We start from the raw sequence: 57,671 nt of genomic DNA, 5'->3' as shown, positions 1-57,671 counted from the left end.
CAGCGAAGATATGGTACCTCTTTTGAATTATTAAAAAAAAGACAAATAATAAACCTTACCAATGGGCCATCGAAACTTTGTAAAGCATTGGATATTGATAAAGGCTGCAATGGATTAGATTTATGTGAAGATAAACTGTTTATTGAACAAAGCAATAAACAGGATTTTGATATAGGTATATCAAAAAGAATTGGAATTGATTATGCGGAAGAAGCAAAAGATTTTTTATGGAGGTTCTTTATAAAGGATAATGAATTTGTTTCTAAAGTGAAATAATTATACGTATTTATGAGGGAAGATTATAGAGTTTTAATATATCTTTTATAACTTTTAATATACCTATAAAATTATTTATTTCTTTTATTAATTTATCTAAATCTTCATTAGCCACTGCTTTATAATTTATTTTTATGGTATCAAAATATACAAAGCACTTAGAAAATTTATCCAGTGACATATTGATTTCATTTATAAAATAAGTTAATAGAGGAGGATCATAAAATTTTGAATCTATAAGACACTTTAGGTATCCCTCACATTTTAACATGAAAAAGTTTCCAGAATTAAAGTGATTAATAAATTTTAAAAAGTGTCCATTTTTGTTAAATTTGTTTACCATTAATAATTCATCTATTATACCATTTATAAATTTTCCAGATTCATTTAAATTACTGATTAAGTTAAAGAGATATTTTGATATTTTATCTTGTGAATTAGATATAAATGTATACATATTAATCTCTCCCTGTAATTTATATATTATAAATATATGCTAATAAAATCATCATATGCATTTAAATTTAACAATTTATTAATACTTTATTAAGTGATAATAAATAACTCTTTTTAAAATTATGATATAATAAATATATAAATAAAAACAATTTATACATATTATAAATTGTGAATTTAGAGGAAGAAGTGAGTTAAATGGATTTTGTGGGAAAAAGTTTTTCAACAATATTATGGCTTTTTGCTATAGCAGCAGTTGTATTAATTGGAGGATACTTATTAATACATTTAATACCTGTAATCGTAGTTGCAGGGGTTGTAATTTTTGCTGCAATTAAAGGAAAAAGATATCTTAAAGAACATTTTAAAACTAATAAAACTAAAATAAATAAAAATTCTAGTGATAACTATAATACTTCTAAAGATTTTACCTATGATGATTTAGAAGGAGAAATAGTAGATGTAGATTATAAAGATATATAATTTAATTTAGAAAAAACCTTATAATCACCTTATAATTATTTGTTCATATCATACTAATGTGAGCAATAATTATTTGAGGTGTTTTTTTTGTTATATGCACTAATATTGGCAGGTGGGAAAGGAACAAGACTTTATCCACTATCCCGTGAAGAAAATCCTAAACAGTTCTTAAAAGTAATTAATAATAAAAGCTTTTTGAGAAACACCGTTGATAGAATAAAGCCTTTAGTTAATAAGGAAAATATATATGTTGTAACTAATGAAAATTATATTGAAAAGGTGTATAATGAACTCCCGGAAATAAGCAGAGAGAATATTTACTCAGAACCTGTGAATAAAGAAACTGCTACCTGTATAGGCCTATCAGCTATAAAACTATTAAAAAAAGATAATGATGCAGTGATGATGGTTCTTCCATCAGATCATCATGTGGAAGGAAACAAAGAGTTTATAGATACATTAAAGCAGGGTGTTGATATAGTACAAAGAAGAAGAGGACTTGTAACGATAGGAATTCCTCCAACAAGACCTGAAACGGGATATGGATATATACAAATGGGCGAAAAAATTACATCTTCCAGTTCCGCTTATAAAGTTGAAAGATTTGTTGAAAAGCCTAATATCGAAGTAGCAAAGGATTTCTTATTGGCTGAAGATTATTTATGGAATAGTGGAATATTTATATGGAGAGCGGATTCATTTTTAAGAGAAATGGAAAAATATCTTCCAAAGATGTATAAAAGTCTTATGACTATATACCAATATATTGGGACAGAGAAAGAAGAAGAAATTATAAGAGAACAATATTCACTTATAGATGGAATATCAGTAGATTTTGGTATAATGCAAAAGACAAGAAAAGCTTATGTAGTAAAATGTGATTTTGGTTGGGATGATATAGGAAGTTTTGTTGCGTTATCAAGATTTATAAATGAATATCGTGGTAATAATATAAATGGAAATACATTTCTTGAACAAAGTGAGAATTGTTGTATATTTGGAAAAGATAAGCTGGTTATAGGTTTTGGAATAAAAGATTTAATTGTGGTGGATTCTGGAGATGTAATTTTAATAATGGATAAAAATAAAGATCAGGAAATAAAATCTTTAGTAAACACCTTAAAGAATAATAATATACTAGATAAATATTTATAGCATATACAAAGTTACAACCTAAGAAAGTGCGAAGCTAAAAGGATAGTTAAATATATTTTAACTTAATAAAGGGTGCTTTGCACTTTTGTAATAATAAATATGGAAATTTTAATTCTCAAAGTTTAAATATGTGAAGTATAATAAAATTGGACAAGTTTCTACATTTAGTTTTTTAATTCCTATTTTTAGCAGTATGCTTTCATCTATATTTTTAGGAGAAAATATTATAAATTTCAAAAATATGTTAGCACTCATATTCGTATGTATTGAGATATACATAGTTAACAAAGGCTCAGATATGATATAATGTTAATGTGTAATTTTAAAGTATTGGAGGTGGGGATTAGATATATGAAATATGAATTAGTAGCTTTAGATATTGATGGAACAATTTTAAATTCAAATATGTTAATTACGGAAGAAACAAAAATAGCAGTTAAATTATGTAAAAAAAATGGAGTGAAGGTAGTTTTGTCTTCAGGAAGGTTATCTCGCTCTATAAAACCATATATAGAAAGATTAGATTTAAATGGGTATCAAGTAACATTAAATGGAGCAGTTATAAAAGATGCGGATACAGGTAATATATTAGAAAAATTTACAATCCCAAAAAATGATTATATGGATGTTTTAAAAAAACTGAATAAATTTAATTATTCTACTATTATATTTGGTGTGGATACTTATTATAAAAACTATGATAATGAAGACATAAGAATTATAGAAAAAATATCAGGTATGAATGCAGAGTTTATATCAAGCTTTAAGGATATAGTAAATCCCACAAAAACTCTTTCTATCATTGAGGATATTGATAGTATTAATGTATTTAGGAATAAGATAGAAAGTGAAAAATATACTATAATAAGGACAGGATATAATCATGTTGAAGTTGTAAGAAAAGACATAGATAAAGGTACAGCCTTAAAAATAATAGCAGACAAATACAATATTCCAAGAGAAAAAGTTCTTGCTATAGGGGATAGTGAAAATGACATAGGAATGCTTAAATATGCAGGAAAAGGAATTGCTATGGGAAATGCTTATGATAATGTAAAAGAAATAAGTGACGAAATAACAGCTTCTTGTGATGAAGAAGGTGTAGCGAAGGCTTTATATAAAAATGTATTATAAGTAAGATGAAGATTAATTCATAAAGATGAGTTGGGTATGTATTGTGTTATATAGCCTGACTTTTTTTTGTAAGGAGGAGAAATAGTGAATAGAATACGCAATAATATAATAGCTTTTTGTTTCATGTTGCCAATATTATTATTAAATATGTGTTATGGATTACTTAATTCGTCCAATAGAGGGGTCACCAGTTTAGCTACTGATTTAGATGCTAGAATACCTTTTATAAAGGAGTTCATAATACCCTATGTAATTTGGTATCCTTTAGTACCATTAGTTTTTATATACATATGCATAAAGGATAAATTGACTTACTGCAAACTTTTAGTGAGTTTAGTCTTTGGACTTATAATATCTTATATTACTTTCTATTTTTTTCAAACTACAATTTTAAGACCTTCACTTGTTGGTAATGATTTATTTACAAATATAATAAGGGCATTGTATAAAGTGGATAATCCTTTTAATTGTTTCCCAAGCATACATGTGATGACTTGTTTTTTGATGATAGAAGGTATATGGAAATGCAAAGAAAAAAATTTATTTATGAATATTTCTGTGACTATACTTAATATAATAATAATTTTATCTACATTTTTTGTAAAGCAGCATGTTGTTTTAGATGCTGTGTATGGTATATTAATAGCCCTAGTAACTTTTTTATTAGCTAATTTATTTATTAAAAACAAAGTAGCGGATTTATTCAAGAAACCCTATTTATTAATTAACAGAGTTTCACTAAGAAAAACCAATGAAAGTGATGTTAAATACTAGACTATAGTTTATTAAATATAACGAACCACATATTAATTATGTAAAGAAACCGTATGTGTAAAGTTTGCATACGGTTTTTGTGATTATTATATTATAAATTTTTATTAGTGTGATATATATCACTGAATACTTTAATTAATTGTAATAAAATACAGACATAGAGTTAATGAATAAGTTTTAAAAAAGAGGAGAGATAAAAATGATTAATATATTTAAAAAAGATGAAAAGAAAAATTCATGCAATCCTATGTTCTGCTATCAGTGTGAACAAACTCCAGTTGGTGGATGCACAAAGTTTGGTGTTTGCGGTAAAAATCCTGAAATAGCAAGTCTTCAGGACACAATAATATTTGGTCTAAAGGGAGTATCTGCATACAGAACTCATGCTTCAGAGCTTGGGAAAACAGATCCTGAAGTGGACAAGATAATTAGTGAAGCATTATATACAACACTTACAAATTCAAATTTCAGTCTAGAAGAAAATATAGGAATGGCATTAAAGGTTGGTACAGCAGCAGTTAAAGTTATGGATTTATTGGATGGAGCACATACTTCACATTTAGGGGTGCCTGTACCTACGGTAGTAACACAGGATAAAGTTGAAGGCCATTGTATACTAGTTACAGGGCATAATTTATATGCTTTAGAAGAATTGTTAAAGCAGACAGAAGGAAAGGGAATAAACATATACACCCATTCAGAAATGCTTCCAGCCCATGGATATCCTGAGCTTAAGAAATATCCTCATTTAAAAGGCAATGTAGGTAAAGCATGGTATGATCAAAGACAATTGTTTGAAAAATTCCCAGGAGCAATTCTTGGAACTACAAACTGTTTAATGCCAATAACTACAGGAACTTATGCAGATAGATTCTGGACTTATGGTACAGCAGGACTTGAAGGAATTGAAAAGATCAAAAATAATGATTTTGCTCCATTAATAAATAAAGCTTTGGAATTACCAGAGGCAAATATTCAGTCAGATAAAACTTTGACTACTGGATTCCATCATAGTACAGTATTATCTATAGCACCGGAAATAATTGAAGCTGTTAAAGCCGGAAAAATTAAAAGATTTTTCGTAATAGCTGGTTGTGATGCACCTACTAAGGGAAGAAATTATTACAGAGAATTAGCTGAGGCACTTCCAAAGGAATGTGTAATATTAACTACTTCCTGTGGTAAATTTAGATTTAATGATATAGATTTTGGAACAGTCCCAGGAACAGATATACCAAGATATATAGACCTTGGACAATGTAATAATTCTGGTTCAACAGTTAAAATTGCACTGGCACTGGCAGAAGCTTTTGGCTGTGGAGTTAATGATCTTCCAGTAAGTATTGTATTATCATGGTTTGAGCAGAAAGCAGTAGCTATACTACTTGGTTTGTTCAGTCTTGGAGTTAAAAATATATATGTAGGACCTTCAGCACCTAAATTTATATCTGCTGGTGTATTAAAGGTATTACAAGATAACTTTAATTTAAATTTAGTAAGCGGAGATGCAAAAGCAGATTTAGATAAAATAATGGGATAATACTTTATACCGTACAGTTCTAATAAGGATTGTATGGTTATTTTCTTTGCTTCATCCCTGGGGTGTAGTTTTTTCTGTAACTGTAAATTTTTTCACCTCAGGGGTGTAATTTTTTTAAAATGGACATAATAGGATAGAAATATCTGCTCATAGTGAAAAATTAATAATGTCTAATTTTAAAATTCATCGATGCATTCTCTCAATTTGCTTTTGTCAATGATTATAATTTTTTTAGAGTAGGTATCTAAGATATTTTCTTTTTTAAGCTCGCTTATGATTCTGCTCACAGTTTCACGAGAGGTGCCAACCATATTTGCTATATCCTGCCTTGTTATGTTTATATCAATCTCAATTCCAAGTTCAGTCTCTTTACCATGTCTTTCGCATAAATCCAGTAAGGTTCTGGATATTCTGTTATAGGTGTCACTAAAAGCCATTTCTTTGAGAGTCTTTTGAGAACGATAGAGTCTTTTAGTAAGAACTTTGATTATCTGTAAGGCTAGTATAGTATTGTTTAAAATCATTTTTTCAATATCTTTATTTAAAATCATTCCTATTTCACTGTTTTCCAGCACTTCTACAGTGGCAGGATAGTTAATATCGTTAAATAGAGTAACTTCTGCAAAAATTGAGCCTTCACCTAGTATATTTAAAGTAATATCCCTGCCGTCAAAAGAGGTTTTATAGATTTTAACTTTTCCGGACTTAACAAAGAAAAAGGCTTCTCCCTTATCTCCTTCATAAAAAATTATTTCACCTTTTTTGTATTTTTTTATATTTTGCAGTTCAATTATTTTTTGTAAGACTTCCTCAGAAAGATGAGAAAATATAGGTATATTTTTTAGTATTTCTAGAGAGTTCTGCAAAATTATCACATCCTTATATTGCAATAAAATTTATACGAATTTAATTATACAATAATTATGAGATTATTTATAGTGTGGATTATACTTTTACTATTAACTTATAATTTTTAATTAAACTAAGATCTAATTTGGAGATTTTAGCTTCCAACCAATAAAGGTATTTTGTATATTTATAATATTGTAAAAAGAATCTATTTTCTAATTATAAATATGAAATAATGGTAAAATGAATATAAAAAACATTTAAGAGGGATATAAATGAATTACATTTACATTTTAAAATGCAGTGATGGAACACTGTACACTGGATATACAAATGACTTAAAAAACAGATTAAAAGTTCATAATAGTGGAAAAGGAGCAAAATATACAAGGGGAAGACTTCCGGTGGCAATTGTATATTTTGAAGCTTTTGAAACAAAAAGCGAGGCTACCAAAAGAGAATATTACATAAAACATCTAAATAGAACTGAAAAATTAAAGCTTATTGATAAAGGCAAGAATAAAGGGGAGATAATTATTTATTCAAAATGATTTAGAAGAAGTTATGAAAATTACTAAAGAAAATTGCTAAAATAAAAAATAATAACCACCAATTAGCTTGTACATATTACTAATTGGTGGTTAAGCAAAACCTAACTCATTTAAACAGCCTGGTTCTTCACTTTGTATTTTAATCACCCTTTTCTATAATTTATTTTTACAATACTTTTGGTACTATAAATTTTTACACTATTAGTTAGGAAGAGGAGGCATTCCTAATTAATGTTTAGATTATATTAAGTTTCGGAGGGTAAAGAGGTTAATTTAACCTAAATAACAATAAGGTTAAATTTATAGTTATTCATTTATATACTTGTGCTTCAGTCAAATAATAGCATTTGTACCCTGCACTTTCTATAAAATAATAACTATAAAAAATTTTTTGATATTAATCTTTTGATTTATGAGTTAGGTTCTGCAAGAAGATTTTTTATTTTCTTCTTGTTTACAGTATAACATTAGTATTTACAAAAATCAATTGAATATTCAAAAAATTTAAAAAAAATATTTAATATGAATTTTAGGTGTTTTGAATATTGCATTTTATTAAAAAAAAAGTTATTCTATTTAGTAGGAATAAATGAGCTTTTTTATATGATACTGTAGATAACCTAGGAGGATTAAAATGAAAGAATTTAAAAGAGTATTGGTTGCTAACAGAGGCGAAATTGCAATAAGAATTTTTAGGGCTTGTAAAGAACTTGGAATACGTACTGTTGCAATCTATTCTAATGAGGATAAATACGCTTTATTTAGAACAAAAGCAGATGAGGCTTATTTAATAGGGGAAAATAAAAGTCCTGTTGAGGCCTATTTAAACATTGAAGAAATTATCGAACTGGCACTTAAAAAGGGAGTAGATGCTATTCATCCAGGATATGGTTTTTTATCGGAAAATGCTGAATTTGCAAGAAAATGTGCTGAAGCAGGTATAGAATTTATTGGTCCCACGGCAGAGATGATGGACAGATTGGGAGATAAAATTAAATCTAAAATAGCTGCAAAGGAAGTTGGAGTTCCAACTATACCTGGTTATGAAGATGATATAAAGACAGTAGAACAGGCAAAGCGACTTGCAAAAGAGTGTGGATATCCAATTATGCTGAAAGCTGCTGCCGGCGGCGGTGGAAGAGGTATGAGAATTGTTAGAAATGAAGAAGAACTGCCAGATGCTTTTATGAGCGCAAAAAGCGAAGCTAAAAAAGCTTTTGGTATAGATATTATGTTCATGGAAAAATATCTTGAAAAGCCAAAGCATATAGAAGTACAGGTTTTAGGAGATAAATATGGAAATATTGTTCATTTACATGAAAGAGATTGTTCTATACAACGAAGACATCAAAAAGTTATTGAGTTTACACCTTCATTGTCACTTTCACAGGAAAAGAGAAATAAAATTTGTGAAGATGCTTTAAAAATAGCAAGACTTGTAAAGTATAGAAGTGCAGGAACGCTAGAATTTCTTGTGGATGCGAATGGAAATCATTATTTTATAGAAATGAATCCAAGAGTTCAAGTTGAACATACTATAACGGAAATGGTAACAGGAATAGACATTGTACAAAGTCAAATTTTAATTGCTGAAGGATATAAATTGGACTCAGATGAAATAGGTATAAATTCTCAGGATGATATAAAGACAAGAGGATATTCTATACAGTGCAGAATAACTACAGAAGATCCTTCTCATAGTTTTGCTCCGGACACTGGTAAAATAGAAGTATACAGAACCAGTTCTGGTTTTGGTATAAGATTAGATGGCGGCAATGGTTTTGCTGGAGCAGTAATAAGTCCTTATTACGATAGTCTTCTAGTAAAAAATATATCTTGGTCAAGAACTTTTAAGGATTGTGTAAGAAAGGCTATTAGAGCAATAAAAGAAACTAACATAAGTGGAGTAAAGACTAATATAGGATTTTTAATTAATGTGTTAAATCACCCTACTTTCTTAAAGGGAGAATGTGATACAGGATTTATTGATGAAAATCCAGAATTAATAAATATTGAACCACATGCAGATGATGAAAGCAGACTATTAAAATTTATTGGAGAGAAAGTAGTCAATGAAACTAAGGGAATTAAAAGGGAATATGATGTGCCGGTAATTCCTAAAGTAGAAATTCCTTCTGATTTAAGTGGAACAAAACATATTTTAGATACTAAAGGACCAGAAGGTCTTGTAGCTTGGGTTAAAGAACAAAACAAATTGCTTTTAACAGATACTACTATGAGAGATGCTAATCAGTCTTTAATGGCCACTAGAGTTAGAACAAGAGACATGCTGAAGATAGCAGAGGCTACATCTGTTTATGGAAAAGATTTCTTTTCATTAGAGATGTGGGGAGGAGCTACCTTTGATACAGCTTATAGATTCCTAAAGGAGTCTCCTTGGGAAAGACTTGCGCAGCTTAGAAAGAAGATACCTAATGTACTTTTCCAAATGCTTATACGTGGAGCTAACGCAGTAGGTTATAAAAATTATCCGGATAATGTAATCCGTGAATTTATAAGAGAATCTGCAAACAGCGGTATAGATGTATTCAGAATTTTTGATTCACTAAACTGGCTAAAGGGAATGGAAGTATCCATTGATGAAGTGTTAAAGAGTGGTAAAGTAGCTGAAGCTTGTATCTGTTACACTGGAGACATTTTAAATGATAAGAAGACAAAGTATAATTTAGATTACTATATAAAACTGGCAAAGGAAATTGAAAAAACAGGAGCACATATTTTAGGAATTAAGGATATGTCCGCTCTGCTTAAGCCTCATGCTGCCTATAAGTTGATTGGTGCATTAAAGCAGGAGATAGGAATGCCTATACATCTTCATACTCATGACACTACAGGTAATGGAGTAGCTACAGTTATAATGGCGGCAGAAGCAGGAGTAGATATTGTAGATACAGCCTTTAACAGTATGTCAGGACTTACAAGTCAGCCTGCATTAAACTCAGTTACCGCAGCCTTAAAAAATACAAGAAGAGATACTGGGATAGATCTAAAAGGCATACAAGAGGTTTCGGATTACTGGGCAGCAGTAAGACCAGTTTATTACAAGTTTGAATCTGAACTTAAATCTGGTTCTGCTGAGATATATGAATATGAGATTCCAGGAGGCCAGTATTCTAATTTAAAACCTCAGGTAGAAAGTTTTGGACTTGGACATAAGTTTAATGAAATTAAGGGAACGTACAAAATAGTAAATGACATGCTTGGAGATATTGTAAAGGTAACACCATCTTCAAAAATGGTAGGAGATTTTGCTATATTTATGGTTCAAAATGGACTCACTCCAGAAAATATATATGAAAAAGCTGCTAATATGGCATTCCCGGATTCTGTGGTAGCTTATTTTAAAGGCATGATGGGTCAGCCTATGGAATCTTTCCCAGAAAAGCTGCAAAAATTAGTATTAAAAGGAGAAGAGCCTATTACCTGTAGACCAGGAGAATTGCTTCCTGCTGAAGACTTTGATAAAATAGATCACTATCTACAGGATAAATACGATATTGCTCCTAATAAAAAGGATGCTCTCAGCTATGCCTTATACCCAGATGTATTTGAAGACTATTTAAAATACATTAAAGAATTTGGTGATTTAAGCAGAATAGGAAGCGATGTTTATTTCCATGGAATCAGCGAAGGAGAAACTTGTGAAGTAGAGGTATCTAACGGTAAAGTTTACATGATAAAACTTCAGGAGATTGGCAAAACAGATGTTGAAGGAAACAAGAGACTTGTTTTTGAGATAGATGGAAATCGTAGAGAAATTAAGATTAAGGATAAAAATAGTAAAACCTCAGTTGAAACACTCTCTACAAAAATGGCAGACGAATCAAATCAATTAGAGGTTGGTGCACCAATTCCTGGAACTATTTTAAAAATATTAGTTTCAGAAGGGGAAGAAGTAAAGGAAAATCAGCCATTAATGATTGTAGAAGCTATGAAAATGGAAACTAGAGTTTCTGCTGCGGTTTCAGGTACTGTAAAATCAATAAATGTAACGGAAGGACAGCAGGTTAAAGCTGGAGAGTTATTAATTGAGTTGAAGTAAAATATTTTATTAAATTTTTATTGGCCTCATGTGAAAGCATGGGGCTAAATTATTTTGTATAAAATTTGTAATTTAAAAAGCTGTTGACATATACAATATATCAACAGCTAAAATATTTATGATCTTTTATATAATCTTATTTAGCATTGGTTACTGGTGGTTCAGCGTTTATGATTTTAGAAGTCTCATCATCAGTAAGATTATAATTTAAAAATGTTTTATAGAAACTTTTTGTTTCTTTAGATATATCTATATTAGTGAATTTATCTGGGTACAATGTCTTTGCTGCCCACTGTATTTGTAGTGCTTCTTCTGCACTGTATCTATCCCAAGTAAAAGCTCCATTTGGATTTACGTATAATTTTTTGTTTTTTACGGCATTTATTTTTGACCATGTGGAATCTTTTGATAAGTTGTTAATAGCAGTTGTTCTTTCGCTAACAGTTTTAGCTATATTACTACCGAATATGATAACATCTGGATTCCATTGAAGTACTTGTTCTATAGAAACAACTTTTTGATTACCACTCACACTGCTAGCTGCATTTATACCACCAGCAACTTTTATCCAAGAATCAATTATTGTATCGCTACCGTCAATAGTTAATGGATTAAGTGATATTACATGCAAAACTTTAGGTTTTTCACTTTCAGGAATTTTTGAAGTTATAGATTGAATTGAATCCAGTTTACTATCTAAATATTTTATGTAATTATTTGATCTTTTCTCAGCATCTGATCCAAGTATTTTTGCAGTTAATTTAAAACAATCTTTTAAACCATTGAAGTCAGTAAAGTTTACATATACAGTTGGAATTCCGCTTTCGGTTGGTTTTGATACAAGTGATTTATTAGATACAAAGGCTATGTCAGGTTTTGCTTTTAATAATTCCTCAGTGTTTACATCTGTATTTGTAAAGGCTATACTAGCTTTATTCATTTGCGGATTTACTACAGCAAGCCATGGCATAGCGTTAGGTGCAGTGTTTTTATTAGTTGCAACTATTTTGTTTCCATGACCAAGCATAACTAAAACTTCATTATGAGCTGGCCAACCATCAGCAATGGCATTTATTTTAGTAGGTATTCCTACCTTCGTACCTCCCATATCAATAATAGTTTGTTTAGTTGGTTTTGTATCAGCGGTAGTATTGTTAGCTGAAGAATTATTGCTGCATCCAACTAATAGTGTAAAGATTAAACAAATAATCAATACGATAGAAATTTTAAAATTTTTCATAAGAACACTTCCTTTTAAATTTTTATATATTAATTAATATTAAAATATTAATTATTACTATGTAATTTATAAAATTGTGGACATAACTTTATAACTGCTAATGTACCGTGTATAGTTATATTAACAGTTATAAAGTATTAATAATTTGGCCTATCCTTTGTTTGGAAATTTTGTGATAATAAAGGTACACAAGATTTGATAATACTTCCATCATCATCGGTTGTGGTAGTAATTTTAACATTAATACCATATGCAGATTTAAGATTTTCTTCTGTTACTACATCATCGGCATATCCTATGGTAAATTTATTGTTCTTCTCAAACAAAGCTACTTTACTAGAACATAGAAAAGCATGATCTGGAAAGTGGGAAGTCATAATAATTCCTAGTCCGGTTTGAGAAAGTCTATTTATTTGTTCCAAAACTCTTATTTGATTACCAAAGTCCAAATTAGAAGTTGGTTCATCCATTATTAAAAAATCAGGCTCTTGAGTTAATGCTCTGGCGATAAGGACCATTTGTCTCTCGCCGCCACTTATTTCTGTATATATTCTATCTTTTAAATAAGATATTTGAAGCATTTCCATAGATCTTTCTGCAATAGCTATATCATTTTTTGATGGTGAAGCAAAACTCCCTAGATGAACTGTTCTACCCATAGTTACTACATCCTTAACTAAAAATGGGAATGGTGGTGTATGGGCTTGAGGTACATAGGCAATAACTTTAGCCAATTTTTTTCTTGACCAATTATGAATATTGTCACCATCAATAGAAATTTCACCAGCTTTAATTTTTAGAAAACCTAATATTGTTTTAAAAAATGTAGTTTTTCCTACTCCATTTGGACCTAGTATACATAGAATTTCACCAGAATGAATATTTAAGGATAATCCACTTATTATGGTCTTGGATCCATAACCACAAGTAGCATCTTTTATAGTTAATATCATATCCAACCTCTCCTTCCTCTTAATAATAAGTATATGAAAAATGGCGCACCTATTAATGAAGTAAGTATTCCTAGAGGAATTTCCATAGAAAATAAACTTCTGGCAACATCATCTACTAATAATAAATATGTACTGCCGATAAATATAGAAGCTGGAAGTAAAATTCTATAATTAGGACCTACTATCATTCTAGCTAAATGTGGTATTATAAGTCCTACCCAGCCAATTAAACCCCCTATAGCAACAGAAGCAGAAGTCATAAGAGTTGAACATAGTATCATTATAATTCTAACTCTAGAGGTACTTACACCTAGAGATTTTGCTTCTTCTTCACCAAGAGATAGAACGTTGAGATTCCATCTTAAAAGAACTATTGGAATAAGTCCAAAGACCATGGGGATAATTAAGAATAAAACATTTTTAGTAGTTGTAGATGAAAGTCCACCCATAAGCCAAAAAGTAATCTCAGGAAGCTTGTTATATGGATCGCCTACATATTTTATAAGAGAAATGAAGGCTGAACAAAGAGATGATATTACCATACCTGTAAGAACTAAGCTTAAAACTCCATTATCTTCTTTGCTTATTATTGAGCTTATAAAGTAAGTTAATGATACGGCAATTAAACCAAAGACGAAAGCACATATTTGTATTTCTATAATATTAAAGGATAAGAGAATTGCAATAGCTGCTCCAAATCCTGCTCCAGCTGAAGCACCTAGAATGTCAGGAGAAACCATAGGATTTTTAAATAGACCTTGATAAGTTGCACCAGATACAGAAAGAGCAGCACCAACCATCATGGCAGCTAAAATTCTTGGAATTCTTACTTTGAATAAAACTGTTAAAAGAGTGTCAGGATAGTTTATTTTTAATCCAAATAGTTTTGAATAGAATATATCAAAAAGAGTAGGAATTGAAATTGCATATCTTCCTATAGTAAAAGAAATAATAAAAGCAAACACGGGTAATAATATTAAAGCTATAAAAAGATAATTTTTGTGCGATTTTGTTTTGATATCATCATTTGCAATAGAATTTGAAATCAAAGCTGTTGAACTACTTTTTAACTTAGATGTATTTATAATTTTCATGATATCCTCCTTTATTTAAAAGATTAATTTAACTTATATGATATATACGGCTTCAAAATTTAGATGAATTATTATAAATACATAACTTATATAGTAAAAAAATTCATCAAAATATTATTAAATATATGAAAATGTTATATATATAATAGTATATAACGTATGTTTCTGTACAGGTTATAATCACAAAACAATATAATTACAATCAAAACATATTATAAAATAACATAACTAAATAATATAATCTATAATGTATTGTTATGTTCATTATATTTTATTTTATTTTCAAAATCAAGAGTTTTGATTAATTAAATATGAGGAATTGCAAATTTCTTAAAGATTTATGTTTTAATTTGTTGTCTTTCGTCTAACAAAAAAATTTATATTATAGCAATTGTTATTAAGTATTTTTGCGAAAATATATAAGTGTGTAAAAAAATATAGTAAAATATTAATATATTCATAAATATATGTTTATGAATATTATACATATTTAATTGTAATAATGCAGGATGTGTAGTTATAAATTGCATTATTATAGATATTAGCAAAAAAACTAGTTTTTATAGATTAATTTTTATTTTTATTCCTAGAAAGAGAAAATCAATATAATATGATATAACAAAAACAAATTAAATTATATATAACAATACAATTTAATATTAAAATGATATAAGTTGTAAAAGTAAATGAAGAATTTTTTCTACATTATTAATAAAAAATGATATTAATCTAAATTGTTTACATATAAAATGATGAAATATTAGAAAATTAAAAAAAAAGATTGTATTAGGATTATATTATCTATTGCCTTGATGATATATAATAAGTTATAGAGTAGAAAATAATATAATTTTACTATATAATTTATTTTGTTTCGATAAATTAAAAAACTAAATAATATTTCTTTTTATAATCGCCTAGTGCGGTGGGTTCTTGTCAAGAACGGAAACTGATAAAAATTATAACCGTCGGTGTAACTGGGTTAGCGTGGGTAAACTTGCTCCACTAGGAGTATTGACCACGAAGCCCTCACTTCAATGAAGTAAAATGAAGTAAGTGGGGAATAGTTCACGATGTTTGAAAATGTACTTATAACGGGGAGGCAAAAAATGTTAGATACAGATCAACAAGTGATAAATACTATAAGAATATTGTCAGCTGAAGGTATACAGAAAGCCAATTCGGGTCATCCAGGATTACCTTTAGGAGCGGCGCCTATGGCGTATACTCTTTGGAGTAAAGAAATGAAACATAATCCTAAAAATCCAAATTGGGTAGATAGAGATAGATTTATATTATCGGCAGGACATGGTTCTATGCTGTTATATTCATTGCTTCATTTATTTGGATATGAGCTTAGCATAGATGAATTAATGAACTTTAGGCAATGGGGAAGTAAGACTCCAGGACATCCTGAGTATGGTCATACAGCAGGTGTTGAGGTTACTACAGGACCACTTGGACAAGGAATAGCCAATGCTGTGGGAATGGCAATAGCTGAGCAATATCTAGGAAGTAAATTTAACAGACATAAATATAAAATAGTAGATCATTATACTTTTGCTCTAGCTGGTGATGGATGTATGATGGAGGGAATATCTGCAGAAGCAGCTTCTTTAGCTGGAACTCTTGGATTAGGTAAGCTTATAATATTATATGATTCCAATAACATATCTATAGAAGGAAGTACTGATATTGCTTTTAGAGAAAATGTAGCTAAAAGGTATGAAGCTTATGACTGGCAGGTTATAGAGGTTAAAGATGGAAATGATATTGATTCTATTCAAGATGCTATTAGAAAAGCAAAAGCTGAAGAAAATAAACCTAGTATTATAGTTGTAAAGACTCAAATTGGATATGGATCTCCAAAACAGGGAACTGCAGGAGCTCATGGAGAACCATTAGGTGAAGAAAATATTGAAAAAACAAAAGAGTTCTTTAAATGGCAAGGAAAAGGAAAGTTTTATATTTCAGAAGAAGTAAGAGAATATATGGAAATATTACAAAAGAGCGCTGAAGAAAAAGAAAGCAAATGGAATAATTTATTTCAGAATTATAAAAGAGAATATCCACAGCTTGCTGATGAATGGCAAGTTTGGCATTCAGGTAAAATAACCAAAGATATTTTAAATGATAAAGATTTTTGGCAATTTCAAGGTAAACTGGCTACAAGAGTTTCGTCTGGTGAGGTTATAAATAGACTTATTAAATTTGTACCAAATCTTGTGGGGGGATCAGCAGATTTATCTCCTTCAACTAAAACATATATGAAGGATAGGGGAGATTTTTCTAAGGAAGATAAAAGCGGTGCTAATCTACACTTTGGAGTTAGAGAACATGCTATGGCAGCCATTGGAAATGGTATAGCTGTGCATGGTAGTCTTAAAGTTTTTGTTTCAACATTTTTTGTATTTAGTGATTATATGAAAGCTGCTATGAGACTTTCGGCATTAATGAGGCTTCCAGTGGTATATGTTTTAACTCATGATAGTATTGGTGTTGGGGAAGATGGGCCAACACATGAGCCTATAGAACAGCTAGCGGCTTTAAGAAGTATACCAAATTTCCATGTGTTTAGACCGGCAGATTCTACAGAAACAGCAGCAGCATGGTATTCTGCTATTACTCGAGAGGATGGTCCAACAGCTTTAATACTTTCCAGACAAAATCTTCCTCTATATAATGAAAGTTCGAAGAATGCACTAAAAGGGGCATATATATTAAAGGAAAGCTCAAGAGAGGTGCCAGAAGTTATTCTTATGGCTACGGGTTCGGAAGTTGAATATATCTACAAAGCGTCTATTATATTAGAAAAAAAAGGTGTGGCAACTAGAGTGGTAAGTATGCCTTGTTTAGAAATATTTGATGAACAAAGTTATGATTATAAGAATAGCATTCTTCCTGCAAAAATCAAAAATAGAATTGCTGTAGAAGCAGCAGTAGCTTTTGGTTGGCATAAATATGTGGGATTGGATGGAGATATAATATCGGTAAATCATTTTGGAGCATCTGCTCCAGGTGAAATATTATATAGGGAATTTGGTATAACTGTAGATAATATTGTACAAAAAGCCTTAGATTTAATTAAAAATAACTAGTTGATAAAAAATAAGCCGATAGATACAAGATAATCTATTGGCTTATTTAAAATATTAACAAAAAAGAACATATATTAATAAATTTGTAAAAAATAGAATTGCAGCAATACTTTAAAATTTAACCTATATATGATATCATTATTTACTAATATAGTATGATTTTAATAATAAAGTTAGGTGTTATAAAGTAACTTATTATTAAAATAGAAAGTTTAACAGTCATTGGAAGGTAGTGAGTATACTGAAATACAAAAAAAACAGTACAAAGATGTTTACAAATAAAAGACTTTTAGGTGTTTTTATGATATTTGGATTAGTATTTGTATTGGTAATAGGAAGATTATTTTATCTTATGGTTTCTAATTCCAAAGTTTATAAAACTAAAGCTTTACAGCAATGGACAAGCCAAATAAGTATTCCTGCCAAAAGAGGACGTATACTTGATAGGAATAATAACGAACTTGCCGTAAGTGTAGAAGCATATAGAATTGATATAGATATGAATACATTAAGGCAATCCTTAAAGAGTAAATCTATTACTATGGATCAATTGGCTAATAAGTTATCTATAATATTAAGTAAGTCATCTAAAGAAATATCGGATATATTATATTTAAAGTCTCCTAATGGTATGCCGGTAAAATTTGCTACTCTTGCAAGAAAAATAGACAAAGCTCAAGCAGATAAAATAAAAGAATTAAAAATATCTGGTTTCATAGTGTCTAGTGACTCAAAAAGAGTATATAAAAATAATAACTTTTTGGCTAGTACTTTAGGATATACAAATTCAGAGGATAGTGGTGTTTCTGGAGTAGAACTGAGCTATAATAAGGAGTTATCAGGAATACCAGGCCAAAAAATATTGGAAACAGATAATGTAGGTAATCAGTTACCCTATGAGGATTCCCAATATATTGCTCCTGTTGATGGAAAGGATTTAGTTTTAACTATTGATCAAACAATACAATTATACGCAGAGCAAGCAGCAGAAAAAGCTTTAACTGCAAATAAGGCAAAATCAGTTACAATTACGGTGATGAATCCTAAAAATGGTGAGATATTGGCTATGGTAAACAAGCCGGATTATAATCCTAATGATCCTAATGGAGCTAAAAATAAAACTGGAGAAGAAATAGCTGCATCTTGGAAGAACAATGCAGTACAGAATACTTTTGAGCCAGGATCCATATTTAAAGTAATAACTTCTTATGCTGCTATATCGGAAAATGTTGTAAATGATGAAACTAGATTTCCTGATCCAGGATATGTAATGGTAGATGGTTATCCTATTAATGAATGGAATTTAACTGGATTTCCTGATCAAACTTTCCAGGATATAATTAAAAATTCCAGTAATGTTGGATTTGTAAAACTGGGTGTAGATTTACTAGGTAAGGATAAATTGTTTAAATATATAAATTTATTTGGATTTGGGCAGAGAACTGGTGTAGATTTACCTGGAGAGAGTAAAGGTATAGTGAGAAGTATTGATAAAACAAATAAATTTGATTTGGCAACTATATCTTTTGGACAGGGGATTTCAGTAACGGCTATGCAATATCTTGCTGCTTTTAATGCTGTAGCAAATGGTGGTACTTGGATTACACCTCATGTTATGAAAGAATTTGTTCATGTGGATAGTAATACAAATAAGCAGGTGTTAGACACTACTTATAATAATTTTAACAAAAAAGAAATACTTGATCCTAATATGTCAAGTACCTTAAGGACATATTTGAGAAAGGTTGTCACTGATGGAGTTGGAAAAGCCGCAGAAGTTCCTGGCCTTGATATAGCCGGAAAGACGGGAACCGCACAAAAGTCAAGTACCAAGGGGGGATATGCACCAGGAAAGTATATGTCTTCTTTTGCTGGAATGTCACCGGCTAATGACCCTAAGATTACTATGCTCATATCCATAGATGAGCCAGATTCGAATAATTATTATGCTGGACAAACTGCCGCACCTGTAGCAAAGGAGTTGTTTCAAGAAATATTTGATTACATGAATTCAAAATAAAAGAAAAAATAATTTTTGATTATATTGTTAATTATCAAAGCGAATTTTAAGTAAAATAATAAAAATTTAATTTAGGTACATATTTAGATGCAAAAGTATAATATATATGCTTTTGCATATTTTTTAAAAATATATATGTTATAAAAATGTTATATATTATAATATATGCATACACCATTATTTAAAATTATGATTAAATAAGTATAAATTTTATTAGTATAATACACAGATTATAGTAAAACTTATACAGGGAGTAAATAAAAATTTATATCAATAGACAAAATAAATTAAGGAGATGATTCAATGTTAAATTTTGCATTTATATCAGATTTTGATGGTACTTTAACGGAAAAGGATTTTTATAAGATAATAATGGATAAATATTTAAAAGATGAATGTACACAGATGTATAAGGATTGGAGAAATAAAAAAATAAAGGATGTAGACTATTTAGGATATGTTTTTAAAAATATAAGAAGAAATGAAGAAGAAATAAATGAAGATATAATGAGAATCTCCTTAGATCCTTATGCAAAGGAATTTATAAATAAGATAAAGGCATATGGTGGAGATTTTGTAGTTGTCAGTGCAGGAACTAGTTATTATATAAATAAAATATTTGAGAAACAAAATATTGAGGGCGTAGATATATATTCCAACGAAGCTATTTATAAGGATAGAGGAATACATTTTGTATTGGATGAAAACAGCGAATTTTATTCAGAGATATATGGTATTGATAAGTTAAAAGTAGTAAAGAAGCTAAAGAAAAAATATGATAAGATTTTTTATGCAGGAGATACAGAGCCGGATTTAAAAGCAGCTCTTACAGCAGATGTAGTTTTTGCTAAAGATGTTTTAGTGAATTTGTTGAAAAAAGAAAATAAAGAGTGTATTGAATTTAAAAATTTTGGTGAAATCTGGCCTAAAGTAGAAAGCTATATAAAGGAGTGGAGTAGATGAAAGGCAATACACATAGAATAGCTATTCCATCTATATTGGAAGTTGGAAAAGGAAATATAGATTACATAGGAAGTATAATAAAAAAATGTATGTTTAAAAGAGTGTCCTTATATTTTGGAGAAGGTATTTATGAATTATTTGGAAAGAAAATAGAAAAATCAATCTTGAGTGTAGGAATAGATATATCTAGTATAGGTGAAGTTAGAAATATCAATTTTGAAGAAATTGCTATACAAGCTTTTGAAATTCCACGGGATGTAGAATTATTAATAGGTATTGGTGGAGGAAAAGCTATAGATGCAGTAAAATATATGGCTTTTTTGAGGAAACTTCCTTTTGTAAGTATACCTACTTCTACGTCTAATGATGGATTTGCAAGCTCTGGTGCTTCTTTAATATTAAATGGTAAGAGAAATTCAGTACCTGCGAAAACTCCCTATGGAATAATAGTAGATATTGATGTTATAAAGGGCGCACCAGAGAAGTTTATATATTCAGGTGTTGGAGATTTGGTTTCCAACATAACTGCTTTATATGATTGGAAATTTGAAGAAGATAATAAAAAAACTGTAGTAGATGATTTCGCACTAATGATATCAAAAAAAGCTGTAAATAGTTTTGTAAGAACTGAATTTGAAACCATAAAAGATGATTTGTTCTTAAAAGAATTAGTGGATTCTTTAACTATGAATGGAATATCTATGGAGATAGCAGGGGATAGTTCTCCCGCTAGTGGGGCAGAACATTTGATATCACATGCATTGGATACTTTTGTATCTGTTCCTCAGCTTCATGGAGTACAGGTTGGAATAGCTAGTTATATTATGGCAAAGGTGCAGGATCATAGATATAAAAGAATCACAAAAATACTACAGGGGACGGGTTTCTTTGATTATGCAGCCACTTTAAAAATGAAAAAAGAAGATTTCAAAAAAGCAGTGGAAATTGCACCTTCTATAAAACCAAACAGATATACCTATCTTCATGTCAAAAAGAATATTGATATAGCGAAAAGAATTATTGATGAAGATGAAATATTAAATAGGATATTAATATAACCAAAGGTTTTTATGTCTTGTTATGAAAGATTTAATAAGTTATCATATAAATGGATAGTATTACAAAGTAATAATTTTTAGTTGCAACCTAATAAGACAGTATAAGTATTAATTTAGTAAGAAAGAGTTGATTAGAGTGATTAGAATTTTAGCTATCACAAATAATCTAAAACCCATTTATAATTTAACTATAGAAGAAATAGATTCAAAAGACATTAAATGGTATTGGATTGATTTTAATAATCCTACTAACAATGAAACTAATTTGCTTAGTAATTATTTTCATTTTCATAGTTTAGCAATAGAAGATTGTATTTCTGTTTTAAATAGCCCTAAATTGGATTATTATGATGATTATGATTTTTTTGTCTTTAATGCTTTAGATAAAAATACTTTAAAGCCTTTAGAAGTGGATATCTTTGTCAATGAAAAATATGTTGTGTCCTATCATAAACAGGTATTAAATGAGCTTGATGAAGCTTGGAAAAAAGCTAATATGAAAGAAGGAGATTGGGGAAATGGAACTACATATATTGTACATCAGATATTAGATAAAATAGTAGATAATTTTTTCCCAGCAGTATACAAAATAGAGGACATATTAGATGATATAGAAAATAAGGAAGAAGATAAATCTATATATGATTTAATAGGCAGTATATTTCAAATAAGAAAAGAACTTTTAGTATTAAGAAAAACTATAAATTCTATGAGAGACTTACTTTATAGAATGCTCAATTCAGAAAGGCTTAGAAATTTTCATAAAGACAAAATTTACTTTTCAGATATATATGACCATCTTTTGAAGCTTTCTAGTATGATAGAGTCCAGCAGGGAAATGACAGCAGATATAAGAGATAATTATTTATCTGTAAACTCAGCTAAAATGAATAGAAATATGATGGTTTTAACAGTTATAACTACTATATTTATTCCTTTAACATTTATTGCAGGAGTTTATGGTATGAATTTTAGATATATGCCAGAACTAAATTGGAGATATGGATATTTTGCAGTATGGATTGTTATGCTGATAATAGCTATAACAATGTATTTGTGGTTTAAAAATAAAGGATGGATGGATAAATAAAATCTAAAATGATAGGAGAAAAACAGATGGAATATACTTTGATAGCCACTACTACCTTTGGAATAGAAGCTATTACTGCGAAAGAGCTTAAACAGCTTGGATACGAAGATATTAAAGTAGAGGATGGTAAGGTGATTTTTACTGGAGATGAAATGGATATAGCCATTGCAAATATATGGCTCAGAACTGCAGAAAGAGTTTTAATACAAGTGGCAAGGTTTAAAGCTGAAACTTTTGAGGAACTTTTTCAAGGAACAAAGTTATTACCCTGGGGTGATATTATTCCTGTAAATGGTAATATGCATGTAGTAGGAAAATCTATAAAGTCAAAGTTATTTAGTGTTCCAGATTGTCAATCTATAGTTAAAAAAGCTATTATTGAAGCAATGAAAAATAAATATAATAAAGACTGGTTTTCAGAAGACGGACCAACTTATAAAATAGAAGTTGCATTACTGAAAGATATAGTAACTCTTACTATAGATACCAGTGGAGAGGGATTACATAAAAGAGGTTATAGAAAGAATTCGGGTGGAGCACCTTTGAAAGAAACTCTTTCAGCGGCTTTAGTTCTTATAAGCAAATGGGATCCATCTAGAACTCTAGCAGATGTCTGTTGTGGCTCTGGTACAATCGCTATTGAAGCTGCTATGATAGGTAAAAATATGGCGCCGGGTATTAATAGAAATTTTGTATGTGAAACCTGGCCAGGAGCTGATAAAAAGATGTGGGAACAAGTTCGTGAAGGTGCTAGAAAAGCAATCAATAAAGAGAATTTTAGAATTTTAGCTTCTGATATAGACACTTGGGTTTTAAGAACAGCTAAAGATAATGCAGTAAAGGCTGGAGTTGCAGAATTTATTGTCTTTCAAAGACTACCTATGAGTGAGTTCTCCTCTAAGAAAAAAGGTGGCTATATTATTTCAAATCCCCCTTATGGAGAGAGAATGGGGGAACAGAAGCAATTAGAAAAACTTTATAGAGACTTTGGTAAATTATACTCGCAGCTTGATGATTGGTCTATTTTTGTAATAACACCCTATAAGGATTTTCAAAAGTTGTTTGGAAAGAAAGCTGACAAAAATAGAAAGCTTTATAATGGAAGAATTCAGTGTTATTATTATCAATATTTTAATAAATAACTTTAAGCATACTAAAAAAAGCTTAAAGGAAGTATTAATTTTCCTTTAAGCTTTTTTAGTTATTTAATTAATTTCTTATAAAAGTTTTAGATATAATAATTATAATAAGAACTAACACCGAGGTTAGTGCAATAGTTCCGCCTGGTGCACAATTGAGATAATAGGATAAAATGAGACCAAGTATAATATCTACAAGAGCAAATATAATGGAATATATAAAGGTTTTTTTAAAGCTTTTGTTAAGCTGTATAGCCGTTGCTACAGGGACTGCAACCATGGATGAAACTACAAGTATTCCTATTATTCTTATAGAGACAGATATAGAGGCACCAACCAATATAGCAAATATATAATTTATGAATTTTACATTTATGTTTGCTATCTTAGCGCCTTCTTCATCAAAAGTTACATATAAAAGTTTTTCATATAATATTTTTAAAGTAATAACACATACTATACTTAAGATTAATATTGTATACAAGTCGGTTTTTTCCACAGTAAGAATACTTCCAAATAGAAAAGATTCAATATTTCCATGGGCTTTACCGCTGCTAGTAAGTGTTATGGCTACTCCTACAGATAAAGTAAGTATAATTGGTAATATTAAATCAGAGTATTGTTTATAGTAGTTTTTTAAAAATTCTATTAAGACAGCACATATGGAAGTAAATATAAAGGCATATATTATTGGGCTTTGACCAAACACAAGACCAATAGCTACTCCTGCAAAAGATGCGTGAGCTAGGGTGTCACCTACCATGGCATATCTTTTTAAAACTAAAAATATTCCTATAGAAGGGCATAATATGGAAATCAATAAGGCCGCCATAAATGCATTTCTCATAAAACTAAGATGAAAAACTTCTAACATTATTTAAATCCTCCTCAGCAGTTTTTAAATAATCATCTATAGTCAATAGACAGGTATTAGTAAATTTATTTATATTGAATATATGGGTTGAATTTTCAATAGCTGCCTGTAAATTATGTTCTACTGAAATTATAGTTATATTATTTTTTTTATTTAATTCTCTTAAAAATGAATATATGTCTTTTTGACTTTTTACATCAATTCCAGTTGATGGCTCATCTAGAATTAAGAGGTCAGGTTTTCCCATAAGAGCTCTTGCAATAAATATCTTTTGTTTTTGACCACCAGATAACTCTCCAATTAAATTATTTTTAAAATTATTCATATTAACTATAGAAAGAACTTTGTCTATACATTTTGAATCCTTTATTTTTAGAGCCGATTTATGACAGTTTAGAATTTCAGCTACCGTTATAGGAAAAGAGTTATTAAAATTATTTAGCGTTTGAGGAACATAACCTATGTTTTTAGCACATATATGAATTGTGCCACGAGTTGGTTTTATTAAATTAAGCAATAATTTTATAAATGTACTTTTACCACTACCATTTTCGCCCAAAATGGAAATATAAACGCCTTTTTCGATAGTTAAATTTATATTATTTAATATATATGGCAAAGATTTATTATAAGAGAAATATAAATTTTTTATTTCAATCATTAAGTATCATATCCTCCTGAAACGTATTAACATTATTAGTTAAGAGATTAGTAATTTGGTAATAAATAAAGTATTGACAGATTTTTGTAATATAATAATACTTTATAGACATTTATTACACTTTAGATTAATTATATACCTTGATGCAAATTATTTGCAAGTACAATATATATATATATTTATATATTAAAATATATACTAATTGATGATATAATAAAAAAGGCAATATTTTTAATGTTATAAATATATTACCTATAACTGATAATTATAAATAATATATTCGATTTATTTAAGGAGACAACGTATGGAAAGAAGAGATAAATATAATTATTATTTAGATATCGCAGAAACGGTATTGGAAAGGGGAACCTGCTTAAGACGTAATTATGGATCTATAATTGTTAAGAATGATGAGATTATATCTACTGGTTATACAGGAGCTCCACGGGGAAGAAAAAATTGTTCAGATATGGGATCCTGTAGAAGAGAAAAATTAAATGTTCCTCGCGGCACACAGTATGAATTATGTAGATCAGTACATTCGGAGGCTAATGCTATAATTAGTGCTTCAAGAAGAGATATGATTGGAGCTGATTTATATTTAGTTGGTAAAGATGCGAAAACTGGTGAATATGTTCAAAATGCTAATTCATGTATTATGTGCAAGCGACTAATTATTAACTCGGGAATTCAAAAGGTAGTTATACGGGATACTAGAGATAAATATAGAGTTATAAATACTGATTCTTGGGTAGAGGAAGATGATTCTCTCCAGAATGAATTTGGATACTAAGTATAAATATAACGGATTTTTTAAAATAAATACATATATAGTAAGAGGAAAAAAATATGGAAAATTTATATTTAATAACACTATTTTCAGCACTTATTTCGTTTCTAATCACCCCATTAGTTAGAAAATTAGCTTTTAGTTTTAATGTGGTAGATGTACCTAAAGATAATAGAAGAGTACATAAGAAGCCCATTCCAAAGCTTGGTGGATTGGCTATTTATATAGCTTTTTTAATTATGATTTTTTTAAAAAAAAGTCCAATAGATCAGTCAGAAATAGGTATAATTATTGGAAGTTTAATTATAGTTATTGGAGGAGTAGTTGATGATAAATACAATATAAAGCCCTGGCAGAAATTGTTGTTTCAAATTGCGGCAGCTAGTTTTTTAATATTTTTTAAAGTAATGATATCGGTAATTACGAATCCAATTAGTGATGTAAATCTTTATATAAGAATTGCCAATTTTATTGCAGTACCTTTAACAATGCTTTGGGTAATAGGTGTCACAAATGCTTTTAATTTAATTGATGGATTAGATGGACTTTCAGCAGGACTTGCTTTTATAGCTTGTATTACTATGACTATAGTTGCATTTTTAAGTGGAAAAGCGGATATGGAAGTAATTACGCTAACTATTATATTAGGAGGAGCTATACTGGGATTTTTACCACATAATTTTAATCCTGCTTCTATATTTATGGGGGATACAGGCGCACAATTGCTTGGATTTCTACTTGCATCAATAGCTATGAGAGGAGCCATAAAATCAGCTTCAGCTATTGTTTTAGCAGTACCAATTCTTGCTTTGGGATTGCCCATATATGATACTATTTTTGCAATAATACGAAGAAAAGTTAATGGAAAGTCTATAGCTGAAGCAGATCGAGGACATCTACATCATAGATTGTTAGATATGGGATTAACTCAGCGTCAAGCAGTAATCATAATGTACCTCATTAGTATAGCGCTGGGGTTTATTGCGGTTATTGTTATGCAATTAACAAATAAAAGTGCTTATACCGTTTTGGGAGTAGTAATAATAGTAATAGTTTTATTAGCATGGAAGTTTGGATTGTTCAGGCATAGAAGTTGATAAAATCAATACAAAGTTATAATAAGTTAGTTGAAATATATTTGCACTTAAATATATTTTATTTAATAGAAGTAATTCTAGGAGGAATATAAATTGGATAAAATTAAGATTATAACTATTTTTGGTACTAGACCAGAAGCTATAAAAATGGCTCCACTAGTTAAAGAATTGGAGAAAAGAGAAAGGATAGATATCAAGGTTTGTGTTACAGCTCAACATAGGCAGATGCTTGATCAAGTATTAGAATTATTTAATATAGTTCCTCAATTTGATTTAAATATTATGAAATCAAAACAAACTTTAACAGGTATAACTACAAGAGTTTTAGAAGGTCTTGAGGAAATTTTTGAAATGGAAAAGCCGGATATGGTATTAGTACATGGGGATACTACTACTACTTTTGCAGGTGCACTAGCTGCTTTTTATAAGCAGATTCCATTGGGACATGTGGAAGCAGGACTACGTACTTTTAATAAATATTTTCCATTTCCAGAGGAGATAAATAGGAAATTAACTGGTTCTATTGCAGATTTACATTTTGCCCCTACTAAGGGTTCAAGAGATAATTTGTTAAGAGAAGGTGTAAATGAAAAAGATGTATATATTACAGGCAATACAGTTATTGATGCCATGGAGTATACTGTAGAAGACAATTATGAATTTGATAATGAAGAACTTAATAATCTAAATTATGAAGATAAAAAGATAATTATGGTAACAGCACATAGAAGAGAAAATTGGGGAGAGGGCATAGAAAATATATGCACTGCCCTTAAAAACATAGTTGAAAATAATGAAGATGTAGAAATTGTATATTTAGTTCATCTAAATCCTGTAGTTAAAGATATAGTCTATAAGCATTTAGATGGAGTTAGAAGAGTGCATTTACTTCCACCATTGGATACGAAAGAAACTCATAATTTAATGAATAAATGTTTTATGGTAATGACTGATTCCGGAGGGTTACAAGAAGAAGCTCCTCATTTAGGAAAACCCGTTTTAGTTTTAAGAGATGTAACGGAAAGACCAGAAGCTGTTGAAGCAAAGACAGTAAAATTAGTGGGGACTGATGTAAATAGAATCATAGAGGAAGCTAATGATCTCATAAGAGATAAAGAGAAATATTTAAAAATGAGCAAGGCTATAAATCCTTACGGTGATGGTTTAGCATCTAAAAGAATTACTGATATAATTTTAAAATATTTTTATAAATAATAAAAAAATACATATAATAAAATGAATTTAAAGATAAGACTTATATTTTTAGGTAAAATCTATTGATTAAAAAAATATTTGTGGTTATAATTAAATTGTGAATTAAATAACAATCGATTTGTGTATTTATAAGAATATAAACTTTAGGAGGTTACTTTTTATGAAAGAAGTAGTAATAGCAAGTGCTGTAAGAACAGCAGTAGGTTCTTTTGGTGGAAGTTTAAAAAATGTTTCAGCAGTAGATTTAGGAGCAACAGTAATCAAAGAAGCTGTTAAAAGAGCTGGAATAAATCCAGAATTAGTTGAAGAAGTAGTTATGGGAAATGTACTTCAAGCAGGATTAGGACAAAATACAGCTAGGCAGGCTTCTGTAAAGGCAGGATTACCATTAGAAGTATCATCACTTACAATAAATAAAGTATGTGGATCTGGTCTTAGAGCCGTATCACTTGCACGTCAGATGATATTAGCAGGGGATGCTGATGTTATAGTTGCTGGTGGTATGGAAAGTATGTCAAGAGCTCCTTACTTAGTTAACAATGCTAGATGGGGTGCTAAAATGGGAGATACTAAATTTGTAGATGAAATGATTACTGATGGATTATGGGATGCTTTCAATAATTACCATATGGGAATTACTGCTGAGAATATAGCCGAAAAATGGGAACTTACTAGAGAAGATCAAGACAAATTTGCTCTTGCATCTCAACAAAAAGCAGAAGCTGCTATAAAAGCAGGAAGATTTAAAGAAGAAATAGTTCCTGTAGAAATACCTCAGAGAAAAGGTGACCCTAAAATATTTGATACAGATGAATTTCCTAGATTTGGTACAACATTAGAAGGATTAGCAAAACTTAGACCTGCATTTAAAAAGGGTGGTACTGTAACTGCTGGAAATGCTTCAGGTATAAATGATGGAGCTGCAGCTTTTGTTATCATGAGTGCAGAAAAAGCTGAGGAACTTGGAGTTAAACCTCTTGCTAGAATTGCAGCTTTTGGTTCAAAAGGCCTTGATCCAGCTATAATGGGATACGGACCAGTAGGAGCTACTAAAGTTGCCCTTGAAAGAGCAGATTTAAAAGTAGAAGATTTAGATTTAATTGAAGCAAATGAGGCATTTGCAGCTCAAAGTTTAGCTGTTGCTAAAGATTTAAATTTTGATATGGATAAAGTTAATGTTAATGGTGGAGCTATAGCTATTGGACATCCAGTAGGAGCTTCAGGCGCTAGAATACTTGTTACACTTTTATATGAAATGCAAAGAAGAGATGCTAAAACAGGTCTTGCTACTCTATGTATAGGTGGAGGACAAGGTACTGCTCTTATAGTTAAAAGATAATTCTATTGCAAAAAAGGTGAAGATTTAGTCTTCACCTTTTTTGTGGTTATATCATAAAGTAATAAATATTTACTTATAAATTATGCATTTATAAAACGGTTACAAAAAACTCTTAGCAATATACATATAATATAATTATAATACTACCATTATAATTATATTTATGATTATTTTTATTTATATGTGAAATAATTACAATACATTAAAATAAATTTAAGTTATATTATTAGTATATTTTTGATAAATTAAGGAGATAATTATTGAAATTTTTGTATATAAAATTAATTTTATTATATTTTCACAAACTGGTATGACCAAAAAAACTTGTATTTTCATAAAAAGTATTTAAATATTTAAATATTTAAATACTTTTTATGAAATAATATAAGATATAGAATAAAAAAATATTGTTGATATATAATAATTAAAACGTTTACCGAAGTAAATTGGTACAAGAATACTGAAAATTATTATAATTCTTACAGTTGAAATATTATAAAGCATATTAGCAAATAAGAGATAATCGTAACTACGGCGATTAAAATGGAGATATAGTTAGATAAACTTATTAGAATATGAAATATAAATAAAAATATTAAATTATTACAGTTTCATTAAAAATAACTTAGATATATAATTTAGTTATTGTTAAAAAGAACAATAAATTATACTTATATAATCATTATACAGTTAAATATATAATTAAAAATAAATATGTTAGATATTATTCGTAAATTTTTTTAAAATAGGTTTAAAATTTGTTAAATTTTAGCTTAAGCATTATGAAAATATTTTTATTGTATATTGTTTTGATATGTTTTATTAAAAATTTATACAGTTGTGTTGAAATTTAATATAATTATCAATCTAATTAATATTAGTAGGTGATTTAATGGATTTAGAGATAAAAGATATAGTAAAAAAGGTATTACCAATAGATATTATCATTATAGTATTAGTGTTTATTATATCTTGTATTTTTTATAAAACATATCGATATATAGTTATAGCAGGATTGATATTATCAATATTGAACTTTATTGTTAATGGAATCACAACTAATTATATATTATTGAAGTCTAAAGAAAAGTTTCTTATTATATTATCATCAGCATTTAGAATTATCATTACCTTATGTATTGTTGTAATTATATGTGGTAATGATAAATTTAAATATATAGCTATAATAGCAGGCTATACTCTTCATTACTTGGCAGTTATAATTTTTGGATTGACTGCTGGAAACAAGAAAGGAAGTGATTAAATGTTAAATGCTGAAACAGTGTTTAGGTTTCATATAGCAAATCATACAATCGATGTAACAAATAGCATTGTAATTCAATGGGTTGTTATGGCTATTATAATAGTTTTAACTCTGATTTTAACTAGAAACCTAAAAAAGATTCCAGGCAAAAGACAAAGTATTTTAGAAATGATTGTTGGATTTTTCAATAATTTAGTTAATGATAATATGGGAGCCAAGTATAAAAAGTTTGTTCCTTTTATAGGAACTATGGGTATTTTTATGCTGTTTTTAAATCTATCTGGATTGGTAGGCGTAGAACCTTCCACAAGAGATATTAACGTAACAGCAGGATTTGCATTGATATCTTTTGTAGTAATTAATGCAAATGCATTTATAAAAGTTGGGGTTAAAGGTTATTGCAAAGAGTTAGTAAAACCATTCCCGTTAATGTTGCCAATGAACTTACTTGAAAAATTTACGCTTCCAATATCATTATGCTTGAGACTTTTTTGTAATATGCTTGTAGGAACCATAGTACTTGGACTTCTTTACCAATTACTAGTATATTTAGGCCATGTTTTTGCATTTGTAATTCCAATACCACTGCATTTTTTCTTCGATGTATTTGATGGTGTAATACAAGTGTATATTTTTATGATGTTAACTATGCTTTATACTAAAATGGGAGCAGAGGAAGAATAACTAAACAATAAGCAGCTACATCAAATATATTGATGATAGATGTTATAAATTAGTATTTTACATTTTTAATTTTAAGGAGGAATTTTAAATGAATATTGATGGTCAAACTTTTATACAGGGAATGTGTGCAGTAGGAGCTGGATTAGCTGCTATAGGATGTCTTGGTGGAGGTATCGGTATAGGTACTGTTACTGGTAAAGCTGTTGAAGCAATAGCAAGACAGCCAGAAGCAAGAGGATCTGTAACTTCTACAATGTTTATTGGTTTAGCATTTGCAGAAGTTACTTCTCTATATGCGTTACTTGTAGCAATATTATTACTTTTCTTAAAATGGGGTTAATAAGAACTATTTTAATAAAAAATAAGCCTGAAGGGAGGCTTTTAAGTATATGGATTTTAAAGTGTTTACAATTATTGCCACTATAGTCAATTTTTTGATATTACTAGCTTTTTTAAAACACTTTCTATTTGAAAAAGTAAGTAATGCCATAGATGAAAGAAGTAACAACATAAAGAACACAATAGATAAAACAAATAGTGATAGAGAGGAAGCAAAGAACTTAAAGATTCAAGTTGAAGAGAATTTGGCAAATTCAAAGCTTCAGGGTAAAAATATAGTAGAGGATTATAAGGGAAGAGCTGAGAAATTATTTCAAGATATCAAGAAAGAAGCTTCCAATGAGGCAGAACTTATAATGGAAAGAGCTAAGAAAGACGTAGAAAGAGAAAAAGAAAAGGCGGAAGAAGAATTAAAGAAAAAAGTAGTGGATCTTGCCGTTATTTTGTCTTCAAAAGCATTAGAGAAAGATATAAATGAAAAAGAACATAGAAGACTTATTGAAGATTTTATAACTAAGGTAGGTATGTGATATGTATGAATACTTAGATAGGAGATATGCTGTAGCATTATACAATATTGCTTCAGCAGAAAATAAGGTTGAAGAATATATAGCTGATTTAAAGCAGATTAATGATCTTATTAAAAATAATGAAGATCTTAATCAGATAATAAGTAATCCTAAAATAAGTACTACAAAGAAAAGAGAAATTTTCACAAGTATATTTGAAGATAAAATAGATTTAAAGCTATTTTCTTTTCTTATTATACTAATTGAGAAAAAGAGAATTGATCAACTTACTGGGATTATTCTTCAAATTGAAAAAGTTGATTTGGATAATCACAATCAAGTTGTAGCAGAAGTAAAAACAGTTGTCCCATTAAATAATAGTGAAAGAACAGCTTTAATAGACAAGTTGCAAATTAAATACAATAAGTCAATAATTTTAAGAGAAGTTATTGATAAGAGTATTATTGGTGGAGTTTATGTTAGAGTTGGCGATGACGTTATTGATGGGACTATTAAAAATAAAATTGAAGAAATGAAAAAATTAATGTTTATAAAAGGATAGAGGTGAGCCTATGAACATAAAACCTGAAGAAATAACTTCAATTATAAAAAAGCAGATTGAAGGTTATGATAACAAAGTAAAAACCGTAGATTCAGGTACTATAATTCAAGTAGGTGATGGTATTGCTAGGGTGTATGGCTTAGAAAATTGTATGGCTGGAGAACTTCTTGAATTTCCAAACAATGTATATGGAATGGTTATGAATCTTGAACAAGATAATGTAGGTTGTGTTCTACTTGGTGATGAAGAAGGAATAAAAGAAGAAGATATAGTTAAGAGTACTGGAAGAGTAGTTGAAGTTCCAGTTGGCGAAGAAATGATTGGAAGAGTTGTAAATGGTCTTGGACTGTCAATTGATGGAAAAGGCTCAATAAAGACTAGCGAAACTAGACCTGCTGAAACTATAGCACATGGTGTTATTGAAAGAAAATCAGTTAATGAACCTCTTCAAACTGGTATAAAGGCAATTGATTCAATGATTCCTATAGGGAGAGGTCAAAGAGAACTTATTATAGGAGATAGACAAACTGGTAAAACAGCAATTGCTATTGATACTATAATCAATCAAAAGGGAAAAGATGTTATCTGTATCTATGTTGCCATAGGACAGAAACAATCGACTGTTGCGCATATTTACAATACACTTATACAAAAAGGGGCTATGGATTACTCAATAATCGTATCAGCTTCTGCAGCTGACTCTGCTCCGCTTCAATTCCTTGCACCATATACTGGTGTAACTATAGGTGAATATTTTATGGATCAAGGTAAAGATGTATTAATAGTATATGATGATTTAAGTAAACATGCTGTTGCTTACAGAACAATGTCATTATTACTTAGAAGACCACCAGCAAGAGAAGCTTATCCAGGAGATGTATTCTACTTACATTCAAGACTTTTGGAGAGAGCTGCCAAGTTATCAGATAAATTAGGCGGAGGCTCAATAACTGCCCTTCCAATAATTGAAACTCTTGCAGGCGATGTTACTGCATATATACCTACAAATGTTATATCAATAACAGATGGTCAGATATTCCTTGAATCAGATTTATTCTATGCAGGTCAAAGACCAGCTGTCAACTCTGGTATATCAGTTTCTAGAGTTGGTGGTAGTGCACAGATTAAGGCTATGAAGCAGGTTTCTGGAACTCTTAGACTTGAACTTGCACAGTATAGAGAACTTGCTGCTTTTGCACAGTTTGGTTCAGATTTAGATAAGGAATCAAAGAAAAGACTTGAAAAAGGTAAAAGACTATTAGAAATATTTAAGCAGGATCAGTATGAACCAATGCCTGTAGAAAAACAGGTGATTATAATATATGCATGTGTAGAAGAATTTTTAATGGATATTGAGGTTGGAAAAATAAAAGAGTTTGAAAAAGGTCTATTAGAGTATATGGATACACATCATAAAGAAATAGGTGAAGCTATACTTACTAAAAAAGTATTAGATGATGAAATTAAAAAATCTCTTAACAGTGCAATAGAGGAATATAAAAAAGTATTTTAGCAGAGGTTTAAACCTACCTTTGCGGGAGGTGAAATATGGCAGCAGGACTTATTACAATAAAAAGAAGAATTAAGTCTATAACTAATACTAGGAAAATAACAAAAGCTATGGGACTTATAGCCACCTCTACACTAAGAAAAGCCAGAAGAAATTTAGATGCCAATCTAAGTTATTATAGTTCCTTTGAAGATGTAATGAAAAAGGTATCCAGTGGTATACTAGGAAAAAATATTTATACTAATGGTAATGGCAGCAAAAAGAAATTGTATATAACTATGACTTCTGATGCAGGACTTTGTGGAGGTTTTAATGGAAATGTTGTAAATGCTGCAGTAAGCGAAATATCTAAAGATAGAGAAAATTCACTTATAATGTCTGTAGGACAAAAGGGAAGAGGATATTTTAAAAGGTTACAATATGATACAATAGCAGAATATGTAGATATACAGAATGAACCTACATTGACAGAAGCTAAAACAATATCCGAACACGCTTTAAGTCTCTATAATAAAGGAGAAATTGGTGAAATAAATATAGTTTATTCAAAATTTATTTCTACAATAAAGCAAGACATAATAATAAAAAGGGTATTACCATTTGATATGAAGGATATAAAATATGATGGTTCAATTGAATTTGAACCTGAAATTAATGAGTTAATTGAAGGTATAGTTGCTGTATATCTTAAATCTCAGCTATTTAATTTTTTATTGAATTCAAAAGCAAGTGAACAGGCTTCTAAAATGACTGCTATGGATAGTGCTACAAAAAATGCAAATGAATTATTAGATGATTTAAATTTAAGATATAATAGAATTAGACAGAGCGCAATTACTCAGGAGATAACTGAAATAGTTTCTGGAGCAGAAGCGCAGAAGTAAGGAGGGAAATTCATGCCAGAACATATAGGTAAAGTTGTTCAGGTAATAGGACCTGTTATAGATATAAAATTTGCAAGCGAAAACCTTCCTAATATATATAATGCATTAGAAATAGGCATGGGAGATAAAATACTTATAGCAGAAGTTGAACAGCATATAGGTGATGATGTAGTAAGAGCTATATCTATGGAACCAACTGATGGCTTAAGAAGAGGAGCAAAGGCAGTTGATACAGAAAAGCCAATTTCAGTTCCTGTAGGAAAGCCAGTTTTAGGACGTCTCTTTAATGTATTAGGAAAGACAATCGATGAAGCAGGAGATTTGAAGGATGATGAATATTATCCTATACACAGATTACCACCAAGCTTTGAGGAACAATCAGTAGTACCTGAAATGTTTGAAACTGGTATAAAAGTAATAGATTTACTTGCGCCATATCAAAAGGGTGGTAAGATTGGATTATTCGGAGGTGCTGGTGTTGGTAAAACAGTTCTTATACAAGAGCTTATCAACAATATAGCAAAAGAGCATGGTGGATTGTCAGTATTTACTGGTGTTGGTGAAAGAACAAGAGAAGGTAATGACCTTTATTATGAAATGAAGGAGTCTGGAGTTATAGACAAGACTGCCTTAGTGTTTGGACAAATGAATGAACCACCTGGTGCTAGAATGAGAGTTGCACTTACAGGGCTTACAATGGCAGAAAAGTTTAGAGATGAAGGACAGGATGTACTTTTATTTATAGATAACATATTTAGATTTACCCAAGCTGGTTCAGAGGTTTCTGCACTGCTTGGAAGAATACCTAGTGCCGTTGGTTATCAGCCAACACTTGCTACTGAAATGGGTGCTCTTCAAGAGAGAATAACTTCTACAAAGCATGGTTCAATAACGTCTGTTCAAGCTGTATATGTTCCAGCAGATGATTTAACAGACCCGGCACCAGCTACAACTTTTACTCATCTTGATGCTACAACAGTTTTATCAAGATCTATATCAGAGCTCGGTATTTATCCGGCTGTTAGTCCTCTTGAATCTAGTTCAAGAATACTTGATCCTAATATAGTTGGGGAAGAACATTATCAGGTTGCAAGTAAAGTAAAACTTATTCTTGAAAGGTATAATGAACTTCAAGATATAATAGCTATACTTGGTGTAGATGAATTATCGGAAGAAGATAGGGCTATCGTTAATAGAGCAAGAAGGATTCAAAGATTTTTATCTCAACCTTTCTCTGTAGCAGAGCAGTTTACTGGTATGCAGGGTAAGTTTGTTAGCGTATCAGATACAATAAAGGGCTTTAAAGAAATACTTGAAGGTAAATGCGATGACTTACCTGAAGCAGCATTTTTATTTGTTGGTACTATAGAAGAAGCAAGAGAAAAAGCTAAATCTATGATGGAAAGCTAAAAAGGAGTGATTTTGTATGTCATCTAAAATAAAATTAAACATACTAACTCCGATGGAAAAATTCTATGAAGGTGATGTATCTGAAGTAAATACATCTACAACTTCTGGTGGTATAGGAATACTTCCACAACATAGTCCTTTTATAGGACTTTTGATACCAACTGTAACAAAGTTGAAGTTTGATGATGGTAGTGAAAAGTCTTTATTTACTTCAACAGGGATACTTCAGGTAACAAAAGAAGAGATAAAAATTATAGTTGATGATGCTGAATGGCCGGAAGATATAGATATAGATAGGGCAGAAAAAGCAAAAGAAAGAGCAGAAGAAAGATTGCATAAAAATGATCCTAACATTGATGCTAGAAGAGCTGAAATTGCACTTCAAAGAGCTATCGCAAGAATGAAAACTAAAGGGATGTAAAAAATGGTCTAAGAATTTAAATTCTTAGACCATTTTTTTATTTATATTATAAAATAAAACCTTTCACACATAATATATAAAATTTATATATTAATAATATATAGGAATAAAAATAGAAATATAAGTTAATAATCTAAAGAGAAAGGTAGGGGGAAACATGAAGATAAAAAAAATATATATATTATGTGTTATTATAATTTCCATAATGTTTTTCATGGAGAATGTTATGGCTATAGAAAATAAGGATTTAATTAATGAAATTTTAAGCAAAACTAAGAGTTCAACTGTAGAAATGGGAATTAGTGTCTATTACGATATAAATACTAATGGAAAAGATGAATGTATAAAATGGCTTAAAGATATGAATTTATATGATAATAATCCATCAGAAAAGTCAGTTTATGATGATAATTATACTTATGAAGGTTTATTAAAGACTGAAAATAATGTACAAATAAAAGATTTAAATGTAAGAGATAAAGATAAAAACGTAAAAAATAAAATTACTATAAATAATAATAATGTATATTGTAGAGAATTTGAAAATGGATATATATATGGATACATTGAAAGTAGAAAAGATGGAGATGTAAATAGAATAAGTATATTTATTAGAAAATTAAGCAAAAAAAATAGTTTAAATGATTTACAAAGGCAAATTAATATATCTATTAATAAGAATGCTAATAATATAAATTATTATAAATATATAAAAGCAAAAGTTTCTAAAGATAGTGTAAAAATAACTCAAAATAAAATAGAAAATTATTTAAAAGATATTGGGAGCAAAAATATATCAACTGTTAAAGTTAATACAGGGTTTAGTAGTGTTGCTTATACAAATAAGTACACTCCAATATCTGACAATGGTAAACTTATAGATTTTAATTATGCAGTTATAAAATCATATGATGGAGTTTATATAATTCTAGGAACTCCTATAATTGATATTACTTATTAACTCATAAGTAAGAATGTTTTTGGAGGAGTAAAATGGATAAATTTATTATTAAAGGGGGAAACACCTTAAGAGGTGAAGTGAATATTGACGCTGCAAAAAATGCTGTACTTCCAATAATAGCAGCTACAATTCTCTGTGCAGGTAAATCCACAATAAAAAATTACCCAATGCTTCTTGATGTATATGTAATAATTGATGCGTTAAGATCTTTGGGAGCAAAGATTGATATAAATAGAATAAATAGAGAACTTATTATTGATACAAGTGATATAACTGATTCTGGAGTTAACAGTGATTTAGTAAGGAAAATGAGAGGATCATTTTTAATAATGGGACCAATGATATCAAGATTTGGTAGATTTAAAATTTCTTTTCCTGGTGGATGTAATATAGGTACTAGACCTATTGATTTACATTTAAAGGGATTTAAGGCATTAGGTGCTGATATAAATCTAGAACATGGATATGTTGAGGTCTCTGCAAAGAAACTTACAGGAGCTAAAATATATTTGGATTTTCCATCTGTTGGTGCTACTGAAAATATAATGATGGCAGCAGTACTTGCTAGTGGAGAAACAATTATTGAAAATGCAGCTGAAGAACCAGAAATAGGAGACTTAGCGAATTTTTTAAATAAAATGGGTGCAAGAATTACTGGTATAGGAACGGATACATTAAAAATCAATGGAGTAAAAGCACTAAGAGGAATAAGTTATGGACCTATTTATGATAGGATTGAAGCGGGAACTTTTATGATTGCAGCAGCTATAACAAAGAGCAGAATTAAGATTAATGGTGTAAATAAGGAGCATATAAAACCTGTAGTAGCTAAATTAACAGAAATGGGAATTGATTTTAAATTTAAAGGACAAGGTGTATTGGTAGATGGTAGAAATGAATTACAGTCTATAGACATAAAAACTATGCCTTATCCTGGATTTCCCACAGACATGCAGTCGCAGATGATGAGTCTTCTTAGTTGTGTACATGGAACCAGTGTGATTACTGAAACAATTTTTGAAAATAGATTTATGCATGTTGTAGAACTTAAGAGAATGGGAGCTAATATTAAGATAGACGGCAGAAGTGCAGTTATAGAAGGAATAAATAAATTAAATGGTGCTGAAGTAAAAGCTACAGATCTTAGGGCAGGAGCAGCATTGATACTTGCAGCACTGGAAGCTGAAGGTGAAACTGAAATATTTGATATACATCATGTAGACAGAGGATATGTTGAGATAGAGAATAAATTGAAAGGTATTGGTGCTCAGATAAAAAGAATAAAATCTTAAAATAAAGCATATTATTTTATTATAGATTAATATATTAGAAAAGAGAGTTGCGTTTAAAGTAACTCTTTTTTATTTGTAATAAAACAAGAATGTTTTAAATAAATTATATTATTAGGGTATACAAAGGAGGGAAGAGTGACATGTTAAAAAATTTTTTTATGACTGTTTCTTTAGGAATTATATTCATAATATTTGTGGCTGTATTTATAGGTGGAATTGGAAACAATATTCAATATAATAAATCAAATAAAAATAGTAATGAATTGAAAAATTATGATATTAATCCTACAGATATAATATTTGATAAAAATAATATTGGAGAAGAAAGTATAAAGATATATATAACTAAGGAAAAAAAGATTAAAGAATTACCGCTAGAAGAATACATAGTAGGAGTTGTATCCGCAGAAATGCCAGCTGAATTTGAGATAGAGGCACTTAAAGCTCAAGCAGTGGCGGCCAGAACTTTTGCAGTAGCACATATGGAGAAATATGGAGGACAAAAATACAAAGGAGCTAATGGCGCAGATGTAACAGATACGGTGGATTGCCAGGTATATAAGAGTAAAGATGATGTAATGAATAATTGGCCTAAAAATTTATCAGAAAAATATTGGAATAAAGTAACACAAGCAGTACAGGAAACAAATGGACAAGTTCTTAAGTATAATGCTAAATTGGTTACGAATCCATATTATTTTGCTATAAGCAGTGGGAAGACTGAGAATAGTAAAGATATATTTGGTAATGATGAACCATATCTTAAAAGTGTTGCAAGTCCAGGAGAGGAAATTGCTAAAAAATATAGGAGTCAGGTAAAACTATCCTATAATAATTTTATAAATAAAATAAAAAATGAGTATAGTAATTCTAGCTTAAGCATTTTTAATGTTAAAAATTCTATTAATATCATAAGCAGAACTGATGCTGGAAGCGTTAAAGAAATTAAAATAGGAAATAATATTATAACAGGAGCTAGATTTAGAAGTATTTTTGGATTGAATTCTGCCAATTTTTCTATAAGTTACAATATGACAGGAATAGTTATAAATTGTACTGGATATGGGCATGACGTGGGTATGAGCCAATGGGGAGCAAATGTAATGTCAAAGCAGGGTAAAAACTATAAAGACATTTTAACTCATTACTATACTGGAGTAAGTATAGTAAAAATTTCTATCAAGTAAAATTAATATATAAATGTGTGAAAAGGGAGCTGTCGCATTAGCATAAAAAAGTATGCTAACGCGGCAGCGTTTTTTGTGTGTGTCATAGAAAATTTAATGATATTTTAATCCCCAATAAGCTCGATAATTAAAAAATGGCGCACTTTAATAAACCTTTGATATTAAGGCCTTTTTTGATTTGCAGAGTTTTTAAGATTTTAAAATTAAGCACTCTTTTTAAGTGGAAAAAGATGTGTTCCAGTTCTATCTGACTGGATTTTATTATGTAGCTTATTTATATTATGTGCCATAGCTAACAGAATACTTTCCGCCAAAACATTCTTTTTACCTCTACTTAGATATCTACGAAATCCCATATCCTGTTTTATCTCTGCAAAAGAGCCTTCGGCTTGAATACTTCGATTCATTCTTAACTCGCAACCTTCTTCACTTACAATTCTTTCAAGATTCTCTTTGCGAAGCATGTTGAAGAGCTTTGAAGTTTCAAGATTTTTAACTCTATCCTCTAATGGCGTTTTACAGTTATGTCCTTTTATACATTTATTTTTTTGATTACAATTACTGCAATCCGCACATGTGTAGATTGTTTTTTCACTTACATAACCAGTCTTACTTTTTCTTTTTATTATTCTATTTACTGTTAGCTTCTTATTATTTTTGCAAGTATAATAATCACCAAATTCATCATAGTCCATGTTTTCTATTCGGCTTATATCATCCTTATATTTTCTTGTTTTAGCTATTTCATAATTTGCTGGCTTAATATATGATAACTGTCCATTTTCTTTAGTATAAACATAATTTTCTTCACTCTCATAGCCTGAGTCTGTAGTTATTTTTAAATATCTAAAATACAAGAAGTTCTCCATGCTTTTTAGAAATGGAATCAACGTTGTGGTGTCCGCAGGCTGATCGCCTACAGTAAGCCACACTATATATTCAGAATCAACTCCATGCTGCACATTGTAAGCAGGTTTTAACTGACCGTTTTTCATGGCGTCTTCTTTCATCCTCATAAAAGTTGCATCTTTATCTGTCTTCGAATAGCTATTACGCTTACCGCAGATATGGATTTTCTGTGTGTATTCTTTTAGCTTATTAAGATATTCCTCGAGTTTTTCAATAGAACGTTGAATTGGAGTTTTCCTTTTACCACATCCATGTACAAATTCAATATTTTCTTCTTGTTTCAAGGCATAAAGTTTCTTGCGTAGCTTCTTTACATGCTTTATTTTTACTCTGTTTTCATATACGAGCTTTAGTCCGTATAGTTCTTCGCATTCAGCTACAAAATCAGCTAATTTATAAAGTAGTCTCTCCAAATTTTTTGAAACTGCTTTTTTCCAAACGAAAGTATACTTATTGGCACATGCCTCTATCTTTGTACCGTCAATAAATATAGCGTCCCCTAATATTTCTCCAATTTCATAAAGAAAGTTTGTCATTTCTGCCATAATTGTTTCTGCGCATTGAGAAAGGTGGATACTACGGAATCTTGCAAAGGTAGAATGATCTGGTACTGGTGAACCCTCTAAAAGGTACATGAAATTTACATCTCTTTTGCAGGAGGTTTCCATTTCCCTAGAAGAATATCTATGATTCATGTAAGAATAAAGTACAATCTTCAGCATCTGACGAGGCGTAGCCTGATTTTCCCTTAATCGAGAATAAGTCAAATATAAATCTGTTAAATCCATCTCCTCTACAAACTGACTTAGCAAACGCACCGAATCATTATCTGGAATCATGTAATCCATATTTAGTGGAAGTTTTAATTGATAACTTCCGCGATTTAAAGTATAATTTTTATGTAAATTAATATATTTTGCCATATGTTAATTTTACTATAAATCTTTCACTCTTCCGAGTGGGAGATTTATTTTTTTACGCAAAAAACTGTCCCACTAATTTTTTAGTGCGACAGCTCCCTTTTTTATCATAAAAAGGAAAAATATTTTGTATAAAATGTATTATTTACTAAGTTGTGGACAAAATACAAAAAGGAGGTGTTAATCAATGGATAAAAATGATTTACAAAACAAACAATCAATCAAAAAGGAGAAAAGTAGTTTTTGGAAAAAAGATGGATTTTATGTAATCTTGTTTCTTTGCTTATGTGTGGTTGCAGGGGTTGCTACATATGTAAACACTAACCCTAAACATAAAAATAGTTCCTTATCAAAGCAGGAATCAAAGATATCATTAAATAATGAAAGTAAGAACACAGTTAATAATGCAAAAACTACAGAATCACCAAAAACCAATACAGCAAAAGATGATAGTAAAAAGACTAGTATGGATAATGCCAACTTGGTAAAAAAAGATACTGTAAAAAATAATGTTACAAAAAATAATGCTGAAAAAAGTAATGCAAGTGTACCAACTAGTACAACGGCAGTAGCTAGTATGGTAACACCTGTAAATGGTACTATTGCTCAGAGTTATACAGGAGTAGAGGGTGCTATGGCGTTAGGATTAGATAATGTATCAAGAACTATATTAGGAGAATATATAAAGGTAAATAATAAAGGAGTGCCTGTTTATTCAGCAATGAGTGGAACAGTATCTTCAGTTAATGGTGGAAATGTAGTTATCATAAGTAAAGATGGAAAATTAAAAACAACATATGATAATTTAGAACCATCAAGTATATCAATAAAATCTGGAGATTCAATCGCTCAGAATAGTAAAATCGGGGTGATTGGAGATAGTGATAATGCCAAAGATAGAATAGTTGATTGTGACCATTTATATTTTCAAATTGATGAAAAACAAAGTGATGGTAGCTATAAAGATGTAAATCCACAGAATTATGTAAAATATTAATTATTTTATATATCAGCCATTCCTAAAAAAATAGGGGAATGGCTGATATTAGTAATCAATATGATATATATTGCATATTTATAATATAGAAGGTTTAAGGAGGTAGCACTTTGAAAGATTATATTGAGGAAAGAGTCTTAGAAGTAGCACAATATATCATTGAATCAAAAGCTACAATTAGAAAAACTGCTAAAGTTTTCGGAGTGAGTAAAAGTACTATACACAAAGATATGACAGAGAGATTACCTCAAATAAATCCTCAAATTGCTGAACAAGCTAAAAATATTTTAGAAGTAAATAAAGCTGAAAGGCATATTAGAGGTGGAAAAGCTACAAAAATGAAGTACAAGGCTATTGAAGGTTAGAAACATTCCTATTATAATAAAAAAGAAGAAATATTTATAATTTTATGTAATAATAAGGTTATAGTGAGATAAATGTGTTGTTTTATGTAAAAAACATAGGAGATGGAGTGAATAGAGGAATGTTTTTTGGAATTGGATCTGATATGGGCATAGACTTAGGAACGGCTACTGTGCTTGTTTACCTTAAAGGAAAAGGGATAATATTAAAAGAGCCATCAGTAGTGGCAATAAATCGTAATACTAAAGAGGTCCTTGCTGTTGGTGAGGAAGCAAGGAAAATGATAGGTAGAACCCCTGGGAATATAGTGGCTATTCGTCCATTAAGAGATGGAGTAATATCAGATTATGATATGACTGAAAAGATGTTAAAGCATTTTATACAAAAGGCTTGTGGTAAACGAAGAATATCTACTCCTAAAGTAGTTATATGTATACCTTGTGAAGCTACAGAGGTTGAAAAAAGAGCTGTTAAAGATGCAGCTATAAATGCAGGAGCAAAAAAACCTTGTTTAATTGAGGAACCATTAGCGGCAGCAATTGGAATGGGACTTGATATAACAAAAGCAAGTGGAAATATGGTTATAGACATAGGTGGAGGAACAAGTGATATAGCTGTTATCTCTTTAGGTGGAATAGTAGTAAGAAGGGCTGTAAAAGTTGCAGGAGATAGTTTCGATGAAGCTATTATTAAATATATAAGGAAAAAACATAAATTAATGATTGGAGAAAGAACTGCTGAAGATTTAAAAATAAACATAGGATCAGCTTTTAAAGGTGAAGCAGAAGAGTCTTTAGAAATTAGAGGTAGAGATTTAATAACAGGTCTTCCTAAAAATTTAATTGTAACTTCAAAGGAGATGAGAGATGCACTTGAAGAAGCGGTTAATGCTATAGCTGATTGCACTCATTCGGTGCTTGAAAAAACTCCGCCTGAATTGGCAGCAGATATTGCAGAAAAAGGAATAGTTATGACAGGAGGAGGATCCCTTTTAAAAGGATTGGATAAGCTCATTGAACATGTTACTAAAGTCCCAGTTTATGTTGCAGAGGATCCTGTTTCATGCGTTGCACTAGGCACTGGAAAAGTCCTGGAATTTATTGATAAAGTGTATTTAGATGGAGAAGATATATTAGGATAATTAACTTTTATAAGTATATTAAAAGTGCTAAAAGGTGACTGCAATATAAACGACAGTCACTTTTTATTATTTAGAAATTTTTATCTAAGTATTTTATGTGTTTTTACTGTGGGGTTTTTTAAATAAATAATATGAATGCATTAGTGCATCGCAAATTACTGTGGTCATATCTAGAATTAGGTTTAGACGTATATTTCTATTAGTAAATAATTCAGTACTATCACAGGAATCAACTATACCAATTATAGACGAAGTACCTACATCAGGAAGAGATTTTCCTACTCCTTTTCCAGGATGTATAGGATAATCACGTATTTGTATTTCGCCTATACTATTGCTATTTCCTAAACAAGCATCTATTCCTATAATTTCTGATTTTGGATAGAGTAATTTTATAGAATCTAATTTTTTATTTAGATTTAATGCATGGATCGGTTCAGATATTGTTCCATAAACAGGTAAAGGAAAATTTCTGTTTTTTAAAATAGTACCTGTTAATGGTCCAAGACAATCTCCTATGCATCTATCAGTTCCGATACAAACTATTATTGTATTATCATTAATATAATTTTTTAAAAAATAGGCCATTTCATAGTAGGCCATAGGATCTTTGTAAAATGCTTTGGTTTTATTCAAGGATTACACCTCCCAATAATCTATATGAGATTAAATCAACTAATATTATGAAATTTTGAATAAAAATTCTTTGTGAAGATATAATTTTAATATATATATTGGAGGGATTTTTGTGATTAAAAAAAATTTAAATATAGTTATAATAAGCATAACTATATTAACTGTACTTAGCATCATTTTAATTTTTCATTTTAGTACTGGGATAATAGATAATGAGGATGATAAAACGTTAATCCTTAATAATAAAAGTCGAAATAATTTAAGTGAAAAAAGTATTAGAGATAATATTTCAGATGGAGATGTTAGAAATAATGAAAATTTAAATAAATACGATGGTTCAAATAAAAATATAACTATTTATAATGAAGATTCTAAAGATTTATACGATAAAAATAAAACTAAGGAAAATAATTCGTACTCATATAATAAGGAAAATTCAGGACAAATTCAAAATAAAAAAGATATTTCGGTATTCAAAGTTTCTAAGGAAAAGATAATAGATAATTTGAGTATTTCAGATAAAGTGAAAATTTTTTCCATAAGTAAAAGTTTATCCCACAGTGATCTGAATAGACTTCAAAATGATATAAATAATAATGATGAAAAAAGGGGAATTTCAGATGCAATGTATCTCTTGAAGGCAAAACTTGATAATAAAGATTTTAATGTAGTTAAAGATATAGCATCAAAATTTATTAACTTAGATAGTATAAGTAATTAATATCGGCTTTGTTAAAAAAATATGAGTGTATGTATATAAGCGAGAAAAATGAATCTATAAAGAGATATATAGTTAAAAATATGATATTTTGAGATATTTAGAATTTGAAAAATAATTATTAGAATTATATAATATTCCTTGTTGATGCGCTTGATGTTTAAAGTATTAACTAAATAATATTGATAATGTGGAGGAATTCCCGAGTGGCCAAAGGGGGCAGACTGTAAATCTGTTAGCTCAGCTTTCGATGGTTCGAATCCATCTTCCTCCACCAAAATGGGCGCTTAGCTCAGCTGGGAGAGCATCTGCCTTACAAGCAGAGGGTCACAGGTTCGAGCCCTGTAGTGCCCACCATTTAAATTGTATAACAAGCTGGCATAGCTCAATTGGTAGAGCAACTGACTTGTAATCAGTAGGTTATGGGTTCAATTCCTATTGCCAGCACCATTATGGAGGAATTCCCGAGTGGCCAAAGGGGGCAGACTGTAAATCTGTTAGCTCAGCTTTCGATGGTTCGAATCCATCTTCCTCCACCAAAGAAGACACATATGTGTCTTTTTTTATATATTAGGAATTTAAAAATTTTTTGTATAAAAATATTGCCCGGCAGGGCTTGAAAAATCTAATGTTAGAAGTTTGAGGAAAATATTACAAGTAATATTTTGGAATAGGATTTTTGATATAATTATTAGCAAATTTAGTGATTGGTGATGATTATGCAAGGTGTTATAAAACAAATATTTGTGGATAATTGGGAAAAATTCAGTGAGATATATAAAGGGAAAATTAGAGCTAACATAAGTAGAGAAGTTGATAAGATGATTAATTGTAAATCCTTAGATAATGGATTTATTGAGTTTAAGTGTGAAAATTGTGGTCATATAAAAAGAGTTGGATTTAGCTGTAAAAGTAGATTTTGTACCTCATGTGGTAAGAAAAAATCTGAAGAATGGTCTGATGAAATGGTGGCAAGACTTATTAACTCAAAGCATAGACATATGGTATTTACAATTCCACAGGAACTTAGAATATATTTTGCTAGGGATAGAAAACTATTATCATTATTACCTAAATGTTCAGCAAAAGCAATTATGAGCTGGTTTAGAGATTTAAATAAAAAAGAATGTTTTACACCAGGAATAATCTCAGTAATTCATACTTTTGGAAGAGACTTAAAATGGAATCCACATGTCCACTTAATTGTCACCGAAGGTGGTGCTGGAGAAATTACAATTTGGAGGAATACAAAACATATAAATTATACAGCACTAAGGAAAAGATGGCAAAAAATATTGTTAGACGAAATAGGAATTAATCTTAAAAGTGGAAAAAAAGAATTTAAAAAATTAAAAAATAAGCTATATAAAAGGTTAGAGAATGGATTTTATGTATATGGAAAAGGTGAAATAAAAACAGCAAAGCAAGCAGGAAAGTATGTTGGAAGATATACAGCAAGACCAGCTATCGCTGAATCAAGAATAATAAAGTATGATGGTAAAAAAGTAACTTTTCGTTATGAAAGACATGAAGATGGTGAAGAAGTTGTAGAGGAAATAGATGTTATTGATTTTATAGGTAGAGTAATAAGACACATACCAGAAAAGAATTTTAAGATGATAAGATATTATGGAATATATGCTAAAAACACAAGACATAAAAATAAATTTTTTAAGTTGGTAAATGAAAAAGTTGCTGAGTTCAAAAGAAAAATTAATAATTGGCAAACAAGAATACTTCTTACATTTGGAGTGAATCCATTAAAATGTGAAAAGTGTGGAATACAGATGAAATTTCATGATATATACTATAAAAATGTAAGTGTAAGAGAAAAATTTAAAGAGAAAATAATAGGTGAAAACAAAAGAAAAATTGAAGAGATAATGTACAATTATGGTGTGATTAAGGGGATAATTCGTGATAAAATAGAGCCATTATATGTATAAAGGAAGGTAGTTATTATGGCTAAAAAGAATAAAAAAATAAAAGATAAACAAAGGGCAAAATATAAAGCTAAATTGAAAGAAAATTTAATTGAAGAAGACGGAGTCTTATATATATGTACAGAATGTGGAGTGGAAGAATATATACCAAGGGATGTAGTTGAGATGTTTGATGAAATAGATGATGAAAATGTAATTGAACCTCCTACATTTAGTTGCGAGAAATGCGGAGCTATAATGAGACCAAGAAAATATGACGGAGTTCATGGTATAACTTATGAGTATTAAAATGCGGAGCATCAATATGCTTCGCAAAGGTTTTAGCTTTATAAAAATATTATGAAATAGATATGCTAAGAAATGGGTCTAATTAAAGGGCTTCGCCCAAAAGAAGTTGAGCGAAGCGAAATAACGCGGCTGTGGCCGCTTTTTTAACATCTATATTGACTACTTATAGTTACTGTGATACTATAACAATGCGGTTTAAATTGAATTATATATTAGATTTTGACTCTTATCGAGAGAGGTGGAGGGAAATGGCCCTATGAAGCCCGGCAACCAGTGTGATAATTTCACATACGGTGCCAATTCCTGCAGATAATATACTGCAAGATAAGAGAGATTTGTAAAAATAGTCTCTTCTTATTTAAGAAGAGGCTTTATTTTATATTAAGGGGGAAATTCAATTGAGAAAATTATTCACTTCTGAATCGGTAACTGAAGGACATCCAGATAAAATATGTGATCAAATATCTGATGGCGTATTAGATGCTATTTTAGCTCAGGATCCATATGGCAGAGTTGCTTGTGAGACTACAGTTACTACCGGTATAGTAAATGTAATGGGAGAAATATCAACAAAATGTTATGTTGATATACCTAAAGTTGTAAGAGAAACAATAAAAGAAATAGGTTATACTAGAGCAAAGTTTGGATTTGATTGCGATACGTGTGCAGTGGTTACATCAATCGATGAACAATCTGCAGATATAGCTCAAGGTGTAGATGAAGCTTTAGAATCAAGAAAAGGAGAAATGGATAAGCTAGAAGCAGTAGGTGCAGGAGATCAAGGTATGATGTTTGGTTTTGCAACAAATGAGACTCCAGAATACATGCCTATGCCAATAGCTTTAGCTCATAAGCTTTCAAGAAAATTAACTGAAGTTAGGAAAAATGGGAAATTAAGTTATTTAAGACCGGATGGGAAAACACAGGTTACAGTTGAGTATGAAGACAACAAGCCAGTTAGAATAGATGCTATTGTTATATCAACTCAACATAGTCCAGAAGTTTCACAGGAACAAATAGAGAAAGATCTAATTGAAAATGTTGTAAAACCTGTTGTACCTGCTGAACTTTTAGATGATAGCACAAAATATTTTATTAATCCTACTGGAAGATTTGTTGTAGGAGGACCGCAAGGAGACTCAGGTCTTACTGGAAGAAAAATAATAGTAGATACTTATGGTGGATATGGTAGACACGGTGGTGGAGCTTTTTCAGGAAAAGATCCAACAAAAGTTGATAGATCAGGAGCTTATGCTAGCAGATGGGTTGCTAAAAATTTAGTGGCAGCTGGTGTTGCAGATAAGCTTGAAATACAGCTTGCTTATGCAATAGGGGTTGCAAAACCTGTATCAATTTCTATTGATACTTTTGGAACAGGAAAGATTTCAGAAGATAAAATTGTTGAAATTGTTGAAAAAGTATTTGACTTAAGACCAGGTGCAATAATAAGAGATTTAGATTTAAGAAGACCAATATATAAGCAAGTAGCAGCTTATGGTCATTTTGGCAGAACTGATATTGATGTGCCTTGGGAAAAGCTTAGCAAAGTAGATGAAATAAAAAAATATTTATAATTATACAAAAGCTGTGTTGTAATGCATTATACTATATATTACAACACAGCTTTTGCTTATAGCATTAAATATTTTGTAATAGACATATAGTATGATATAATTTTTATGAATAATAATGTTACAATACTGTATAATATGTTTTAAGAGAAAATACCTATTTATTAAATTAATTTATAAAAATGATATATTATAAAGGAGTTATTAATACTAGGAGAGATTTTATGTCCGAATTAAACTGCGTTGTGGAAGATATAGTTTTTAAAAATGAAGAAAATGGTTATGTTGTAGCTCATGTTAGAGAAAAAGATATAAGGCATACAATAGTGGGATTCATACCTTATATTACAGAAGGAAAATCGTTAAAGGTTCAAGGAGAATGGGTGAATCATCCTAATTTTGGTAATCAATTAAAAGTTACCGGTTATGAGGAAATACTTCCAGATTCTAAACTGGGAATAGAGAGATATTTATCTTCTGGAGTAATAACAGGAATTGGACCTGTGACAGCAAAAAAAATAGTTGATAAATTCGGTGATAAAACTCTTGAAATATTAGATAAAGATATAAATAGACTTAGTGAAATAGAGGGTATAGGGCAAAAAAAAATAAAAATTATACAGGAATCCTATTCATCACAAAGAGAAATAAGAAATATAATGGTTTTCTTACAGACCTATGGAATAACATCTAATCAATGCATAAAAATATATAAAAAATATGGCTCAGAATCTATAAAAGTTGTTAAAGAAAATCCCTATGTATTAATAGAAGATATAACTGGAATTGGTTTTAAAAGTGCAGATAAAATTGCAAGAAGTTTAGGTGTAGAAGATGATTCTCCTTTTAGAATACAAAGTGGAATAAATTATATCATAAATGAATTTTGTGCCAAAGGTAATACTTACATGCCTATAGAAAAATTAATTAAAGAATCTATGGATATGCTTTTAAAAGAAAAATCATATATAGAAAAAAATATATACGAAGCTACCTTAGAACAAAAGATAAAGATTGAAATAATTAATGATGAGAATTGTGTATTTACTATGCCCTATTACTATTGTGAGTTAGGTGTTACTAAAAAAATAATAACCCTGGGAACTGGTAAATATGATAACATTGAAATTAATATAGATGATGAAATACAAGAATTTCAGAAATTGAATTCCATAAATTTTGCCCCTACACAGAAAGAAGCTATAAGGGGGGCTTTTCAAAATGGAATTGAGGTAATTACTGGCGGCCCTGGTACAGGAAAAACTACTATTATAAATTGTATAACTCATATCTTTGAAAGGGCGTCACTAAAAGTATTTATGGCGGCACCTACTGGGAGAGCTGCGAAGAGAATGTCAGAAGCCTCAGGAAAAGAAGCAAAGACAATTCATAGATTATTAGAGCTTGGCGTTGGAAATGACGAACAAATGAAAATTTTTAACAGGGAAGAATGTCCTTTAGAATGTGATGTAATAATAGTTGATGAAGCATCTATGATTGATATCGTTTTAATGAATAATCTTCTTAAAGCTGTTGGATTAGGTACAAGACTTATAATTGTAGGAGATGTGGATCAGCTGCCTTCTGTTGGACCTGGTAATGTTCTAAAAGATATAATAGAAAGTGGAATTGTAAAGGTAGTAAGGTTAAAAGATATATTTAGGCAGGCTAAAGAAAGCATGATTATAGTAAATGCACATAAAATTAATAATGGAGAAATGCCGATTTTAAATAAAAAAGATAAAGATTTTTATTTTATAAATAGAGAAAAAAATGAAAATATACTTGATACAATTATAGAACTAGTATATAAAAGACTGCCTAAATTTAATTCCAAATGGAATAACAAATATCATATTCAAGTACTATCACCAATGCGAAAAGGTATTTTAGGGATAGTAAATTTAAATGAAAGTATTCAGCAAATTTTAAATCCTAAGGAAGACACTAAAAAAGAACTTAAATTTAGAGATATGATATTTAGAACTGGTGATAAGGTAATGCAGACTAAAAATAATTATACATTAAAGTGGACTAGAGTTGGAGGCTCAGGAGAAAAGGACGGAGAAGGGATATTTAATGGCGATGTAGGATTTATAGAAGATATTGACGATAGAAATAACCTTATTGTTATATTTGATAATGAGAGAAAAGTTATCTATGAGAATATGTATTTGGATGAATTAGATCTTGCTTATGCTATTACGATACATAAAAGTCAGGGAAGTGAATTTCCAGTAGTAATAATCCCAATATTTATGGGACCACCCTTGCTTATGAATAGAAATTTACTATATACAGCTATAACTAGAGCTAAAAAGTTAGTAGTGCTTGTAGGTAGTCAAAAAGCAATGCAATTTATGATAAATAATAATAAAAGTTTTAATAGATACTCTGGACTAAAATGGAGAATTATGGATATAATGAATTGAAGCTATAATTATAATAAAGTTAATGGAATTTTAATTCAGTTTAAATATATATATTTTGCATATTATATATAAGAGTAGAGGAGGTCTACAATGAATATTAATGGTTTAGATAGCTTAAGTATAGAAGAGATAAAGACTAGTAATATTATTTTGAGTTGGAGCCTTGAAAAAAAAATATTTTTGAGTGTTGTTGCACCTCCTTATAATAGTAATCTTATATTTGTTAAAACGATAATGCAATATATAAGTATGGGTAAAAAAGTGCTATATATAACTGGAGAATGTGAAAGGGATATTCAAATAATTAGGTATTTTAAATATAATACTAAATTTACACAATATACATATCTTAAAAATAGTGTGGATAGTTCAAATTTACCTTTGATTTTTTGCAATTATAAAAAAGCTATATTAATTAAGGACAGATTTGACTTAGTAATTTATGATGATATTAGGAGTTATCCATTATACTCAAAATACGAAATAATAGATATTATGAATAAATGCTGTAATAAATATGGAAAGCTTATATCTTATTCTATTGATGATATTTTTAATAAGGGAAAAGCAATACTTTTACCTGTTAAATATAATAAAAGACCTTTGGTTGAGCCAAGAATTATAACTACAAGAATTGATATAAATAAAGATATGCCTTTTGTTGTATACGAATATATAAAATGGTCAATAAATATAGGTAGAAGAATAACCATAATGTTACCTGATAATATAAGTATATTTAATGTTACATCTTATGTATTTAAATATTGTGAAACGCTTACTCATAATATAATGTATTATTCTAAATATGAAGACAATGTAAATAAAATAAATGAGATTCATAAATTCAATCAAGGTATAATTATAACAAATGATTTTGATAGTGTTTCCATAGATAATAGTAGCATGAATATCATAGTTTTGTTTGCTGATAATAGTGAATTTGATTATAAAAAATTAGTGTATTTTTGTGGTAGAACAGGAGAAGGAGATATAGGAGATAGAGGAGAAGTAATATTTTTAGCTAGAGAAGAAAGCTATGAAATTGAAAAGGCTAAATCTATAACTAGAAATTTTAATAAAAAAGCATGGGAAGATGGATTATTGAGTTTATAAAATACCTATTAGATTGTGTATTAAGTGTTTTGTATTGTAGAGAATATAAGTGTATAGAATGCGGAAACTATGTGGAAGAATCTAGTATATGCAATGAATGCAGCAAAAAAATTAAGTTTTGTAAGGAATTTATAAGGATTAAAAAGAATAATAATGAAGTGATTTGCTATAGTGTATCTTATTATTCTAATCTTATGGTTAAATTGATTTTAAGACTTAAATATAAAAGCGACTTTGTATGTGCAGATATAATATCCAGTTTTATGATTAAAGTAATACAGGAAAATCACATTAAATTTGACAGTATTACTTTTATACCTATGACTAGAAAGGCTCTGAGAAAAAGAGGATACAATCAAAGTAGAATTTTAGCAAAGATTATAAGTGATAAGCTTAATGTAGAATTAATTGATTGCCTTAAAAAAGTAAGAGAAACAAAAGATCAAATAGGTCTAGATGGAAATTCTAGATGGGAAAATTTATTTTTGTCCTTCAAAATAAAAAATTCTAATAAAATACTAGGTAAGAATATTTTAATTATTGATGATGTTATAACCACGGGAGCTACATCTTATTATTGTGCTGAAGAATTGCTTAACAATGGAGCTAAAAAAGTTAAGGTCTTGACTGCAGCTAAAACTAGTATATAATATTAAGTATTGAATTAGGTTTGTGGTTGAAAATCGATGCCAGTCGCAGGCGAAACGATCCACGTAAGTTAGACAAAGTTTAATGAGCATGGTGCGGTTTAGAAGTAAGTCCTGCCGTGAAAGCGAGAGAGCAATTAGTGAGAGGTTAATTCCGGGTAGCAAAAGTTCCAGCAGGCGAGTGTGGGGTCAAAAACCAGGTCAGCTAATTTAATATCGCACTAATGGTGCTGTTTGGCAGTCTTTTTTAAGGCTGCCAATTGTATTTTAAAATAAAAATTCCCTACCTATTCCCGACCTAGACAGCTATAAGATAAAATAAATTAACTAGAAGGTACGTTGATTTTATAGTTCTCTAATATTTTCTTTGTATTTTCCTTGTTGATATGTGTATAAATTTTATGAGTAATTTCAAAACCTTTTTTATGACCTACTATAGCCTGGGTAATTGACTCAGGAACACCCACCACTGCCATGTGAGTAACAAAATGGCATGTCTTATCTGATGAAAGGTCTTATATTTGATATTTAGAACTTCTAGAACTTTTCTCCATCTCCTTATCAAAAAAATTTTAAAGAATATGTAGAAAATATTTCCATAAGTCAGGTATAAAATATATAATATGAGAGTCTAATATAAGAGCTCTCTTTTCATGGATAAATCTTCAGCTGTATATAAATGAATAAAGTTATTAATAATACATAACATAAATTCTTAGAAGATTAATTATCTGAAAGGAGTTTATATTATATGAGTGATTTTACCACGCATGACTTTGAGAAAATACTAAAGAATATAAAACAGAAAATAATTAAATTTGTTGAATGTGATACTATAAAGCCAATTGAAAGCAATCTTAATACTAAAAGCATTATGTTTAAGTCTAAACATAATCTAAAAAAAGATGGAATGATTATTGTTGGAGAAGACAAAGGGTTAATTGTAGTAGATATAAGTACATCAGATAATGCTGTAAGAAGCTTTATTTTAAAAAATCAGTACGATATAAATGGAATTGACAATATAGTTGGATGGTTTCAACAAAATTATGAATTAGAAAAGAGTCTTATTTAAAGGCTCTTTTTATTATGCAAAAATATGGGAAATAAAACTAGGTGAATTAAAAAAATACAGCAGAGCTGTACAAATGTTTTAACAACCCTGCTATGTTTTAATTAATCTTCTTCTTCTGCAATAGGATCTTCAATGAGTGTAGCAAAAATTAAATCATGACGGTGGTCTTCATTTTCTGTAGTTTCTGCTTCCACAAAATGAACGTGTTTGCCATTTCCAACGGGTATTTGAAGTCCTGAAGTTGCTATAATTTCATGAAAATGATCTTCATAAAAGTCTGTTCTTGTTTTAATTTTGTGAACATGACCACCTTTAACTTTAATTGCTGGACCAGATACACCTGCGAACCTGTGATTATGAGGATCTTCTTCTAATTCAGCCAGCCTAGTGCTACCTAAGAATTCATGAGTATGGAATTGTTTTTCTCTACAATCAGACATATAATTTTCCTCCTTCATATTATAACAATATATATAGTATGATGGTAAACTTATTATGACACTTATAATTAATAAATTTAAATATATGAGCTGCAACAAGGCTTGTTTCTATTACATAAAAACCAGTTGTGGTTGAAGCTTTTAAATGGGGGCATGTATGTTGGAATAGTAAGGTTTAGGGTAGGTAAAACTGCTCTGGACTTTATTTTTTTAGTTACTTTTAGGGTATTATCAATTTTGTGCAGGACATAAGATTTAGACTAAAGGTGTAATAATGAAAAATTTATTAATATTATTTGTATTTTAATATTTTTTATACATAAAAACCTAGGACAGCTACGATCCTAGGTTTTATAAGAGTGGAGTTTACTTATGATAAAAAATTAAAGTCTTTTATGATTATTGACATATACGTAGATTTTAATCAATAGAATAGATGTATATCTAATGAACTACATAACATATTAAAAAGAATATTATAAAAATTCATGGAAAGGCAGTAATATTGTTTGTTTGATTATAGCTATATTTTTAAGTGTTTATTACTTTGATTGAAGTACGTTTGTTGCTTTTTCATAGGAACTAGATAATTGTTGTACTGGTGAGTTATATGGTTGTACCCAGCCGTTTTTTACAACAATATCTGTAAGTATAGAGTGTCCAGCTATGATCTGACTCAAACTAGATGAATACATTGCTCTTAATTCTGGAGTTGAGCTTGTCAATGCTGCATTAAGATACATATTTGCAGATGCTGTTGCAGAAGCAATCATGCTATTAGTTATAATTTCATCATTTATTGATGTATTCTTTTTTGTAATATTTTCTAAGAGTGATGCCATTTTATTGAACCCCCTTTACTTCTGTTACTTGATTTTCATTAATAAACTGTTGTATGCCCTTTATTCTGGCCTCAGTGGCTAATATACCAGTCTCAGCCTGTTTTTTTATTTCTTCATCAGTAATAAGAGCTTTCATAGCTTTTGCTACTGCTAAACCATCTTTTTCCATTGTTAATACGCCTGTTAAAGATAAAATCTCTGCTTCAGAAAGTTTTCTCATATATATACCTCCATTAAATTTATTTCGATATGTATTATTTGTAATTGAAGTTTTATTAAACATGTAAATTATTCCTTTATGTCTATAGGCAAGTGCAGAGTAAAAAACCAGGTCAGCTAATTTGATATTGCACTAATAGTGCTGTTTGGCAATCTTTTTTAAGACTGCTAATTCTATTTTAAAATAAAAATAATTTTAGTGGTTTAAACACAAGTATTTTGTAAATAATAATAAGGTATAAAAAATTATTTAAAAGTTTAAAAAATATTCTGTCAATTTGTATTTTACTACTTGATACTTTATATAAAAAGTAATAAAATAATATCAACAGGAATAATTATCCTAAAGTACAAGTCAACAATTGGTTTTAGAGAGGAGCTGTTAATATGAGAATAACTATTAGCGGAAAAAACGTAGAGGTTACAAATGGTCTTAGAAGTGCTATTGAAAAAAAATTGACAAAATTGGATAGGTACTT

At 29.6% G+C, this 57,671-nt stretch carries 55 protein-coding genes, 4 tRNA genes and 1 riboswitch (2 of these 60 only partly in view); of the genes, 46 read left to right on the top strand and 13 right to left on the bottom strand.

The annotated features are described in order from the left end of the window. Positions 1 to 276, top strand: the 3' portion of a protein-coding gene (locus CLPA_RS17480) for a DNA-3-methyladenine glycosylase (RefSeq protein WP_003445719.1). The gene continues 336 nt to the left of window position 1, outside the view; only the last 276 of its 612 coding nucleotides appear in the window; its start codon lies off the left edge, out of view; it ends in the stop codon at positions 274 to 276. A gap of 10 nt (positions 277 to 286) precedes the next feature. On the opposite strand, the gene CLPA_RS17475 is transcribed toward CLPA_RS17480, so the two are convergent. Continuing rightward, positions 287 to 733, bottom strand: coding sequence for a hypothetical protein (locus CLPA_RS17475; protein WP_003445720.1), 447 nt, complete (start codon positions 731 to 733; stop codon positions 287 to 289). 197 nt (positions 734 to 930) lie between these two features. Here CLPA_RS17475 and CLPA_RS17470 point away from each other — a divergent pair, with 197 nt between their 5' ends. From CLPA_RS17470 to hcp, 5 genes are all read left to right on the top strand, one after another. Continuing rightward, positions 931 to 1,215 (top strand): hypothetical protein, encoded by a 285-nt coding sequence (locus tag CLPA_RS17470; protein ID WP_003445721.1) that lies wholly within the window; start codon positions 931 to 933, stop codon positions 1,213 to 1,215. An 87-nt stretch (positions 1,216 to 1,302) separates the two neighbouring features. Continuing rightward, entirely contained in the window at positions 1,303 to 2,370 is a 1,068-nt protein-coding gene (locus tag CLPA_RS17465) for a mannose-1-phosphate guanylyltransferase (RefSeq protein ID WP_003445722.1), read from the top strand. Positions 2,371 to 2,721: 351 nt separating this feature from the next. Beyond that, complete coding sequence (locus CLPA_RS17460; RefSeq protein ID WP_003445723.1) at positions 2,722 to 3,504, top strand: Cof-type HAD-IIB family hydrolase; 783 nt, start codon at positions 2,722 to 2,724, stop codon at positions 3,502 to 3,504. An 84-nt stretch (positions 3,505 to 3,588) separates the two neighbouring features. After that, entirely contained in the window at positions 3,589 to 4,278 is a 690-nt protein-coding gene (locus tag CLPA_RS17455; protein WP_003445724.1) for a phosphatase PAP2 family protein, read from the top strand. A gap of 247 nt (positions 4,279 to 4,525) precedes the next feature. Further along, on the top strand, positions 4,526 to 5,818 hold the full coding sequence (hcp, locus tag CLPA_RS17450) for a hydroxylamine reductase (protein WP_003445725.1): 1,293 nt from the start codon (positions 4,526 to 4,528) through the stop codon (positions 5,816 to 5,818). A 176-nt stretch (positions 5,819 to 5,994) separates the two neighbouring features. Here hcp and CLPA_RS17445 read toward each other — a convergent pair whose 3' ends face one another. Beyond that, positions 5,995 to 6,693: a Crp/Fnr family transcriptional regulator gene (locus CLPA_RS17445; RefSeq protein ID WP_236900358.1), complete on the bottom strand. Its 699-nt coding sequence runs from the start codon at positions 6,691 to 6,693 to the stop codon at positions 5,995 to 5,997. Positions 6,694 to 6,942: 249 nt separating this feature from the next. Between CLPA_RS17445 and CLPA_RS17440 the strand changes: the two genes are divergently transcribed. Both CLPA_RS17440 and CLPA_RS17435 read left to right on the top strand, forming a co-directional pair. Beyond that, positions 6,943 to 7,218 carry a GIY-YIG nuclease family protein gene (locus CLPA_RS17440; RefSeq protein ID WP_003445728.1) on the top strand — a complete coding sequence of 92 codons (276 nt, stop codon included), beginning with the start codon at positions 6,943 to 6,945 and terminating at the stop codon, positions 7,216 to 7,218. A gap of 634 nt (positions 7,219 to 7,852) precedes the next feature. Continuing rightward, positions 7,853 to 11,281 (top strand): pyruvate carboxylase, encoded by a 3,429-nt coding sequence (locus tag CLPA_RS17435; protein ID WP_003445730.1) that lies wholly within the window; start codon positions 7,853 to 7,855, stop codon positions 11,279 to 11,281. Positions 11,282 to 11,417: 136 nt separating this feature from the next. Here the strand turns inward: CLPA_RS17435 and CLPA_RS17430 are convergent, their stop codons facing one another. From CLPA_RS17430 to CLPA_RS17420, 3 genes are all read right to left on the bottom strand, one after another. Further along, complete coding sequence (locus CLPA_RS17430) at positions 11,418 to 12,521, bottom strand: ABC transporter substrate-binding protein (protein ID WP_003445733.1); 1,104 nt, start codon at positions 12,519 to 12,521, stop codon at positions 11,418 to 11,420. 137 nt (positions 12,522 to 12,658) lie between these two features. Then, the gene (locus tag CLPA_RS17425; protein WP_003445735.1) at positions 12,659 to 13,474 is read right to left on the bottom strand and encodes an ABC transporter ATP-binding protein; all 816 of its coding nucleotides are present in this window, start codon (positions 13,472 to 13,474) and stop codon (positions 12,659 to 12,661) included. Continuing rightward, a complete protein-coding gene (locus CLPA_RS17420) occupies positions 13,471 to 14,568 on the bottom strand; it encodes a FecCD family ABC transporter permease (protein WP_003445737.1) in 1,098 nt (365 codons plus the stop codon). The genes CLPA_RS17425 and CLPA_RS17420 overlap by 4 nt, the downstream gene beginning before the upstream one ends. A gap of 1,109 nt (positions 14,569 to 15,677) precedes the next feature. On the opposite strand from CLPA_RS17420, the gene tkt reads away from it, so the two are divergent. From tkt to CLPA_RS17390, 6 genes are all read left to right on the top strand, one after another. Further along, a complete protein-coding gene (gene tkt, locus CLPA_RS17415; RefSeq protein WP_003445739.1) occupies positions 15,678 to 17,666 on the top strand; it encodes a transketolase in 1,989 nt (662 codons plus the stop codon). A gap of 268 nt (positions 17,667 to 17,934) precedes the next feature. Further along, entirely contained in the window at positions 17,935 to 19,686 is a 1,752-nt protein-coding gene (locus tag CLPA_RS17410; protein ID WP_034846159.1) for a penicillin-binding transpeptidase domain-containing protein, read from the top strand. 303 nt (positions 19,687 to 19,989) lie between these two features. Then, positions 19,990 to 20,649, top strand: coding sequence for an MtnX-like HAD-IB family phosphatase (locus CLPA_RS17405; RefSeq protein ID WP_003445741.1), 660 nt, complete (start codon positions 19,990 to 19,992; stop codon positions 20,647 to 20,649). Then, positions 20,646 to 21,707, top strand: a complete 1,062-nt coding sequence (locus CLPA_RS17400) for an iron-containing alcohol dehydrogenase family protein (protein ID WP_003445742.1) — start codon at positions 20,646 to 20,648, stop codon at positions 21,705 to 21,707. The genes CLPA_RS17405 and CLPA_RS17400 overlap by 4 nt, the downstream gene beginning before the upstream one ends. Positions 21,708 to 21,843: 136 nt before the next feature. Further along, positions 21,844 to 22,797, top strand: a complete 954-nt coding sequence (gene corA, locus CLPA_RS17395) for a magnesium/cobalt transporter CorA (protein WP_003445743.1) — start codon at positions 21,844 to 21,846, stop codon at positions 22,795 to 22,797. A gap of 26 nt (positions 22,798 to 22,823) precedes the next feature. After that, positions 22,824 to 23,939: a THUMP domain-containing class I SAM-dependent RNA methyltransferase gene (locus CLPA_RS17390; protein WP_003445744.1), complete on the top strand. Its 1,116-nt coding sequence runs from the start codon at positions 22,824 to 22,826 to the stop codon at positions 23,937 to 23,939. 67 nt (positions 23,940 to 24,006) lie between these two features. Here the strand turns inward: CLPA_RS17390 and CLPA_RS17385 are convergent, their stop codons facing one another. Both CLPA_RS17385 and CLPA_RS17380 read right to left on the bottom strand, forming a co-directional pair. Continuing rightward, positions 24,007 to 24,810 carry a metal ABC transporter permease gene (locus CLPA_RS17385; protein ID WP_003445745.1) on the bottom strand — a complete coding sequence of 268 codons (804 nt, stop codon included), beginning with the start codon at positions 24,808 to 24,810 and terminating at the stop codon, positions 24,007 to 24,009. After that, complete coding sequence (locus CLPA_RS17380) at positions 24,788 to 25,471, bottom strand: metal ABC transporter ATP-binding protein (protein WP_003445746.1); 684 nt, start codon at positions 25,469 to 25,471, stop codon at positions 24,788 to 24,790. Before CLPA_RS17380 ends, CLPA_RS17385 begins: the two co-directional genes overlap by 23 nt. Positions 25,472 to 25,775: 304 nt before the next feature. Here CLPA_RS17380 and CLPA_RS17375 point away from each other — a divergent pair, with 304 nt between their 5' ends. The 16 genes from CLPA_RS17375 (at position 25,776) to spoIID (ending at position 40,935) form a co-directional block, all read left to right on the top strand. Beyond that, a complete protein-coding gene (locus CLPA_RS17375; protein ID WP_003445747.1) occupies positions 25,776 to 26,264 on the top strand; it encodes a dCMP deaminase family protein in 489 nt (162 codons plus the stop codon). A 56-nt stretch (positions 26,265 to 26,320) separates the two neighbouring features. After that, a complete protein-coding gene (locus CLPA_RS17370) occupies positions 26,321 to 27,358 on the top strand; it encodes a glycosyltransferase family 4 protein (protein WP_003445748.1) in 1,038 nt (345 codons plus the stop codon). A 93-nt stretch (positions 27,359 to 27,451) separates the two neighbouring features. Next, complete coding sequence (gene wecB, locus CLPA_RS17365; protein WP_003445749.1) at positions 27,452 to 28,573, top strand: non-hydrolyzing UDP-N-acetylglucosamine 2-epimerase; 1,122 nt, start codon at positions 27,452 to 27,454, stop codon at positions 28,571 to 28,573. 160 nt (positions 28,574 to 28,733) lie between these two features. Continuing rightward, a complete protein-coding gene (locus tag CLPA_RS17360; protein WP_003445750.1) occupies positions 28,734 to 29,912 on the top strand; it encodes an acetyl-CoA C-acetyltransferase in 1,179 nt (392 codons plus the stop codon). Positions 29,913 to 30,804: 892 nt separating this feature from the next. Further along, a complete protein-coding gene (locus CLPA_RS17355) occupies positions 30,805 to 31,176 on the top strand; it encodes an ATP synthase subunit I (RefSeq protein ID WP_003445753.1) in 372 nt (123 codons plus the stop codon). Beyond that, positions 31,177 to 31,860, top strand: coding sequence for a F0F1 ATP synthase subunit A (locus CLPA_RS17350; RefSeq protein ID WP_003445755.1), 684 nt, complete (start codon positions 31,177 to 31,179; stop codon positions 31,858 to 31,860). Between the two features lie 88 nt (positions 31,861 to 31,948). Beyond that, positions 31,949 to 32,200, top strand: a complete 252-nt coding sequence (gene atpE / locus CLPA_RS17345) for an ATP synthase F0 subunit C (RefSeq protein WP_003445758.1) — start codon at positions 31,949 to 31,951, stop codon at positions 32,198 to 32,200. Between the two features lie 49 nt (positions 32,201 to 32,249). Then, on the top strand, positions 32,250 to 32,729 hold the full coding sequence (locus CLPA_RS17340) for a F0F1 ATP synthase subunit B (RefSeq protein ID WP_003445760.1): 480 nt from the start codon (positions 32,250 to 32,252) through the stop codon (positions 32,727 to 32,729). Position 32,730: 1 nt separating this feature from the next. Further along, positions 32,731 to 33,270: a F0F1 ATP synthase subunit delta gene (locus CLPA_RS17335; RefSeq protein ID WP_003445763.1), complete on the top strand. Its 540-nt coding sequence runs from the start codon at positions 32,731 to 32,733 to the stop codon at positions 33,268 to 33,270. 10 nt (positions 33,271 to 33,280) lie between these two features. Then, positions 33,281 to 34,783, top strand: coding sequence for a F0F1 ATP synthase subunit alpha (atpA, locus tag CLPA_RS17330; RefSeq protein WP_003445765.1), 1,503 nt, complete (start codon positions 33,281 to 33,283; stop codon positions 34,781 to 34,783). Between the two features lie 35 nt (positions 34,784 to 34,818). Beyond that, complete coding sequence (gene atpG, locus CLPA_RS17325) at positions 34,819 to 35,664, top strand: ATP synthase F1 subunit gamma (protein WP_003445766.1); 846 nt, start codon at positions 34,819 to 34,821, stop codon at positions 35,662 to 35,664. A gap of 12 nt (positions 35,665 to 35,676) precedes the next feature. Next, positions 35,677 to 37,074, top strand: a complete 1,398-nt coding sequence (atpD, locus tag CLPA_RS17320) for a F0F1 ATP synthase subunit beta (protein ID WP_003445768.1) — start codon at positions 35,677 to 35,679, stop codon at positions 37,072 to 37,074. A 16-nt stretch (positions 37,075 to 37,090) separates the two neighbouring features. Beyond that, positions 37,091 to 37,495: a F0F1 ATP synthase subunit epsilon gene (locus CLPA_RS17315; RefSeq protein WP_003445770.1), complete on the top strand. Its 405-nt coding sequence runs from the start codon at positions 37,091 to 37,093 to the stop codon at positions 37,493 to 37,495. A 157-nt stretch (positions 37,496 to 37,652) separates the two neighbouring features. Further along, entirely contained in the window at positions 37,653 to 38,456 is an 804-nt protein-coding gene (locus CLPA_RS17310; RefSeq protein ID WP_003445771.1) for a hypothetical protein, read from the top strand. A gap of 32 nt (positions 38,457 to 38,488) precedes the next feature. Continuing rightward, positions 38,489 to 39,748, top strand: a complete 1,260-nt coding sequence (murA, locus tag CLPA_RS17305) for a UDP-N-acetylglucosamine 1-carboxyvinyltransferase (protein ID WP_003445773.1) — start codon at positions 38,489 to 38,491, stop codon at positions 39,746 to 39,748. Positions 39,749 to 39,888: 140 nt separating this feature from the next. Next, the gene (spoIID, locus tag CLPA_RS17300; protein ID WP_003445775.1) at positions 39,889 to 40,935 is read left to right on the top strand and encodes a stage II sporulation protein D; all 1,047 of its coding nucleotides are present in this window, start codon (positions 39,889 to 39,891) and stop codon (positions 40,933 to 40,935) included. A 203-nt stretch (positions 40,936 to 41,138) separates the two neighbouring features. Here spoIID and CLPA_RS17295 read toward each other — a convergent pair whose 3' ends face one another. Then, positions 41,139 to 42,767 (bottom strand): IS1182 family transposase, encoded by a 1,629-nt coding sequence (locus tag CLPA_RS17295; protein WP_003442688.1) that lies wholly within the window; start codon positions 42,765 to 42,767, stop codon positions 41,139 to 41,141. 184 nt (positions 42,768 to 42,951) lie between these two features. Here CLPA_RS17295 and CLPA_RS17290 point away from each other — a divergent pair, with 184 nt between their 5' ends. From CLPA_RS17290 to mreB, 3 genes are all read left to right on the top strand, one after another. After that, the gene (locus tag CLPA_RS17290; RefSeq protein WP_003445779.1) at positions 42,952 to 43,761 is read left to right on the top strand and encodes a M23 family metallopeptidase; all 810 of its coding nucleotides are present in this window, start codon (positions 42,952 to 42,954) and stop codon (positions 43,759 to 43,761) included. 110 nt (positions 43,762 to 43,871) lie between these two features. After that, the gene (gene spoIIID / locus CLPA_RS17285) at positions 43,872 to 44,126 is read left to right on the top strand and encodes a sporulation transcriptional regulator SpoIIID (protein WP_003445786.1); all 255 of its coding nucleotides are present in this window, start codon (positions 43,872 to 43,874) and stop codon (positions 44,124 to 44,126) included. A gap of 119 nt (positions 44,127 to 44,245) precedes the next feature. Then, positions 44,246 to 45,265 (top strand): rod shape-determining protein, encoded by a 1,020-nt coding sequence (gene mreB, locus CLPA_RS17280; RefSeq protein WP_034830062.1) that lies wholly within the window; start codon positions 44,246 to 44,248, stop codon positions 45,263 to 45,265. Between the two features lie 93 nt (positions 45,266 to 45,358). Here mreB and yyaC read toward each other — a convergent pair whose 3' ends face one another. Further along, positions 45,359 to 45,901 carry a spore protease YyaC gene (gene yyaC, locus CLPA_RS17275; RefSeq protein WP_003445788.1) on the bottom strand — a complete coding sequence of 181 codons (543 nt, stop codon included), beginning with the start codon at positions 45,899 to 45,901 and terminating at the stop codon, positions 45,359 to 45,361. A gap of 112 nt (positions 45,902 to 46,013) precedes the next feature. On the opposite strand from yyaC, the gene CLPA_RS17270 reads away from it, so the two are divergent. The 11 genes from CLPA_RS17270 (at position 46,014) to CLPA_RS17220 (ending at position 54,619) form a co-directional block, all read left to right on the top strand. Next, positions 46,014 to 46,622, top strand: coding sequence for a hypothetical protein (locus CLPA_RS17270; protein WP_003445789.1), 609 nt, complete (start codon positions 46,014 to 46,016; stop codon positions 46,620 to 46,622). Positions 46,623 to 46,811: 189 nt separating this feature from the next. Further along, positions 46,812 to 46,896 (top strand) — tRNA-Tyr (locus CLPA_RS17265). A 4-nt stretch (positions 46,897 to 46,900) separates the two neighbouring features. Then, positions 46,901 to 46,976 (top strand) — tRNA-Val (locus tag CLPA_RS17260). Positions 46,977 to 46,993: 17 nt separating this feature from the next. After that, positions 46,994 to 47,069: transfer RNA gene (locus tag CLPA_RS17255), tRNA-Thr, on the top strand. 4 nt (positions 47,070 to 47,073) lie between these two features. Then, positions 47,074 to 47,158 (top strand) — tRNA-Tyr (locus tag CLPA_RS17250). Between the two features lie 180 nt (positions 47,159 to 47,338). After that, entirely contained in the window at positions 47,339 to 48,565 is a 1,227-nt protein-coding gene (locus CLPA_RS17245; protein ID WP_034829433.1) for an IS91 family transposase, read from the top strand. A gap of 15 nt (positions 48,566 to 48,580) precedes the next feature. Next, entirely contained in the window at positions 48,581 to 48,850 is a 270-nt protein-coding gene (locus CLPA_RS17240) for an SIR2 family protein (protein ID WP_003444843.1), read from the top strand. Between the two features lie 223 nt (positions 48,851 to 49,073). Then, positions 49,074 to 49,181, top strand: a riboswitch (SAM riboswitch). 67 nt (positions 49,182 to 49,248) lie between these two features. After that, the gene (gene metK, locus CLPA_RS17235) at positions 49,249 to 50,424 is read left to right on the top strand and encodes a methionine adenosyltransferase (RefSeq protein ID WP_003445795.1); all 1,176 of its coding nucleotides are present in this window, start codon (positions 49,249 to 49,251) and stop codon (positions 50,422 to 50,424) included. A 221-nt stretch (positions 50,425 to 50,645) separates the two neighbouring features. Then, entirely contained in the window at positions 50,646 to 52,853 is a 2,208-nt protein-coding gene (gene recD2, locus CLPA_RS17230) for an SF1B family DNA helicase RecD2 (RefSeq protein ID WP_003445797.1), read from the top strand. A gap of 90 nt (positions 52,854 to 52,943) precedes the next feature. Beyond that, a complete protein-coding gene (locus CLPA_RS17225) occupies positions 52,944 to 53,969 on the top strand; it encodes a hypothetical protein (RefSeq protein ID WP_003445799.1) in 1,026 nt (341 codons plus the stop codon). Next, positions 53,942 to 54,619: a ComF family protein gene (locus CLPA_RS17220; RefSeq protein ID WP_003445801.1), complete on the top strand. Its 678-nt coding sequence runs from the start codon at positions 53,942 to 53,944 to the stop codon at positions 54,617 to 54,619. The genes CLPA_RS17225 and CLPA_RS17220 overlap by 28 nt, the downstream gene beginning before the upstream one ends. 320 nt (positions 54,620 to 54,939) lie before the next feature. On the opposite strand, the gene CLPA_RS21275 is transcribed toward CLPA_RS17220, so the two are convergent. Continuing rightward, on the bottom strand, positions 54,940 to 55,092 hold the full coding sequence (locus tag CLPA_RS21275; protein ID WP_155760391.1) for a hypothetical protein: 153 nt from the start codon (positions 55,090 to 55,092) through the stop codon (positions 54,940 to 54,942). A 275-nt stretch (positions 55,093 to 55,367) separates the two neighbouring features. On the opposite strand from CLPA_RS21275, the gene CLPA_RS17215 reads away from it, so the two are divergent. Next, complete coding sequence (locus tag CLPA_RS17215) at positions 55,368 to 55,691, top strand: hypothetical protein (protein ID WP_003445804.1); 324 nt, start codon at positions 55,368 to 55,370, stop codon at positions 55,689 to 55,691. Positions 55,692 to 55,792: 101 nt separating this feature from the next. On the opposite strand, the gene CLPA_RS17210 is transcribed toward CLPA_RS17215, so the two are convergent. The 3 genes from CLPA_RS17210 to CLPA_RS17200 form a co-directional block, all read right to left on the bottom strand. Next, positions 55,793 to 56,131: a YmaF family protein gene (locus tag CLPA_RS17210; RefSeq protein WP_003445805.1), complete on the bottom strand. Its 339-nt coding sequence runs from the start codon at positions 56,129 to 56,131 to the stop codon at positions 55,793 to 55,795. A gap of 542 nt (positions 56,132 to 56,673) precedes the next feature. Beyond that, positions 56,674 to 56,973: a spore coat protein gene (locus tag CLPA_RS17205; protein ID WP_003445806.1), complete on the bottom strand. Its 300-nt coding sequence runs from the start codon at positions 56,971 to 56,973 to the stop codon at positions 56,674 to 56,676. Between the two features lies 1 nt (position 56,974). After that, the gene (locus CLPA_RS17200) at positions 56,975 to 57,193 is read right to left on the bottom strand and encodes a hypothetical protein (protein WP_003445807.1); all 219 of its coding nucleotides are present in this window, start codon (positions 57,191 to 57,193) and stop codon (positions 56,975 to 56,977) included. Positions 57,194 to 57,579: 386 nt separating this feature from the next. Between CLPA_RS17200 and hpf the strand changes: the two genes are divergently transcribed. Beyond that, positions 57,580 to 57,671, top strand: partial view of a ribosome hibernation-promoting factor, HPF/YfiA family gene (gene hpf, locus CLPA_RS17195; protein WP_003445816.1) — the 5' portion only. It continues 445 nt past the right edge of the window; 92 of the gene's 537 nt are visible here — the first part of the coding sequence; the start codon lies at positions 57,580 to 57,582; the stop codon falls past the right edge of the window.

Origin of the sequence: Clostridium pasteurianum DSM 525 = ATCC 6013 (assembly GCF_000807255.1) — a bacterium.
GTDB lineage: Bacteria > Bacillota > Clostridia > Clostridiales > Clostridiaceae > Clostridium_I > Clostridium_I pasteurianum.
The sequence above is the reverse complement of the archived record's forward strand: the minus strand, read 5'-3'. Positions and strand labels throughout refer to the sequence as shown.

Coding starts and splice junctions, on each gene's coding strand:
- CLPA_RS17475 (WP_003445720.1), bottom strand. CDS start 733: ATGTATACATTTATATCTAATTCACAAGATAAAATATCAAAATATCTC.
- CLPA_RS17470 (WP_003445721.1), top strand. CDS start 931: ATGGATTTTGTGGGAAAAAGTTTTTCAACAATATTATGGCTTTTTGCT.
- CLPA_RS17460 (WP_003445723.1), top strand. CDS start 2,722: ATGAAATATGAATTAGTAGCTTTAGATATTGATGGAACAATTTTAAAT.
- hcp (WP_003445725.1), top strand. CDS start 4,526: ATGTTCTGCTATCAGTGTGAACAAACTCCAGTTGGTGGATGCACAAAG.
- CLPA_RS17440 (WP_003445728.1), top strand. CDS start 6,943: ATGAATTACATTTACATTTTAAAATGCAGTGATGGAACACTGTACACT.
- CLPA_RS17435 (WP_003445730.1), top strand. CDS start 7,853: ATGAAAGAATTTAAAAGAGTATTGGTTGCTAACAGAGGCGAAATTGCA.
- CLPA_RS17430 (WP_003445733.1), bottom strand. CDS start 12,521: ATGAAAAATTTTAAAATTTCTATCGTATTGATTATTTGTTTAATCTTT.
- CLPA_RS17425 (WP_003445735.1), bottom strand. CDS start 13,474: ATGATATTAACTATAAAAGATGCTACTTGTGGTTATGGATCCAAGACC.
- CLPA_RS17420 (WP_003445737.1), bottom strand. CDS start 14,568: ATGAAAATTATAAATACATCTAAGTTAAAAAGTAGTTCAACAGCTTTG.
- tkt (WP_003445739.1), top strand. CDS start 15,678: ATGTTAGATACAGATCAACAAGTGATAAATACTATAAGAATATTGTCA.
- CLPA_RS17410 (WP_034846159.1), top strand. CDS start 17,935: ATGTTTACAAATAAAAGACTTTTAGGTGTTTTTATGATATTTGGATTA.
- CLPA_RS17405 (WP_003445741.1), top strand. CDS start 19,990: ATGTTAAATTTTGCATTTATATCAGATTTTGATGGTACTTTAACGGAA.
- CLPA_RS17400 (WP_003445742.1), top strand. CDS start 20,646: ATGAAAGGCAATACACATAGAATAGCTATTCCATCTATATTGGAAGTT.
- CLPA_RS17390 (WP_003445744.1), top strand. CDS start 22,824: ATGGAATATACTTTGATAGCCACTACTACCTTTGGAATAGAAGCTATT.
- CLPA_RS17385 (WP_003445745.1), bottom strand. CDS start 24,810: ATGTTAGAAGTTTTTCATCTTAGTTTTATGAGAAATGCATTTATGGCG.
- CLPA_RS17380 (WP_003445746.1), bottom strand. CDS start 25,471: ATGATTGAAATAAAAAATTTATATTTCTCTTATAATAAATCTTTGCCA.
- CLPA_RS17375 (WP_003445747.1), top strand. CDS start 25,776: ATGGAAAGAAGAGATAAATATAATTATTATTTAGATATCGCAGAAACG.
- CLPA_RS17370 (WP_003445748.1), top strand. CDS start 26,321: ATGGAAAATTTATATTTAATAACACTATTTTCAGCACTTATTTCGTTT.
- CLPA_RS17360 (WP_003445750.1), top strand. CDS start 28,734: ATGAAAGAAGTAGTAATAGCAAGTGCTGTAAGAACAGCAGTAGGTTCT.
- CLPA_RS17355 (WP_003445753.1), top strand. CDS start 30,805: ATGGATTTAGAGATAAAAGATATAGTAAAAAAGGTATTACCAATAGAT.
- CLPA_RS17350 (WP_003445755.1), top strand. CDS start 31,177: ATGTTAAATGCTGAAACAGTGTTTAGGTTTCATATAGCAAATCATACA.
- atpE (WP_003445758.1), top strand. CDS start 31,949: ATGAATATTGATGGTCAAACTTTTATACAGGGAATGTGTGCAGTAGGA.
- CLPA_RS17340 (WP_003445760.1), top strand. CDS start 32,250: ATGGATTTTAAAGTGTTTACAATTATTGCCACTATAGTCAATTTTTTG.
- CLPA_RS17335 (WP_003445763.1), top strand. CDS start 32,731: ATGTATGAATACTTAGATAGGAGATATGCTGTAGCATTATACAATATT.
- atpA (WP_003445765.1), top strand. CDS start 33,281: ATGAACATAAAACCTGAAGAAATAACTTCAATTATAAAAAAGCAGATT.
- atpG (WP_003445766.1), top strand. CDS start 34,819: ATGGCAGCAGGACTTATTACAATAAAAAGAAGAATTAAGTCTATAACT.
- atpD (WP_003445768.1), top strand. CDS start 35,677: ATGCCAGAACATATAGGTAAAGTTGTTCAGGTAATAGGACCTGTTATA.
- CLPA_RS17315 (WP_003445770.1), top strand. CDS start 37,091: ATGTCATCTAAAATAAAATTAAACATACTAACTCCGATGGAAAAATTC.
- CLPA_RS17310 (WP_003445771.1), top strand. CDS start 37,653: ATGAAGATAAAAAAAATATATATATTATGTGTTATTATAATTTCCATA.
- murA (WP_003445773.1), top strand. CDS start 38,489: ATGGATAAATTTATTATTAAAGGGGGAAACACCTTAAGAGGTGAAGTG.
- spoIID (WP_003445775.1), top strand. CDS start 39,889: ATGTTAAAAAATTTTTTTATGACTGTTTCTTTAGGAATTATATTCATA.
- CLPA_RS17295 (WP_003442688.1), bottom strand. CDS start 42,767: ATGGCAAAATATATTAATTTACATAAAAATTATACTTTAAATCGCGGA.
- CLPA_RS17290 (WP_003445779.1), top strand. CDS start 42,952: ATGGATAAAAATGATTTACAAAACAAACAATCAATCAAAAAGGAGAAA.
- mreB (WP_034830062.1), top strand. CDS start 44,246: ATGTTTTTTGGAATTGGATCTGATATGGGCATAGACTTAGGAACGGCT.
- CLPA_RS17245 (WP_034829433.1), top strand. CDS start 47,339: ATGCAAGGTGTTATAAAACAAATATTTGTGGATAATTGGGAAAAATTC.
- CLPA_RS17240 (WP_003444843.1), top strand. CDS start 48,581: ATGGCTAAAAAGAATAAAAAAATAAAAGATAAACAAAGGGCAAAATAT.
- recD2 (WP_003445797.1), top strand. CDS start 50,646: ATGTCCGAATTAAACTGCGTTGTGGAAGATATAGTTTTTAAAAATGAA.
- CLPA_RS17225 (WP_003445799.1), top strand. CDS start 52,944: ATGAATATTAATGGTTTAGATAGCTTAAGTATAGAAGAGATAAAGACT.
- CLPA_RS17220 (WP_003445801.1), top strand. CDS start 53,942: ATGGGAAGATGGATTATTGAGTTTATAAAATACCTATTAGATTGTGTA.
- CLPA_RS21275 (WP_155760391.1), bottom strand. CDS start 55,092: ATGGCAGTGGTGGGTGTTCCTGAGTCAATTACCCAGGCTATAGTAGGT.
- CLPA_RS17215 (WP_003445804.1), top strand. CDS start 55,368: ATGAGTGATTTTACCACGCATGACTTTGAGAAAATACTAAAGAATATA.
- CLPA_RS17210 (WP_003445805.1), bottom strand. CDS start 56,131: ATGTCTGATTGTAGAGAAAAACAATTCCATACTCATGAATTCTTAGGT.
- CLPA_RS17205 (WP_003445806.1), bottom strand. CDS start 56,973: ATGGCATCACTCTTAGAAAATATTACAAAAAAGAATACATCAATAAAT.
- CLPA_RS17200 (WP_003445807.1), bottom strand. CDS start 57,193: ATGAGAAAACTTTCTGAAGCAGAGATTTTATCTTTAACAGGCGTATTA.